The organism is Rhizobium ecuadorense (assembly GCF_001187535.1).
In the GTDB taxonomy this organism is placed as follows: Bacteria; Pseudomonadota; Alphaproteobacteria; order Rhizobiales; family Rhizobiaceae; genus Rhizobium; species Rhizobium ecuadorense.
Genome location: NZ_LFIO01001164.1, coordinates 56,725 through 112,241 on the forward strand (window position 1 = coordinate 56,725; position 55,517 = coordinate 112,241).

Below are 55,517 nucleotides of genomic sequence, written 5' to 3' on the forward strand. Positions count from 1 at the left end.
TCCCAAAGCACCCGGGTTTGCGCCAAATGCGCCCAAGGCGACCAGATCGGGATTTTCCTGTGCGGGGCGGGGGCGAATCGTTCCTCGCAGCGCAGCAAGGCGTGCGATAGTGTCTGACATAGATCTCATGAAAGTCTCCACCATCAGCTGCCGGGATGGCGGTGATGCCTGACTAAACGCGTCAGTCGGCGGAAAGTTGCTGCGCTGCACCATATTTTCTGAGTGGCCGGGTTTGCCGGCGAGCGGGCAACTCGCCGGTGCGAGGAACTTCGGCCCGGAAATGGCGTTGATGTTGTCGATTGTCAGCATGGATGCTGCGATCCAGCGAGGCTTTTTTGATGTCGAACAAACCCAACTTCTTCTCTTCCTTCGCAACCGTCGTCGCCGATTTGTCGGGAAAGCCGTTCACCTTTGTCGCGGCTTTGACGCTCGTGCTTGCCTGGGCGATATCCGGCCCCTTTTTCGGCTATTCTGAAACCTGGCAGCTTGTGATCAATACGACCACGACCATCATCACCTTCCTGATGGTGTTTGTGCTCCAGAACAGCCAGAACCGCGACGGCAAGGCGGTGCAGGCCAAGCTCGACGAGCTCATCCTGACCAGCCAGGCTGCCAACAAGTTCGTCGGTATCGAAAAGCTGGAGGAGGGTGAACTCAGGGAAATGAGCAAGACGCTTGCCGCGCAGGCAGAATGCGTCGAGGAAAAAGCGGATGAGAAATCTGCCGCAGAGGCAGCGTCCACCTGATGCGCGCTTCAGTTCATCGTTTCTGGTCGTGGTGTTGCTGACGCATTTCCTCGATGGCATCGGCATCTTTCTTTTCAGCAGCAATCCAGTGGTTTCTTGCCTTGCTCGATCGGATTAGTTCGTCGAGCTTGGTTTGCAGCGCCCTCATGTCCCGATTTTGGGAGTGCTGCACCAGCAGCAAAATGAAAAATATGATGAGCGTACCGACCATGTTGGTTAGCAGAAACCATTGCCGTGGGAAGGAAAAGTGCAGACCGGCTGCCGCCCACAGGACTGCGAATATGATCAGCGTCACAAGGACCGCGCGATGTCCTGCCCACAAGACGGCAAAGTCGGAGATCTGTCGAAAACGCCAGCGCATACGGCTCTCCACAGCGCACAACATGGAAGATGGAGCAGCTCGAAGCCGTTTCCATCACCCCGGCTCAATAAATGCGCGCTGCGAACAGCATAAAACCCGCGTTTCCGCGGGTTTTAGATGACGACAAGGCGGTCAATTCAGTTTGACCGACGGCTCCCGCCCCCAGATACGCAGTTGACCGAGCGCCTTGATAAAGGCCGCGACATCACCGGCCGCTCCGAGCGCAATCACACCCTCATCCAGTGAATCGGCAATGCCGGCCTTCTGCATCAGCGGCAGCGCTGTTTCCACATAGCCGATGAACTTGCAGTGCACGAAGGCATCCGACACGAAATCATGCGCCGTTGCCTCCTTCAGCAGATCGCTGCTTCCCGCCGACGAGGGCAGCAGCGCGACGGCGTCGTAGAGCACCGAAGGTCCGCCGTCGATCATCTGGTGCGCCTCAATCCAATTGCCGTCCGAGAGCGTGACGCCGCCAATCTTTGGCGCGATCACTTCGAATGTTGCCTTCTGCTCGGTGATTTCGGCAAGCAGCGCCCTGAAGATGGCGGCATCGGTGCCATCGGTAACAAGAATACCGAGCTTGCGTCCCTCGAACCGCTTGGGGCCGCGCTCGATGATGCTGAGCGCCGGCGACGGCTCGAGATCCTGGCGTGTCGGCATGGCGGCATCGGCGGGCTTCGGCATCGATTTGAAGCCGAGTGCGTGGCCGACCTTGCTGGCCAGCGTCTCATCGATATTCATGAGATGGGAGACCATGCGCTCGCGAATGACCGGCGTTTCGACCTTGCTCAACTCGAAGATCAGCGCTGCCGCGATATGACGTTGCTCCGGCGGGGTCTGGCTGATGAAGAACTGCCTGGCCTGGCTGTAATGATCGGCAAAGCTTTCCGGCCGCAATCGGACCTTGGCACCCTGCTCCTCGGCCGGGAAGTGGCGATAGCCCTGAACCGGCGATTCCCGCGGTCCCTGATTCCAGGAGTTCGGCTGGTAGTTGACCCGACCGACAGGATTGCGCATCGCCATGTGGCCATCCTGCTGGAAATTGTGGAAGGGACATTTCGGAGCGTTGATCGGCAGATGGGTGAAATTCGGGCCGCCCAGACGTTTCAGCTGGGTGTCGAGATAGGAGAAGTTCCGTCCCTGCAGGAGCGGGTCGTTGCTGAAGTCGATGCCGGGCGGAACGTTCTGCGTCATGAAGGCGACCTGCTCGGTCTCGGCGAAAAAGTTTTCGGGCATTCGGTCGAGCACGAGCCGGCCGACCGGTTTGACCGGCAGGATCTCCTCGGGAATGATTTTTGTCGGATCGAGGATGTCGAAATCGAAGCTATCGGCGAAGTCCTGATCGAAAAGCTGGACACAGAGTTCCCATTCCGGGAAGTTTCCTGACTGGATCGACTGCCAGAGGTCACGGCGGTGGAAATCCGGATCCGCACCGTTGATCTTGACTGCCTCGTTCCAGGCGACGGATTGCAGGCCGAGTTTCGGTTTCCAGTGGAATTTGACGAGGGTCGATTCATCGGCGGCGTTGACGAAGCGGAAGGTGTGAACGCCAAACCCCTCCATGAAACGGAAGGAGCGCGGGATGGCGCGATCCGACATGACCCACATGATCATGTGCATGCTTTCCGGGGTGAGGGAGATGAAGTCCCAGAAATTGTCATGCGCCGACTGCGCCTGCGGAAATTGCCTGTCGGGTTCCGGCTTGACGGCATGGATGATGTCGGGAAATTTGATCGCGTCCTGAATGAAGAAGACCGGGATGTTATTGCCGACCAGATCCCAATTACCCTGCTGCGTGTAGAGCTTGACCGCGAAACCGCGCACGTCGCGCGCCAGATCGAAGGAACCCTTGCTGCCGGCGACTGTCGAAAACCGGACGAAGGCCGGCGTCTTTTCGCCGGGCCGCTGGAAAACATCGGCCCGGGTATAGGCGGCCAGCGATTCATATGTTTCGAAATAGCCATGGGCGCCGTAACCGCGGGCATGCACGACCCGCTCGGGGATGCGCTCGTGGTCGAAATGAAAGATCTTCTCGCGAAAATGGAAATCCTCGATGAGGGCGGGACCGCGGGCGCCGAGACGAAGCGTATTCTGGTCGTCGGAAACGGGGCCGCCTTGCGCCGTGGTCAACACCGGCATGCCGTCTTCGGCAAACTGATGAAGCTCACCGCCTGCACCCCGGTGCAGTTTCTGATCATGAATCGTCGCATTGTCCGAGGGCGAGGTCTTCGTCTTCTTGGCCATCTATTTTCTCCGGAAAGGGTGTGACCTAGCCGAAGCTCAAAAATGGCCACATGTTCCGTTTGATGAGAAATAAACCGCCACTGAGGAAAGGGGCCGCCTGACGGCAGCAGATGATCCAACGACACCAAAGCCGGACTGCAGACAAAAATAGGGTGCGGGGCCCTTCAACCCCGCACCCCGGTTTCAATCAATCTTAGACACGAGGCCTGACGAGGAGATCTTCCTCTTCGTCGCGTTGCGATCCGCCGAACGCTGCGGCGGCCGAGGCGATGAAAGCCCCGACCAGAAGCGACAGCGAGCCGAGCAGGGCCGTGGTGGAAGCCGTCTTGCGTGCCTCATCGGCGGCCTTCTGGGCAGCGACCTTGGCATCGTCGATCCGCTTCAGCACCGTATCGACGCGGGTGTGTGCGTCGGCTTCGGATAGGCCGGTCCGCGAAGAGACGATGGTAGCGAGATAAGCCTTGTCGTCATCGGGAATCTGCCCCACGGCGGCGCCGTTGAGGAGGATGCGCGATACTTCGGATGTTGCCGCGGCATCATTCGATGTCGCTGCGGCGCGAGCCTGATCGGGGCGCAGCAACGCATCGGTGAAATAGGACGTGGAAAGATCCACCGGCGAGGTTGCCGACGATGCTGCTGCCGTACCGGCGGCAGTGGCGGTCGCTCCCACGGCCTGTGCGGCCGATCCCACTGCTTGTGCACCCGTGCCGGCCAGCGAAGTCAGCGACGATGCTAGAAACCCGGCGACGAAGACCGTCGCCAGAGCCCAGCTCAAGAAGCCATGCGCGGTGTCACGGAAGAAAACTTCATCCGTGTGGACGGCAGCCCATTTCGTCCGCAGCCGGCCGGTAATATAGCCGCCGAGCGCCGAAGAGAGCCACTGCACGAGAACAAGCCAGATCGCCGCCGTCACGCCGAGTGTCCCGAGCGAACTGCTTTGCCCCGACCAGGGCGACACCATCGTCAGCCCGAGCCCGGATCCGAGAAGCAGAAGGATGAGGGTGACACCTATCGCCGCGGCGGCGCCACCGAAGATAGGCCCCCATGTCATAGCCGATTTGGAGGATTCGACCGGAGTGGCAACCTCTCCGGAACCTGTCATTGAAACCGACATGATCTGTTCCTATCGCATAAACAGAGCCAGAAGAATGATGATAGGCAGTGGAACACCGAGCAGCCAAAGTAGAATACCGCGACCCATGAGAGACCTCCTGTCAAAGCCGACGTTACGTGGTTGGTGCCACTCAACTTTTAACCACGGCGTTTGTTCCCGGCCGGCGTGATCGTCGACGATCTTCAGACGCGGATGATGAAGATCGACGAAATCTGGGCGCTCGCGCTAACGCCAGCCGAGGCGCGCGCCTATATCTTTAAACTCAAGGTGGTCTGAGAGTGCGTTCTGGGGAAATACTCGGGTGGATCCCAAGGGGAGGCACTCATGGCTGCATCACGGCGTAGACGGGAGAAGCATCGATGAACAGATTTCGGGCATTTGCAGCAGCCGGCGCCATCAGCCTTGCCGCCATGATTTCCGCTTGCGCGACGCCACCAAATTCATATGGCAACGCATCGGGATATCAGCCGGGAGATTCCATGAACCCGGCCTGCGCCGACGGCTTCCGACCCGGCGACGGTCGTTCGTGCAGCTATTAAGGTGGTTGGCTCTGCCTGCCGGAGGCATCAGGTCGGCTTTTGGCGAACGCGCAATGTCTGGCCGGCAGGATCGCTCGGCTTCAGGCGTCCTTTCCGTTTGATGGTAGCCCCGACAAGAGCACCGCGCGCAATGCTCATCGCGCCGTCGTCAATGATCGAGAGAGAACGGCCACGTGATCTCGTGGCAGCGACGTGACGTCAATCTGCCGCCCGACCCCATTCTTAAGTTAATGGCAGTCGCGTCCTGCCTCAGCCTCTACATCATTCGACCGTCAACGCAAAGATGGCCGGTTCGTCGCTTGTTGCTTTCGTTAAAGGCGAACGCCAGGACGGCCCAGCCCTGGAGTAATCACCGTCGATAAAGGCTGGCGCCCCGCGGGCGTACGTGACGCTGTTCTCTTGCGACCTGGATCTTTGGATCTATTCCAACAATGTCACTTGCCCCGAGGACGCAAGGCATCGATCAACTGGTGCACTTTGTCGGTTGCGTAGACGATATCCTCTCGGGGCAAATGCACGGTGATTTCGATCTCCTGCCATCGGCCGCCATTATTTCTAGCGTAACTCACGGCGGCCTGTAGAGATTTGAATTCAACTGCGGGCGCGCCGGCGACCCAGAACTGCACGGTGCAATCGGCTTCGCAATAGTCGGAGAGTGCTTTGAGCGGGTCTAGGGCCATGCCGATGGGCTCTACACCTTTGGTGGTTCTTTGGCTACCGCAGGTGACGCGCCGCCGCTGTTTTCGAGTCGCGCAATCCGCGCCACATTGACGTGACCTCCGCTCCTCCAACACTGATGGCCGGCGCGATCACCATCCCTTCCGACACTGGGGCGCGGCGGCTGATGTCTTTCTGGAAATTTCCACAGAGGAGAGCCGTTCATGACAGGTTAATGCGTATTAACCCAGACTCGGGGCCTGAAAGGATGCGCCGATGAAAAAGCTTTTTCCCGCAGTCGCAGCCACAGTCTTGGCTGCATGTTTCGCCCTGCCGCTAAACGCCACGCCGATCACCGTGCCGAAACCGGTAGCAATGCACGCCGCCGACGTCGAGCAGGTCAAACACCGTCGCCACGGTAATGGACATGCGTATGGCCACTGGAAGAAAAGCCGGTACGCTTACCGCGACTGCCGGTACTACGGCTCGTGCTACCGTCCTCGGCACTACGGCTATCGTGATTATTACGGCTATCGCGACGATTACCCCTATCGTCGTCGATCAGGTGTGACCGTGTATTTCGATTTTTAGTCGGCAGTGCTCCGGCCCCTTGAAGCCGCCAACCTGACCTCCCACCACCACAGCAGCCCGTCGAGCTACCAACTCGCCGGGCGTTTTGTTTCCGGCGTCTGAACAAAGAAAAAGGCCGGGGCGAATGCTCGCCCCGACCTCTTTGATTGCATCAGCACGGTGCCAGTACATCCGTGGTCACCAGCAAAAGCTGTTCGATCGATTGAATTTATGCGTCTTGTGAATTTTCGCAAGGATTAGGGGGATGCTGATTTAGGGCTAAAAGTGAGAAGGAAACGCCTGTTTTCGGATTCATCAACGAAACAGGCAATTTCTTGAAAATGGCTCCCCGGGCCGGATTCGAACCGGCGACCTGTCGATTAACAGTCGAATGCTCTACCGCTGAGCTACCAGGGATCACTGCTTGGCGCGGTGTGAGTGGGCTAATACAAATGCTTGCCCGATTTGCCAAGCGGTTTTTTCAAAAAAATGAAATGAACTTGTATTTGGGTCGTCTGTGCCCATCTCTGGGGAATGACGAACCGGAATGAGCGCGAAGAGACGAGGGGCGGCGAAAAGCCCGGGAAGCGGGCAAGGCGCTTCGGCATCGATCATGCAAGCGGCAGACTTATGCTCGGCTCCTTCAGCATCGGCATGCCGCGCTCCCGCATCGCCCGGATGGCGATCGGCGTCGCCCTCATTCTTTGCGGGTTCCTGGGCTTCCTGCCGATCCTCGGCTTCTGGATGCTGCCGCTGGGCTTCCTTGTGCTCTCGCACGATCTGCCTGTCGCGCGCCGGCTTCGCCGACGGCTGGCGGTCTGGTGGCACAGGCGGGGCAAACCGGCTGGCTGAGAGCATCCGAGGAGCGGTCGCGGAACAGCGAATAGATTTTCGCCTCCGTGGCCTATGGATGGTAAAATACGAAAACGCGTCAAAATGGTCAGGTGAGGACATGAAGGCATTTTTTGTTGTCGCCCTGTCGGCGGCGGCGATTCTCTCAGGCATTCCCGCCCAAGCTCAGGCCATCGACAGCCGGGGTTTTGACGCTCGCGGCATCTGCCGCCGTCCGGAAGGCTGCATGGTCGATCACGGCCAGGGCGGCAGCTATAACGGGCCACGCAACTATCGCAATTTCAACGGCCGGAACGAGCGTGACGGCAATAACGACCGCGGCCGAAACGATCGCCGCTATCGCAATCAGAACAGAAGCGACACTTTCGACGGCCCGACTAACCGTCTGGCCGCAGGCCCTATCGCCGTTGAGCCGGGGGCATCGCCCACGCGAATCTAGTTGGACCTGAGTTCGCTTTCTTCGAAACCTCCGTTGGGGGCCTGATCGAGACTGGTCACCATCAGCAGGCTGCTGACGGCAAGGAGCAGGGCGAGCTTCAGCGCGTAGGAAAGGGAGAGCTGATGTCGGCTGGCCGGTGAGACGCGGGAAGGTGCAACATAATAGTTGTAGTAGAAGTGCGGATCACTGGTTTCCAGCAGGTTCTGGTAGACGTGCGGCGGAATGTCCGCATGTTTCACCGGTGGAGAACCCGGGAATTTTACATGAAGATCACGGCTGTCGGCATCATATGCCGCATGCGCGTGCTTCGATTTGAGGGCAGCCCAATCCATTGCAGCTCCTATCACCCTCCCGGTGGCAATATGAGGCCCGCAGAACGATCGTCAAGCTGACGATTTCCGAAATGCCCTCTTGCGATTTCCTTGCGATCATTCTAAACGCTCGCCACGGCTCAGATAACGAGCTTGTGAGGCCTCGTGGCGGAGTGGTGACGCAGAGGACTGCAAATCCTTGTACCCCGGTTCAATTCCGGGCGAGGCCTCCAAATCTTCCCACATGACACAATTCGCTGAAATGTACCCAAGCGACGACGCCTGAGGCGTAGCCTGACGCTCGCTGGCATGAGATTGCCGCCATGCGGGGAACTATCTTTGAGCGCGCTTGGGCGCCTCGATCACTTCAAGGTCGTTTCACCGTCCAGCAGCCCGCAGCAGAATATGCCGATGAGCGCTGCGATGATGAAAAAATCGAACAGCGTCAAATATTCGAAAATCGCAGACATGGCCTGCTCCTCCTGCTTTCCTCCGTTGAAGATCATAACATGAAGGGGCGGGGGATTCCACGTTTGCATTGGAGGGCCTCGTTGCCTCTGTGGCGCGGAAGAAGCGCCTGCCGGATTCTTTTCGTCGGCGGCTGCCAAGCCTTGAAAGCATCGGTGGCGGGGATTAAGAGACGAGGGACAGGAACCGCTTTCAAGAGCGAGAGGACATGATGGATTTCGAAGCAGCGCGCGCAAAGATGGTCGACACCCAGGTTCGCACGACGGACGTTACCTCGCATTCCGTGCTGACGGCGCTTCTCACGGTGCCGCGTGAGGCATTCGTGCCCGAGAAGGCGAAGCTGCTGGCCTACATCGACAACGATGTCGAGATATCGGCCGCCGCACCCGGAAAGCCGGCCCGCTTCCTGATGGAGGCATCGCCGCTCGCCAAGCTGCTGCAACTGGCTGCGATCACCAAGGATGATTTCGTCCTCGAAGTCGGCTGCGGCACCGGTTACACATCGGCGCTGCTGTCGATCATTGCCGGCTCCGTCATCGCGCTCGAATGCGACGAGGCGCTGGCCGCCGAGGCGAAGACGCAGCTCGCCGGCTACGCCAAGATCGAGGTGGTCACAGGGCCGCTCGAAAAGGGCTACGCTGCCGGTGCTCCCTATGATCTGATCTTCGTCAACGGCGCAGTCGAGGAGGTTCCGGCTGCTCTTCTCGGCCAATTGCGCGATGGTGGACGTCTGGTCACGGTCGAAGGTTACGGCAATGCCGCCCGGGCGAAGGTGTTCGTTGCCGAGCGCGGCGCCGTTTCGGAAAACGTCTTCTTCAATGCTTCGGTGAAGCCGCTGCCGGGTTTCGTCAAGGCGCGCGAATTCGTTTTCTGATCCCGTTTTCATCGATGAAGTCAGCGACGGGCGCCATCGGCGCCCGTTTCTCATTGCAGCGCCTTTTGGCGCTGTAGCAGTTTAAATCTACGCATCGCCGGAAAGCCTTCACAAACATCGTTTATCCTGACGCCGCCACCTCGCAAACATCGGGTAACAAAACTGTGCATGGCCTCATTCATTTGATTCGCGATGATTTTTTTCACGTCTGAGGTATTCTAAGGTCGCGGTGATTCGGATGACCGCTCCACATCGTCCGGTCGTTGTTTTTGGATAACGGGGATTGAAATGGCTCAGCCAAGTGTAGCGCGTGAACCGTCCATGGAAGAAATTCTGGCCTCCATCCGCCAGATCATCGAAAGCAATGAGCCCGGCGCCGGCAAGGCGATTTCCGCATCCCTGCCGCCGGTCTACGGCGCCGACGAGGATGAGAACGGCTCCGATATCCATCTGACGGTTGATGACACCTATGCCGGCGTGGAGTTCCCCGAACCGGCCATGCGCTCCTCCGATCCGCGTTTCGTCGCCGCCAATTCGGCCGGCACCGCCCCCGAACCTGAAGTGCCGGCCCGCGCCCTGTCGCTTGCCGATGTCGCCGCCCGCGTGCGCGCCGCCTCCGAGCGCAGTGCCGTGCAGGCCGGTCAGGCACTGCGTGAAATTCCCAGCGGCTTCCGCCAGCCCGAACCGCAGCCGGCCCCGATGCCGGAAGCACCGCGGGCAGCAATACCGCAGCCGCAGCCGATGCAGCCTGTTTTCCCCCCTGCTGCAGCGCCCGTTCCCCAGGTCGTGATCGAGCAGCCGGCCGAGCCGGTATTTGCGGACGCACCGCGGGTCGCAGTCGCCGAGGCGGCGCCCGCGATGGCCGAGCCCTTGCCCGCCGTCGAGAAGGTGCCGCCGGCTTTGGAACCCGCTCAGTCCTCGGCCGAAGCTTTCCTGCCGAGCCTTGTGGACGAGGTGCAGCCGACGCTGCTTTCGGAGGGTGCCGGTCTGCAGATCAGCCGCTCTTTCGAAGAGCTCGCTGCCGCGATCGACGGTGCTGAGCGCCGCTCGCTTGATGAGATCGCAGAGGATATGCTGCGCCCGATGCTGCGCGAATGGCTTGATGATAATCTGCCGACGCTGGTCGAGCGGCTGGTGCGCGAGGAGATCGAGCGCGTGGCGCGCGGCCCGCGCCGCTGATCGGATTGCTTTTTCCTGAAAAGCCGCTCCGGTCTCCGGGGCGGCTTTTTTATTGACTTGCCCGTGCCCATCCTATTTACAAACGCCACCCTCGAACCTCGAAATTGGTCAGAAAATGCTCGACAAGACCTATGATTCTGCTGCCGTCGAACCCAAAATCGCCGCGAAATGGGATGAGGAGGACGCTTTCCGCGCCGGCGCGAACGCCAAGCCCGGAGCCGAGACCTTCACCATCGTCATCCCGCCGCCGAATGTCACCGGTTCGCTGCACATGGGCCATGCGCTGAACAACACGCTGCAGGATATCATGGTGCGCTTCGAGCGCATGCGCGGCAAGGACGTGCTCTGGCAGCCCGGCATGGACCATGCCGGCATCGCCACGCAGATGGTCGTCGAGCGCAAGCTGATGGAACAGCAACTGCCCGGCCGACGCGAAATGGGCCGCGAGGCCTTCATCGACAAGATCTGGGAATGGAAGGCTGAATCGGGCGGCCTGATCTTCAACCAGCTGAAGCGCCTGGGCGCGTCCTGCGACTGGTCGCGCGAACGCTTCACCATGGACGAGGGGTTGTCGAAGGCGGTTCTCGAGGTTTTCGTCACGCTCTACAAGGAGGGCTTGATCTACAAGGACAAGCGCCTCGTCAATTGGGACCCAAAACTCCTGACTGCGATCTCCGACATGGAAGTCGAGCAGCACGAGATGAAGGGCCATCTCTGGCATCTGCGTTATCCGCTCGAGCCGGGCGTCACCTATCAATATCCGATCGCCTTCGATGAAGAGGGCAAGCCAACCGAATTCGAGACGCGCGACTATATCGTCGTCGCGACGACGCGGCCGGAGACGATGCTCGGCGATACCGGTGTTGCCGTGAACCCCGAAGACGAGCGTTACAAACCGATCGTCGGCAAGCATGTCATTCTGCCGATCGTCGGCCGCAAGATTCCGATCGTCGCCGATTCCTATGCCGACCCGACGGCCGGAACCGGCGCAGTGAAGATCACGCCTGCACATGATTTCAACGACTTCGAGGTCGGCAAGCGCGCGAAGCTGCGGGCCATCAACGTCATGAACGTCGATGCCACGATTACCATCAAGGAGAACGAGGATTTCCTCGAAGGCCTCGATAATCCGGCCGCGCTGCATGGCGCCTGGGATCGTCTGGAAGGGCAGGACCGTTTCCATGCGCGCAAAATCATCGTCGAGATCTTCGAAGAGGCCGGCCTTCTCGACAAGATCGAGCCGCACAAGAATATGGTTCCGCACGGCGACCGCGGTGGCGTGCCGATCGAGCCGCGGCTGACCGAACAATGGTTTGTCGACAACAAGACATTGGGCCAGCCCGCGCTGGAATCCGTTCGCGAGGGAAAAACCAGGTTCATTCCCAGGAACTGGGAAAACACCTATTTCAACTGGCTGGAGAACATCGAGCCGTGGTGCATTTCCCGCCAGCTCTGGTGGGGGCATCAGATTCCCGCCTGGTACGGCCCGGACGGCCAGGTCTTCGTCGAAAAGACCGAGGAAGAGGCGCTGCAGGCGGCGATCCAGCATTACCTCTCGCATGAGGGGCCGATGAAGGCCTATGTCGAGGACCTGCTCGAAAACTTCAAGCCGGGCGAGATCCTGACGCGGGATGAGGACGTGCTCGACACATGGTTCTCCTCCGCGCTCTGGCCCTTCTCGACGCTCGGCTGGCCGGACGAGACCCCGGAGCTTGCACGTTATTACCCGACCAGTGTCCTGGTCACTGGTTTTGATATCATCCCGTTCTGGGTCGTTCGCATGATGCAGATGGGCCTTCATTTCATGAAGGACGAGAATGGCGATCCCGTCGAACCCTTCCATACGATCTACATTCACGCGCTGGTGCGCGACAAGAATGGGCAGAAGATGTCGAAGTCCAAGGGCAACGTCATCGATCCCCTGGAACTGATCGACGAATACGGCGCCGATGCGCTGCGTTTCACGCTGGCGATCATGGCGGCGCAGGGCCGTGACGTGAAGCTCGATCCGGCTCGCATCGCCGGCTACCGCAATTTCGGCACCAAGCTCTGGAACGCCACGCGTTTTGCCGAGATGAACGGTGCCAAGAGCGATCCGCATTTCGTGCCGGAGGCGGCTGAGCTCACCATCAACCGGTGGATCCTGACGGAGCTTGCCCGCACGGAACGTGACGTTACGGAAGCACTCGAAGCATTCCGCTTCAACGATGCCGCCGGCGCGCTCTACCGCTTCGTCTGGAACCAGGTCTGCGACTGGTATCTCGAGCTTTTGAAGCCGGTCTTCAACGGCGAGGACGAGGGCGCCAAGGCCGAGGCCCAGGCCTGCAGCGCCTATATCCTCGAAGAGATCTACAAGCTGCTGCATCCCTTCATGCCTTTCATGACCGAAGAGCTCTGGGCTCATACGGCGGGCGAGGGCAAAGAGCGCGACACGCTGGTCTGCCATGCCGAATGGCCGTCGCCCTCCTATGCCGATAACGGGGCTGCCGACGAGATCAACTGGCTGATCGACCTCGTCTCCGGCATCCGCTCGGTGCGCGCCGAAATGAACGTGCCGCCGTCGGCGACGGCTCCGCTCGTCGTCGTCAAGGCCAACAACCTGACGCGCGAAAGGCTGTTCCGCCACGACGCCGCCATCAAGCGGCTTGCGCGTGTCGAGGCGATATCGCTGGCCGACGATGCGCCGAAGGGGGCTGCCCAGATCGTCGTCGACGAGGCCACCATCTGCCTGCCGCTCGGCAACCTGATCGACCTTTCCGCCGAAAAGGCGCGGCTCGAGAAGGCGATCGGCAAAATGGAAGGCGAGATCTCGCGCATCGACGGCAAGCTCTCCAACGAGAAGTTCGTCGCCAATGCCAATCCCGACGTGGTCGAGGCCGAGCGCGAGCGCCTCGATGAACTGAAGGGGCAGATCGCCAGCTTGAAGACCGCCCTCTCCAGAGTGAGCGAAGCCGGATAAGCTTCATTACTCGTTTTGGTCAGTTATTTCAAAGACGCGCTCCCGCGATGGGCGCGTCTTTTGTCGTTTCGGGCGCGCTTGATTCGGTGCTCAAAACGGCTGATTTCAGGCGCTGAGCCTGTGGATTGTGGCTTCACGGGCGTCCTCCGGGCGAAAACTGTCACTGTTGTCGGATTGATACAGCTTCCGCAATGTGTGGAATGAAAACCCAAAACCCCATCCGAAAGCCGATAAGTCTGGAATAAAATTTTATTAACCAGATTTTTTGACGTGTCCGTCAATTTCTTTACGTAAGTTGGTCAGTGTAATGCCTGGGAGTGCCGCCGTGGGGCGCGTTGCCATGTCGAGCGAACACTTACTAGAGTGACGTCACATCAATTGCTGGAGTGGGGGAGACACAATGGCATCGCGTAGGTTTTCCAAGGGCGTAACGTCGCTCGTTCTTCTTTCGTCGCTTGCATCGCCGTCCTTCGCCGGCGGCCTGGAGCGCGGCGGCTACAATATCGATCAGCTGTTCGACACGTCGCCTTTCTCATTTCAGTCGGGCGTTACCTATGTCACGCCGCAGCGCAAGCTGAAGGATGTCCGTGATACGGATACGTCTACATCTCCCGGCGGCGGCAATCTGAACACCCGGCCAAACACCGCCGACGACAGCTCGAACTACACCATTCCTTACATTGGCTTTAAGGCCGGTTTCGGTGACGCCATCGACTGCCTTGTCGACTATTCCGAGCCCTTCGGCGGGCATACCGATCCGGGTTCGAACTGGGCTGGCGCCAATAATAACATCGAGACGGAGATCAAAACCCGCAACTATGGCGGTACCTGCTCCTATCGTTTTGATCTCGGCCCCGGGCAGCTTCGCATCATCGGCGGCACGTTCTATCAGGAGGTTGAAGGCTTTAAGGAACGGCTGGTTTCAACAGTTCCGCTTCTGGTCGGCACCGGCACCGGCGTTGGCCGCCTCGATCTGGACGATAGCGGCTGGGGCTGGCGCGCCGGCCTCGCCTACGAGATTCCGGAATATGCGATGCGGGCCAGCCTCGTCTATAACAGCCGCGTCAAGTACGATAACCTGACCGGTACGGTGGATCTGACGCAGGTGACCGCTCCATTTGCACCGCTCAACGGCGCTCCTTACGGAAGGGTCACGGATGTCTTCGGCTCCGCCGAAGCGCCGGATTCGCTGGAGCTGAAGCTGCAGAGCGGTATCGCTCCGGATTGGCTCGCCTTCGGATCGGTCAAGTGGACGAACTGGAGCGTCCTGCAGTCCGTGCCTTTCTGCCCGACGTCGACGAAGGGTGTGGTCGCCTGCCGATCCGGCGGCGCGACCGAACTGACCTCGCTCGACCTTCTTTATCGTGACGGCTGGACGATCTCCGGCGGTGTTGGCCACAAGTTCAACGAGCAATGGGCCGGCGCAGTCAGCCTGACATGGGACCGCGGCACCAGCCAGGGCTATGGCGCCCAGACCGACAGCTGGACGGTGGGTCTCGGTGCAGCCTACACCCCGACCGAACATATCGAATGGCGCGTCGCCGGTGCCGTGGGCGTGTTGACGAGCGGTTCGTCCGGCGTTGTGACCCAGGACGGAGTCACGTTTGGAGATGATGTCTCCTATTCCTTTGGCAATGATCTGGTCGCTGCACTGTCGACGAGCCTAAAGATTAAGTTTTAATTCCCCGATTTGAAGAATTGAAGAGCCCGGCACTGCCGGGCTCTTCTTTATCCGCGCCCGTTAATTATACTATTTTCTGATCCCGTTTTGTGACGATTCCGCAACACTTTTTTACGACGATTGGCGTAAGGTGGCAGCGGGGTGAATTTGTCCATTTCCCGCCACAAAGAGAGCGCAGCGATATTTGCGTACGAGGAGACGGGCAGGCTTACGGTGCGTGTAAATTGTAGCATGGGTCGATTTTTTTCCGGTAACACCAGATCGCGCGATACGATTGGCGGCAATCGTTTAATTGCGGTCGTTTCGCTTGCCGCACAAGGCTGTTCCGGCCGCCGATCCGGCTTCGCGGCGGCGCCGTCGGGCCGTTCGTTGTTGTCATTTTCGGCCCGCTCGAATGAGCAGCCCGGCCTTGCTGGAGATGTCGATACCGGTTTCGTCACATTTGCTGTTTACGATTATGGTGAAGGCGGGAAGGCGGATGCAGCACCTGCCGAAAGAGTGCCACGGAGATTGCAGTCGGGCCATGCCGGGAGCCGGGTGGTTCTGAATGATGCGCTGAGAATTCGGCCTTCGATAGAGGGCCAGTGGGCTGGATGCGACGCGGGCAAAGGAGCCATGGAGCTCGCCGCGGGATCGCTCGCCTCGACGAAATACATCCGCGGAATGCACGGCGCGAGCGCCGCTGATTCCTGCCTGTGATGAGCGAAAGAAATCGGTTGAAATGGTAACGTCCGAGTTCAAACTGTTCAAGATCATGCTGATGGGCATGTCGATGGTCGTAGCCCTGGCGCTGTCCTGCCCGGTCCGCGCATTCGACATCAAGGCGCCCGTCAGCAAGGAATCCGGGCCTTTCGATCTCTTCAAGTTCGGCTTCAAAGCCTATAAGAACGGACAAAAGGAAGAGGCGGTCGAAGCCTATAAATATGCTGCCGAAAAGGGCCATACGGGCTCGCGCTGGGCGCTTGCCAACATGTATGCCGATGGCGACGGCGTCACCCAGGATGATTTCGAAGCCTTCAAGATTTACAGCGAGATCGCCCAGCAGGGTGTCGAGCCCGGCTCGGAAGACACCGGCTTCTTCGTCAACGCGCTGCTCTCGCTCGCCAATTATTACAAGCACGGCATTTCGGGCAGTCCTGTCCGGATCGACCTCAGCCAGGCGCGCCAGCTTTATTTTCAGGTGGCGTCCACCTTTGGCGTCCCCGAGGCGCAGTTCCAGCTGGCGCAGATGATGCTGGCAGGTGAGGGCGGCAATGCCAGCCCGCAACAGGCGAAGAAATGGCTGAACCAGGCCCGCAAGAGCGGTCATCCCGGCGCCATGGCGGTCTTCGGCAATATTCTTTTCGACGAAGGCCAGTCGGCCCGCGGCCTGGCGCTGATGACGGCGGCACTCGACCGCTGCAAGCCCAAGGATTGCGGCTGGATGGAAGCGCTGCAGGAGCAGGCCTTCTCGGTTGCCAACGAGGCCGACCGCCGCACGGCGGTATCCCTCTCGCACAACATCGCCAGCGGCTCGGACGACTGAGGCAGGATAAACATAGAGCAATTCCGTGATTCTTCAAATTACGGAAATGCTCTATCTCTTTGTTTTCATGCAATTCTAGGCCGCAAAATCGAAGTAGGCGATCACAGGCACGTGGTCGGACGGCTTTTCCCAGGCCCGCACATGTTTTTCGATCGCAGCCGACGTCATCCGGTCGGCGGCCTCGGGCGACAGCAGCAGATGATCGATGCGAATGCCGTTGTTCTTCGGCCAGGCACCTGCCTGATAATCCCAGAAGGAATAGAACTGCGTCGCATCCGTCGTCGCGCGCACTGCATCCGTCAGCCCGAGATTTTCGAGCCGGCGGAACGCCTCCCGCGTCTGCGGCAGAAACAGCGCATCGCTTTCCCAGACCTTGGGATCGAAGCAGTCGTGCGGTTCCGGGATGACATTGTAATCGCCGGCGAGCACCAGCATCTCCTCATAGGCCAGCCGCTCGGCCGCGAATGTCCGCAGGCGCTCCATCCAGGCGAGCTTGTAGGGATATTTCTCGGTGTCGACAGGATTGCCGTTCGGCAGGTAGATGCAGCAGACGCGCAGGATGCGTGTGTCGGGCAGCGTGAACACGGCTTCGAGGAAACGCGACTGTTCGTCCAGCGGATCGCCGGGCAGGCCGCGGTTGACTTCGGAAGGCGAACTCTTCGAGAGGATCGCCACGCCGTTGAAGCCTTTCTGGCCGTGCGTTTCGACATGATAGCCGAGCGCCTCGATCTCCAGCCTAGGAAACCCTTCGTCGACCGTCTTGATCTCCTGCAGGCAGACGATATCCGGATCGGAATCCTTGAGCCATTGCGTGAGATTGTCGATGCGCGCCTTGACGCCGTTGATGTTCCAGGTCGCGATCTTCATCTCTCTGTCCTGTTGGCTTCGTGCGCTTCTTTTATCGTGGTTTTTCCTAGCAGGACAAGACGATAAACCGGCCGGAGGCACTTCTTCGGCCAGTTCAATAGGACAGTGCGATGCGTCTGGATGTTCAGATCGAGAAGCTGGTGCCGCAGCCGCAGCTTGCCACCGCGTTCGGGTTCTTGATCTGGAAGGATTGACCGAGCAGATTGTCGACGAAGTCGATTTCGGAGCCTGCCATGTAGACGAGCGACAGGCTGTCGATCAGCACCTTGGCATTGTTCTTCTCGACGACGACGTCATCGTCGCCGGCGCTGTCGGCAAGATCGAACTTGTAGGAAAAGCCGGAACAGCCGCCGCCTTCGACAGAGACGCGCAGCGCGCTCTTGCCGGCCTCGGCGCCGACGATCGCAGCGATACGCTTTGCGGCGGCATCTGAAAGGGTTACACTCGTATCCGTCATGTTTCCTCCTGCCGGGGTCAAGATCCGGAGAGAATGGGTTTTGGCACTTGAATGTTCAAATACCTGATATCAAACAAACTTATCATGATCTTCGGAAAAAGGCCATGATGCGCCGAGGTGGTTGAGAAAGCGCCTCTTTGCCGTTTCTTCGGGCTATAGGTATGAAGAGCGCAAAGCGGCGTCAATGGGCAGATGCGGCAACATGCAGGATGACGGTGAAGAATGACGATCGATACGCGTGCTTTAGGTTTCGGCAGCAGTGAGAGGGCGGTCTATGCGGCAGACCCCTGGACGAGCCGCGGACGGCTCTACCAGGAGGATGGAAGCCCGACGCGCTCCGATTTCCAGCGCGACCGCGACCGCATCGTCCATACCACCGCCTTCCGCCGGTTGAAGCACAAGACCCAGGTCTTCATCGCCCAGGACGGCGATCACTACCGCACCCGGCTGACGCATACGATCGAGGTGGCGCAGATCGCCCGCGCGCTCGCCCGTGCCCTGAAGCTCGACGAGGATCTGGCCGAGGGCGTGGCGCTGGTGCATGATTTCGGCCACACGCCGTTCGGTCACACCGGCGAGGACGCGCTGCACGAGGTGCTGCTGCCCTATGGAGGTTTCGACCACAATGCCCAATCGCTGCGCATCGTCACCAAGCTGGAGCGGCGGTATGCCGAATTCGACGGCATCAACCTGACCTGGGAAAGCCTCGAAGGCCTGGTCAAGCACAATGGCCCGCTGCTGACGCCGGAAGGTGTGGGCACGCGTGGCCCTGTTCCGCAGCCGATCCTCGATTATTGCGAGCTGCACGATCTCGAGCTGGCAACCTATGCCAGCCTGGAGGCCCAAGTCGCGGCGATCGCCGACGACATCGCCTATAACACCCACGATATCGACGATGGCCTGCGCTCCGGTTACTTGACCTTCGATATGCTGGAGGAAATCCCGTTCCTGGCCGGGCTGATGGCCGAGGTGAGGGCGCGCTATCCGCATCTGGAGCCGAGCCGCTTCACCCATGAGATCATGCGGCGTCAGATCACCCGCATGGTCGAGGACGTGATCGCCGTTGCGCAGGAGCGCCTCTCCCTGCTGCGCCCCGAGAGTGCTGCCGACATCCGCGCCGCCGACCGGGTTATCGCCACCTTCTCCGATCGCATGGCCGAAACCGACAGGCAGATCAAGGCGATGCTGTTCAAGCGCATCTACCGCAATCCCGATATCATGCGCATTCGCGCCGGTGCCGCCCGGATCGTCACCGATCTCTTTGCCGCCTACATGGCCAATCCCAAGGAGATGCAGAGCCATTACTGGGTCGATCATATCGCCGGTCTCGCCGATGCGCCGAAGGCCCGCCATGTCGGCGACTATCTCGCCGGCATGACCGACACCTATGCGATCAGCGCCCACAGGCGATTGTTTGACCACACTCCGGATTTGCGATAGGCAGCGGTCGCCCCGCCAAGGGCCGATTTGCCTTTGGCACAGCCTATGCATGGAAGAGTGCGATGAACCTTTTTACCGACTTCGAAGCCAGGATCAAAACCGCCCTTGAACAGATCGATCTGGTCAGGGAAAAGCGATCCGAGCTCGATTTCGGCCGCATCGCTGTCGAGCCGCCGCGTGACGCGAGCCACGGCGACGTTGCGACCAATGCCGCGATGGTGCTGGCAAAACCGCTCGGAACCAACCCGCGCGCGCTGGCCGACATCATCATCGCCAAGCTCAGGGAGGATGCCGACGTCGCCGATGTCTCGGTCGCGGGTCCCGGTTTCATCAACATCCGTCTCTCTGTCGGCTACTGGCAGCGGCTGCTCGCCGCGATGATCGGCGCCGGCACCGATTACGGCCGCTCGAGGCTGGGTGAGGGGCGGAAGGTCAACGTCGAATATGTCTCGGCCAATCCGACCGGGCCGATGCATGTCGGCCATTGCCGCGGCGCCGTCGTCGGCGACGCGCTCGCCAACCTGCTCGCCTTTGCCGGCTACGGCGTCGAGAAGGAATATTACATCAACGATGCCGGCTCGCAGATCGACGTGCTCGCCCGTTCCGTCTTCCTGCGCTATCGCGAGGCGCTCGGCGAAAAGATCGGCGAAATTCCCTCGGGTCTCTATCCGGGCGACTATCTCGTGCCTGTGGGACAGTCGCTTGCCGCCGATTACGGCGTGCGGCTGCACAACATGCCGGAAGATCAATGGATGCCGATCGTCAAGGACCGCACCATCGATGCGATGATGGTGATGATCCGCGAAGACCTGGCGGCGCTGAACGTCCATCACGATATCTTCTTCTCCGAGCGCACCCTGCATGCCAATGGCGCGGCTGCGATCCGCACGGCGATCAACGACCTGACCTTCAAGGGCTACGTCTACAAGGGCACGCTGCCGCCGCCGAAGGGCCAACTGCCCGAAGATTGGGAGGATCGCGAACAGACGCTGTTCCGCTCGACCGAAGTGGGCGATGATATGGACCGGCCGCTGATCAAGTCCGACGGTTCCTATACCTATTTCGCCGCCGACCTCGCCTACTTCAAGAACAAGTTCGATCGCGGTTTCGATGAGATGATCTATGTGCTCGGCGCCGACCATGGCGGCTACGTCAAGCGCCTTGAAGCGGTGGCACGCGGCGTTTCGGACGGTAAGGCGAAGCTAACGGTGCTGCTCTGCCAGCTCGTCAAGCTCTATCGCAACGGCGAGCCGGTGAAGATGTCGAAACGCTCGGGCGATTTCGTCACGCTTCGGGATGTCGTCGAGGAAGTCGGCCGTGATTCGGTCCGTTTCATGATGCTTTACCGCAAGAATTCCGAGCCGCTCGACTTCGATTTCGCCAAAGTGACGGAACAGTCGAAAGATAATCCGGTTTTTTACGTGCAATATGCGCATGCCCGCTGCATGTCGGTCTTCCGGCAGGCGAGGGAGGCTTTCGGCGACCTCGATGTTTCCCCTGCCGAACTGGCGCAAACCATTGCAGGCATTGGAGATCCGGCCGAATTGCAGCTCGTCGCCAAGCTCGCCGAATTCCCGCGGATCGTCGAAGCGGCAGCCCAGTCGCAGGAGCCGCATCGGGTCGCTTTTTACCTCTACGACCTCGCAAGTTCTTTCCACGCGCACTGGAACAAAGGTAAAGATCAGCCGGAATTACGATTTGTTAATGATAAAAACCGAGAATCAACTATTGCCAGACTTGGGCTGGTGTACGCCGTCGCGTCGGTTTTGAAGTCGGGACTTGCCATTACAGGCACTGCCGCACCGGACGAAATGCGATAACGTCACCATTTCCCCACAATGCGCTGGCATTTCAGAGTTGGCGTTTGCGAGTGGGATAGGCATGGCTGATAAACAACTTGCGTATGATACGCGCGGAAAAGACGAACTGTTTGCCGACGACGATCCGTTGGCCGAACTTGCCCGTATCGTCGGCTTCGAGCCGCGTGTTGCAGCAAATACGATGACCGAAGCGCGGCGCGAGCCCGCTCTCGATCTTGAAGACGAGCTTGGGCGCGAGTTCGACCGCTACGATTCGCCCCGTCCGCTCGCAGAACTCGACCGGCCCGCCGAGCCGATCTCCGATGACGACACGCCTGAAGATTACATCGAGCCCGTTCTTGATGCGTCTCCCGCCGTTGAGAGGGCTGAGGTTCCTGAGCCGGCTTCCGTTGCCTCTGTTGAGGCTGAGGAAGAAGCTCTGCCTGCCACAGTCAGTTGGGACGCGCCCGCCGACGACCAGGCGGCTTGGCCGCAGCAGCTTTCGGTCGAGCCCGCTTCCGGGGCGCCGGTGCAATCGGCCCTTGGCGGTGCGCGCGACCTGATCGAAGAGCTCGAGCTGTCGATCGGCGCCGCCCCGGTTTCATCGGTGCCGCAGCCTGCCAAGGCGCCGCAGTGGTCGGCCGCCAGCATCAGGCTGCCGCTTGCCAATTTCCATGCCGCCAAACGCGAGGAAGCTGTGGTTGCGCCTGCGGTCGAAGCGCCTGTGGCCGAAGCGGCCGCAGAGCCGGTGGCTGAGGCGCAGCCCGCTACCGAGCCGCAGCCCGCTACCGAGCCGTCCGCCCCGGTCGTCGAGCAGTTGACTCCCGTCGTCACTGTCGAGCCGTCCGAGGAGTTCGAATCCGCATCTCCGTCGCTTGGTTTCCCCGCCGAGCTCGATCGCCATGACGAGGTGATCGCGTCGGAAGAGGTTGCCGAGGCCGAGGACTTCGTCGAAATCGAAGACGAGCTTGAAGATTTCGGGTCCGACGCCGGTTTCGATCTCCTTGCCGCCGCCGTCGAAGGCGAGATCCAGGCTGATGCGGCGCTGACCGAGGTCGTGCCCGAAGTTCCGCATACTGCCGGCACTTTCGATCTTGACGATCTGCTCGCCGACGTCTCGCGCTATCCGGTGCCGCAACGCCCCAATTCGTCGCCCGTTTCGCCGCAGGCCGAACCGATCGAAGCAGCGCCCATTGCTGTCGCCCCCGTTGCCGCCGCGCCTATGGCCGCCGCATTTGTCGAGCCGCGGGTGATCGCGCCTGCACCGGTTGCCGCGGCCCCCGCTCCGGTCGAGCCGGCGCAGCTCTACGCCGCCGAGGCCGCAAGGCCGGCCGCGCCGCAGCCTGCCGAGGTCATTGCGCCCCAGCCCGCCGCAATGGCGTATTCGCGGGCGCCACAGCCCGTGCCTGAGGCCGACGATCCCTTCGCCGGCCATGATTTCGAGCTGGATCTTGCCGGCATCGAGCTGGAACTTTCCGATCTCGATTTCTCCGAACAGCCTGAGCTGACGATGGCCGAGCCCGCGCCGCAGCCGGAGCCGCCGGTCCGTGCCCCCCAGCAGGCCGCTGCCGTCTCTTCTCGGTCCGCCTCGGAGGTTGCGCCCGCGGAATTTGCGTCTGAGCCGCAAACCCCGGCTTTCCAGCAGGCGGCTTCCACTGCTGCGCGGCCTGCTCCGGTCATCGTTCAGCCCCAGGCTCCCACTGCGGCCCCGGCTCCGGCCTTCAACTGGGCGCCTGTCGCCGAATCGACCGAGGATCTGCCGTTTGATCCGGCGATGATCTCCGATCCGGAGGATCGTCCTGAGACGGTCGAGGACATGCACGTGCCGGCGTTGCCGCCGGTCGAGCAGCCCGCGCCGGTCGCGAAAACCCAGGATTTCGATTTCGATCTCGACGCCGAGATCGCAAGCTTCTTCGAGCCGGCCAAGCCGCGCGAAACGCCGGCCCCGGTTCGCGATACGGCTGCCGCTGCGGCAAAGCCGGTCAAACCAACCATCGCCGATGGCCTCGACGATTTCGAACGGGCGCTGGAGGAGGATTTCCGCCGCAGCGTGCGCGAGCCGGTCGAGCGCCGCGAGACCTCCGAGGTCCGGATCGAATCGGCAAGCCAGGCGGCCGATTTCAGCCGTGCCCGATCGATGCGCCGGCTGCTGGCCGGAGCCGTCGTGCTCGTGGTCTTCGCCGGTGTCGGTTATGGTGTCTATTCCTCCGTCTGGAACGGCGAGGGGCTCGGCATTGTCGCATCCGGCGAGCCGCGCGTGATCACTGCCGACAAGGAACCGATCAAGGTCGTTCCGGAAAATCCCGGCGGCAAGACCGTGCCGAACCAGGACAAGGCCGTCTACGATCGTGTTGCCGGTTCTGCCGAGGAGCCGAAGCAGAAGGCGCTGGTGTCTTCCGACGAGGCGCCGGTCGATGTCGTCCAGCGCACACTGACCCCGGAAGCGCTGCCTGAGGACGACGAGAACGCCAACCCAGGTGATCAGGTCACGCCGACCGCGGTCGGCGAGACGGAGGATCCGCGTCTGCTGCCGAACCAGGACAATGTGGACAACGCTGCCGCAGGCGGTGCCGACAAGACGCCGTCGGTTTCGCCGCGCAAGGTTCGCACGATGATCGTCAAGCCTGACGGCACGCTGGTCGCCCGCGAGGAACCGGCCCCTGTCGACCAGCCGGCTGCCCCGACGACACCGTCCGTCCCGGCGACGCAGTCTGCACAGGCCGCTCAGCCGATGCCGGCATTGACCGCCCCGTCGGCGCAATCGGCTTCCTCAGTGCCGCCGGTCGCCGGAACGGCCGCAAGCTTCCCTGCAAATGCCGAGGTTGCCTCCGCCGATGCCCGCTCCGCGGCGCCTGTGGAAACCGCGCCGGCAAAGCCGCCGGTTGCAGCCGGCACCGATGCGCAGGCTGCAAATCCGGCCCCGGTCGATGCGCCGGTGCGCCCGGTCAAGACCACGGCGATCGGCGATACCGCTCCTGTTCCGACCGCCCGTCCGGTCGACCAGCCGGTCAACGTCGTCGGTACCGTGACCGAGAAGGGCAATGTCCGCCCGGCCGCCCAGCAGCCGAAGACGACGGAAGTTGCGGCCGCAACACCTGCCGCTGCCAAGCCGCAGCAGCAGGCTGCGTCTGCCGGCGGCTACGGCATCCAGATCGCCTCGCTGCCCTCGGAAGACGAGGCGAACAAATCCTATGCCAGCCTGTCGAAGAAATTCGCCGGCGTGCTGGGTGGTCGCGCTCATGAGATCCGCAGGGCCGATGTCGCCGGCAAGGGCACGTTCTATCGCGTCCGCATTCCGGCCGGTTCCAAGGACGAGGCCGCAGCGCTTTGCGAACAATATCGCGCGGCGGGCGGAAGCTGCCTGATCTCCAGGTAACATCGCATCTTTGATTTGAAGAGCGGCGGGCCGGTTGGTCCGCCGCTCTTTTTTGTGCATCGCGCCCGACCTTGCTCGCATTTGGCGGGCCGCGGTCTATGATTCTCACATGACCGAATCAAAAGCGATGATCCTAGGCTGCAGCGGCCTTGCCCTCACATCCGAAGAGAAGGCCTTCTACCGGGGCGAACGGCCCTGGGGCTTCATCCTCTTCGGGCGCAACATCTCCGAAGCAGGGCAGATCGCCGATCTCGTCGCCGAACTGCGCGACAGCGTCGGCTGGCATGCGCCGGTGCTGATCGACCAGGAGGGCGGCCGTGTGCAGCGAATCCGTCCGCCGGTTCTCGCACGTTATCCCTCCGGCCAGGCGCTCGGCGATCTCTATCGCCGCGACCCGGCGCTTGGGCTGCGCGCCGCCTGGGTGATGTCGCGGCTGCATGCCTTCGATCTTTCCCGCCTCGGCATCGATGTCGATTGCCTGCCGGTGCTCGACGTGCCGGTCGAGGGCAGCAGCAACGTCATCGGCGACCGCGCCTATGGCGGCGATCCGCAGACCGTCATCGCCATGGGCCGGGCGGCTGCCGAAGGGCTGAAGGCCGGCGGCCTGTTGCCTGTCATCAAGCATATGCCCGGCCACGGCCGCGGCTTTGCCGATTCCCATCTGGAACTGCCGGTCGTCACCGTCTCGCGCGATGAGCTTGAGGTCCATGATTTCCCGCCCTTTATCGCGATGAAGGACGAGCTGATGGCGATGACCTGCCACGTCGTCTTCACCGCCATCGACCCGGACAATCCGGCGACGACCTCGCGCAAGGTGACCGACGGCATTATCCGCGAGCATATCGGCTTTGACGGTCTGCTGCTTTCCGACGACAGCTCGATGAATGCTCTTTCGGGCACGATCGGTGAACGTGCGGCGAATATCATTGCAGGCGGATGCGATATCGTGCTGCATTGCAATGGCCATATGGACGAGATGCTGGACGTCGTGGCAAATGTTCCGCCGCTCGGCGGCGCATCACTTGCCCGCGCAAAAGCGGTGGAAGCAGGTTTTGCCGCACCGGATGCCGCCGATGAGGCGGAATTGAGAGCGGAATTCGAGGCGATGTTTGCGATCGTGTGATCGCAGGGGAGCAGGGTGGTGAGCACGGTCAAGGGCACGGAGCGTCCACAGGCGGCAACGCCGATGGATAAGCTGTGGCAGGATAACGGCGCCGAGCGCGCCAGCCACGAGCCGGCGCTGGTGATCGATGTCGCCGGCTTCGAAGGTCCGCTCGACCTGTTGCTCTATCTCGCCCGCAATCAGAAGGTCGACCTGTCGCGCATTTCGGTGCTTGCGCTTGCCGAGCAGTATCTGCAGTTCGTCGAGAGCGCCCGGCGTATCCGCATCGAGCTTGCCGCCGATTATCTCGTCATGGCTGCCTGGCTTGCCTATCTCAAGTCGCGGCTGCTGATACCCCAGCAGATCAAGGATGACGGTCCTTCGGGCGAGGAGATGGCGGCAACGCTCGCCTTCCGGCTGAAACGCCTCGAAGCCATGCGCCAGGCTGCGGAGGGCCTCGTCAACCGCAACCGCCTTGGCCGCGATATCTTCGTGCGCGGCGCGCCCGAGCATATTCCCGACCGGCAGCAATCCGCCTATGCGGCAAGCCTCTACGATCTCTTGACCGCCTATGCGGCGCTGCGCCAGCGCAATGCCGTTACCCAGGTGACGATCGAGAGACGCAATGTCTGGTCGCTGACCGATGCGCGCGAATTGCTGACGCAGATGATCGGCGAGGTCGGCGACTGGACGGCGATGGAGCATTATCTGCTGCGTTATCTCGCAACGCCCGAGGAACGCGTCACGGCGATCGCCAGCGCTTTTGCCGCCTCGCTGGAGCTGGTGCGCGAGGGCAAGCTGGAAATCCGTCAGGACGGCGCCTTTCAGCCGATATACATGCGCCGCGGGCCCAAACACGCCACGCTGCAGGTGGTGGAGCAGGAGCAGCCGGTTTGATCGATCCGCAGAGCGAAGAGGATTTCGAGGACGATTTCGAAAGCAGGAGCCGCGACCTGCAGGCGGAGATCGAGGCGGAACGCATCGCCGAAGCGCTGGTCTTTGCCTCCTCGCAACCGGTCTCCGAAGGCTTTCTCGCCGAGCGCCTGCCGGAGGGAACCGATGTGCGCGCCATCATGCTGCGCCTGAAGGCACACTATGCGCCGCGGGGCGTCAACCTCGTGCAGATCGAGGGCGCCTGGGCCTTCCGCACCGCCGCCGATCTCTCCTTCGTCATCCGCCGCGACGACAACGAGGTGAAGAAGCTGTCGCGCGCCGCATTGGAAGTGCTGGCGATCATCGCTTATCACCAGCCGGTGACGCGTGCCGAGATCGAGGATATCCGCGGCGTCCAGACCTCGCGCGGCACGCTCGACGTGCTGATGGAAGCCGGCTGGGTGCGGTTTCGCGGCCGCCGGCGAACCCCGGGCCGGCCGGTGACATTAGGCACCACGCGCGATTTTCTCGACCATTTCGGCCTGGAAGAGTTGCGCGATCTGCCCGGTCTCGAAGAATTGAAGGGCGCGGGCTTGCTCTCGGGCCGCATTCCGGCGAATTTCAACATTCCCTCGCCATTGATGAACGACGAGCTGAGCGAGGACGAAGATCCCATTACCCAGATGGATCTCGAAGAGCTTGGGTTGCTCGCCCCGCGTTCTACCTCCGATGATTGAAGGACTTCGTCTTGCTTTTTCCATGCATGACGAAAACAATGGCGCTCACCATTTTTCGACCGGTCAATGGCTTGTCACAAAGGGCGATACCGTGACATTAAGCGCAGTTCAAAGGGCTTGATGTTGGAAACGATGTGGGAAATTCTTACATCAGGGAACATCACAACAGGGAGTAAGGGTAATGGGTTCTTTTGGCATCTACCACTGGCTGATCGTTCTGGCCGTCGTGCTATTGTTGTTCGGTCGCGGCAAGATCCCGGAACTGATGGGCGATGTCGCCAAGGGCATCAAGAGCTTCAAGAAGGGCATGACGGACGAAGACGCGCCGGACACGGCAAAGACCGTCGATCACAAGGCCGACGAAACGAAGTAACCAAGTGCGGGAAAGAGCGCAGCCCCCGCGCTTCCCGTCCAGGAGCCTTGCATGTTCGATATTGGCTGGACCGAGCTTTTGGTCATCGCGGTCGTCCTGATCGTGGTCGTCGGTCCCAAGGATTTGCCGCCGATGCTGCGCGCTTTCGGCAAGATGACGCAGCGCGCCCGCAAAGTGGCGGGTGAATTCCGTGCGCAGTTCGACGAAGCGTTGCGCGAGGCCGAGCTTGACGATGTTCGCCAGACGCTCAGCGACGCCCAGAAGCTCAACCCGGTCAACAGCCTGCGCGAGGCGATGAACCCGCTTCGCCAGATGGGCAACGAGATCAAGGCCGACCTGCAGAAGGCGAGCGCGGCGCCTGACAACAAGACCGAAGTGCCGCCGGCTGCGGTTTCTGCCCCGACGCCGTCAATGAGTCTGCCGGAAACGCCGCCGCTGGTGCCGACGCCGGAACCCATTGCCGCAGCGGTCCCAACGGCCGATACGGTTGCCGCCAAGCCGAAAGCGGTACGCAAGCCGCGCGCCAAGGCGGCAGATAAGGCTGCCTTTGCCATTGCCGCGCCCGTGGAAAACGTGGCCGTAGAAAAGCCGAAGCGCACGACGGCTGCCAGAAAGCCCGCAGCGCTGAAGGCGCCGGTGCAGACGAAGAAGAAGAAGGACGAGGCATGAGCGGTGATATCGAAGATAAGCCGCAGCCGTTGATCGAGCACCTGATGGAGCTGCGCACGCGGCTGATCTGGTCGATCGGCGCGTTTTTCGTCGCCTTCATCGCATGCTTCTTTTTTGCCAAGCATCTCTTCAACTATCTGGTCATTCCCTACAAGACGGCCGTGGAGTGGGCGCATCTCGACGTCGAGAAGGCCCAACTGATTTACACCGCGCCGCAGGAATTCTTCTTCACGCAGGTCAAGGTGGCGATGTTCGGCGGCCTCGTGGTCGCGTTTCCGATCATTGCCGCGCAGGTCTACAAGTTCGTCGCCCCCGGCCTCTACAAGAACGAGCGTCAGGCCTTCCTGCCGTTCCTGATCGCTTCGCCGGTCCTGTTCCTGATGGGCGCGGCGCTCGTCTATTTCTTCTTCACGCCGATGGTCATGTGGTTCTTCCTGTCGATGCAGCAGGCGCCGGGTCATGACGAGGTGGCGATCTCGCTGATGCCGAAGGTCTCGGAATATCTGAGCCTGATCATGACGCTGGTCTTCTCCTTCGGCCTCGTCTTCCAGCTGCCCGTCATCACCACGCTGCTGGCCCGTGTCGGCCTGCTGACGTCGCAATGGCTGGCCGAAAAGCGCAAGTTCGCCATTGTCCTTGCCTTCATCGTCGCCGCCGTGCTGACGCCGCCGGATCCGATGTCCCAGATCGGCCTTGCGATACCGACGATCCTTCTCTACGAGATTTCCATCCATGCGGCGCGACTCGTAGAGCGCCAGCGTGCCCGGCAGGCGGTCGAAAAGGACACCGAATCCGCGGACGTTGCCAAGACGGACAGCGTCTGAGCGGCAATCCGGAAATCCTTTTACGAACGCCGTCTCATCCGGTCGAAGCCCGGTCAGGCTTTGGCCGGGTCACTTCTGTTGCAACGACCTGGAACGACGATGCTCGATATCAAATGGATCCGTGAGAATCCCGAAGCGCTCGATGCCGCCCTCGCCAAGCGCGGTGCGGAGCCCCTGGCGCAAAGTCTCGTTGCCCTCGATGAAAAGCGCCGCTCCGCCGTGCAGAAGGCGCAGGACCTGCTGTCCCGTCGCAACCTCGCCTCCAAGGAGATCGGCGCGGCGCTGTCCCAGAAGAACGGCGAGCTCGCCGAGAAGCTGAAGGCCGAGGTCGCCGAGCTGAAAGCGCTGCTGCCGACGGTCGAGGAAGAGGACCGTCAACTGACGGCCGAACTCAACGACGCGCTCTCGCGCATCCCGAACATCCCTTTCGAAGACGTCCCGGTCGGCAAAGACGAGCATGACAATGTCGTCACCCGCACCGTCGGCGAAAAGCCGCGCTGGAACCACACGCCGAAGGAACACTTCGAAATCGGCGAGACACTCGGCTATATGGATTTCGAGCGCGCCGCCAAGCTCTCCGGCTCGCGTTTCACGGTTCTGACCGGCCCGCTCGCCAGGCTCGAGCGCGCGCTCGGCCAGTTCATGATCGATCTGCACACCCGCGAGCACGGCTATACCGAGGTCAGCTCGCCGCTGATGGTGCGCGCTGAAGCGTTGTTCGGCACCGGCAACCTGCCGAAATTCGAAGAGGATCTCTTCAAGACGACGGATGGCCGCTATCTCATTCCGACGGCGGAGGTGACGCTGACCAATCTGGTGCGTGAGGAAATCCTCGACCAGGAAAAGCTGCCGCTCCGCTTCACCGCATTGACGCCGTCCTTCCGCTCGGAAGCGGGCTCGGCCGGCCGGGACACCCGCGGCATGCTGCGCCAGCACCAGTTCTGGAAATGCGAGCTTGTCTCGATCACCGATGCCGAGAGCGCCATTACCGAGCATGAAAGGATGACCGCCTGCGCCGAAGAAGTGCTGAAGCGGCTCGGCCTGCACTTCCGCACGTTGACGCTGTGCACCGGCGACATGGGCTTCGGCTCGCGCAAGACCTACGATCTCGAAGTCTGGCTGCCGGGACAGAACGCCTTCCGTGAAATCTCCTCCTGCTCGGTCTGCGGCGATTTCCAGGCCCGCCGGATGAACGCGCGTTACCGCGGCAAGGACGACAAGAGCAACAGGTTCGTCCACACGCTGAACGGCTCCGGCACCGCCGTCGGCCGCTGCCTGATCGCCGTGCTTGAAAATTATTTGAACGAGGACGGTTCCGTCACGATTCCGGACGTTTTGCTGCCTTATATGGGCGGGTTGACCAAGATCGAACGGGCGGCCTGAGGCGATGCGCATCCTGCTTACGAATGACGACGGCATCCATGCCGAAGGCTTGGCCGCGTTGGAGCGGATCGCCCGCACGCTGTCCGACGACGTCTGGATCGTGGCGCCGGAGACCGACCAGAGCGGTCTTGCCCATTCGCTGAGCCTGTCCGAGCCTTTGCGGCTGCGCAAGATTTCCGACAAGCATTTCGCCCTGCGCGGCACGCCGACCGATTGCGTCATCATGGGCATCCGGCAGGTGATGGACATCAAGCCCGATCTCGTCCTCTCCGGCGTCAATTCGGGCTCGAACGTCGCAGACGACGTGACCTATTCCGGCACGATCGCCGGCGCCATCGAAGGCACGATGCAGGGTGTGCGCTCCTTCGCGCTGAGCCAGGCCTATCTCTATGAGGACGGTGCGCGCATCGTGCCCTGGGAGGTCTGCGAGACGCATGCCCCGGCTCTTCTGGAGAAGCTGATGGTTCTGGACCTGCCGGAGGGCACGTTCCTCAATCTCAACTTCCCGAACTGCCGTCCCGGTGATGTCGACGGCGCCGAGGTGACCATGCAGGGCAAGCTCGCCTTCAACCTGCAGGTCGATGCCCGCTCCGATGGCCGGGGCTTTCCCTATTACTGGCTGAAGTTCGGCGAACGCGCCGGCGCCTTCATCGAAGGCACCGATATTCACGCCTTGAAGCATAACAAGATTTCGGTAACGCCTTTGAAACTGGATCTGACCGATTATTCCGTAACGGACCGCGTGGCGCGGGCCCTGGGATACGGAGCACAGGTTTGACGGCAAGACTGGCCGAGAAGGAGGGCTTTGCGGCGCTCGTCCTCAGATTGCGTGCCGAAGGGATCTCCGACCTCGATCTGCTGACGGCGGTCGAGCAGACGCAGCGCTCGCTCTTCGTGCCGCCGCAATTTTCCGATGACGCCTATTCGAGCCGGACGATCCCAATCGAATGCGGCTCCTTCCTCGAAGGCATCGATTTTGTCGTCCGTATCCTGCATCACCTGAAGCTCAAACCCGGCCAGCGCGTCCTGGAAATCGGCACCGGTAGTGGCTTTACCGCCGCCGTCATGGGGCGCATGGCCGAGCGTGTCCTGTCCATCGACCGCTACAAGACGCTGACATCGGCGGCGCAGCGGCGCATGGAATCGCTTGGCCTGCGCAATGTCATCATCCGCCACGCCGATGGCAGCGCCGGCATGCAGGGGGAGGGCACCTTCGACCGCATCCTGGTGACGGCGGCCTTCAATGCGATGCCGCGCTTTTATACCGACCAGCTGGTTTCCGGCGGTTCGATGATCGCTCCGCTGATGATCTCCGAGAGCGAATGCCGCATGGTGCGGCTGACAAAAACCGGCAGCCGTTTCGAACGCGAGGAACTGTTCGAAGCCCCTTATCTGCCGATCGTTCCGCGCCTGGCCTCGCTGCTGTAGGCGCTGTGATTTTTTACCCGTAAGCTATGGTTATCAACTTCTCAAAAATATCGCACTGATTCCAGCATCTTAACTGCGTGGTAATACTAACGCGTTTTAATAGACTCACAAATGGTTGCGTTCTCAGTGGGTCGAGTCAATGCGTTTCAGTCTTTCGCCGAAGTTCGGGAAGTCGGCCGGTAATCTTCTGGTTGTGAGCCTGCTGGCAAGTGCCGCAACGGGCTGCAGTTCCGATGTGACACGGTTTGGCGGCTTGTTTTCCTCCTCAGGGCAGGATCAGATCACCACAAGTTCCATTCCGCGCAGGGGCGGGGCTCAGGGTGATCCGGTGCCGCGCGCCGATCTCGGCGGCTCCGCCGTTGCCAGCCAGTCGGGCTATGGTGGCGGCAATGGCGCACTGAACCAGCCTTATCCGTCGAACCCGAGTTATGATCCGGTCCGCACGTCGAACGCCCGTATGGCCTCGGCGCCGGTTGCGGTGCAGCGTTCGGAACTTTCGGCTCCGACGGCGGTAGCGCCATCTCGGCAGCGGGAAAAGGAAGTCGCGCTCGCCCAGCCTTTCCCTTCCGCGCCCAAGGCGGAAAAAAACCGATTGGTGGCCCCGGCTGCGCCGAAGCTGACGCCGGATACGCTGACGACGGGCACAACGCCGAAGGTTTCCGGCTGGACCGGAACCAATGCTCCTTCGGTGACGCTGCGTCCGGGTGAAAGCATTGCTACTCTCTCCAGGCGCTTCGGTGTTCCGGAAAAGGAAATCCTGCGCGTCAACAATCTGAAGACAGCTTCCGCCGCCACGCCCGGTCAGGCGATCCTGATCCCGACCTTCAATGGCGGTAATGCCGCCAAGGCGGCGTCGCAGGCAGCTGACCTCTCCAAGCCCGGCAAGATGCCGGAACCGGTGAAGGCGCCCGAGCAGAACGTCGCCGTCGTTCCCGGCGCCAATTCCGCCCGCGACAAGACCATGGCGAGTGCCGATGCCACCGGCAAGCTTCCGGCCGGCGCCGGCAAGGATCCGAAAGCGCCTGCCGGCACCTATGTCGTCAAGCAAGGGGATTCGCTGGCAAAGATCGCCAAGGCGACCGGCACCAATATCGACGATCTCAAGGCCGCCAACAACCTGTCGGCCAGCTCGGTCCGGATCGGTCAGGCGCTGAAGATTCCGAACGGCGCTGCCGACACTATCAAGACAGCGTCGATCCAGCCCCAGAAGGTCGATCCGAAGCCGGCTCAGACGGCGCCCGTCCAGCAGACGGCCTCCGTTGAGCCCGCGCCCTACAAGGCGCCGGCCGCCACCCAGACGGTCGACGATGTCGAGAAGAAGTCCGACGTCAGCTCGGCCGCACCGGAATCGACCGGCATCGGCAAGTATCGCTGGCCGGTCCGCGGCCAGGTCATTGCTTCATACGGCGCCAACGTCAACGGCAACCGCAATGACGGCATCGACATCTCGGTGCCGCAGGGGACGCCGATCAAGGCTGCCGAAAACGGCGTCGTCATCTATGCCGGCAACGGCCTGAAGGAGCTCGGCAACACGGTTCTCGTCCGTCACGATGACGGCACCGTCACCGTCTACGGCAATGCCGATACGCTGAGCGTCGCCCGCGGCCAGAAGATCCAGCGTGGCCAGACCGTCGCCGTCTCCGGCATGAGCGGCGACGTCAAGCAGCCGCAGGTCCATTTCGAGGTGCGCAAGGACGCATCCCCGGTCAACCCGATGACTTTCCTGGAATAGGTACAGCGTCCCAGGAAGCGCAAAAGCCCGGCCACTCGCCGGGCTTTTGTTATTTCAGGCTCTATCGATATGGACCCGCATGCGTCCGGCCAGGTCCTGAATATACTGCCAGGCGACGCGGCCGGAGCGCGCGCCGCGCGTCGTGGCCCATTCGAGCGCCTCGGCATGCATCTTGGTGCGGTCGAGCCTGAGCTTGAAATGATCGGCATAGCCGTCGATCATGCCGAGATAATCTTCCTGGCTGCATTTATGGAAACCAAGCCAGAGGCCGAAGCGGTCGGAGAGCGAAACCTTCTCTTCGACGGCCTCCGACGGATTGATCGCCGTCGACTGCTCGTTTTCCATCATGTGGCGCGGCAGCAGATGGCGCCGGTTCGAGGTGGCGTAGAAAAGCACATTGTCCGGCCGCCCTTCGACGCCGCCGTCGAGTGCCGCCTTCAGCGACTTGTAGGCGGTGTCGTCGTGGTCGAAGGAGAGATCGTCGCAGAAGACGATAACGCGGTACGGCGTGTCCTTCAGGAGGTCGAGCAGGGTGGGGAGGCTGGCGATATCCTCGCGATGAACTTCGACGAGCTTCAGCGCGACGCCGCTCTCACGCCTGACATCCTCGTGCACGGCTTTGACGAGCGAGGATTTTCCCATGCCGCGCGCGCCCCAGAGCAGCACGTTGTTGGCGGCATAACCCTCGGCGAACCGCACCGTATTCTCATGCAGGATGTCGCGCACATGATCGACGCCGCGGATGAGTTTCAGCGCCACCCGGTTCGGCTTGTTCACCGGCTGCAGATGCTGGCGCGATGGCGCCCAGACGAAACAGTCGGCGGCATCCCAATCGTTGACGGCAGGCGGTGGCCCGGCAAGGCGCTCGACGGCATTTGCAAGCCGCTTCAGCTCGGCCAGCAGGGCAATGTTGATTTCCTCGGTCATCGCAAGCTCCTGATTTCTTGCCGCGGCAATCCGCTTTATCTTTCGGTGCGGGGTAGCATGGCGTTTTGACGGCGGAAAGGTTATGAGGCAGCGGAATCGGTACTGTTTCCGGCTGTTTCTGTTGCATTCATCGAAGCGGCAACTATAGTCCGGCAACCTGAAAAAACAGGCGGAGTTCCGCCGCCCAGCCTGAGGAGTTTAGCATGTTCATCACCCCGGCATTCGCCCAGAGTGCGACCGATACCGCAACCGGTTTCGGCGGCTCCGGTTTCGAAATGATCATCCTGTTCGTGCCGCTGATGGTCGTCTGGTACTTCCTGCTGATCCGTCCGCAGCGCGCACAGGCCAAGAAGCGTGAGGAAACTCTGAAGGCGATTCGCCGCGGCGATCAGGTCGTCACCGGTGGCGGTCTCGTCGGCAAGGTCACCAAGGTCATCGACGATAAGGAAGTCGAAGTCGAGATCGCCGATGGCGTTCGTGTGCGCATCGTCCGCAGCGGTATTTCGGATGTGCGCGTCAAGGGTGAGCCCGTCAAGGCCGACGCAGCATAACAAGCGATAACTCAGCCGCCGGATCGGAAGATCGTCGAGAGAATGTTGCATTTTTCCCGTTGGAAAACACTTCTGATCTGGCTGGCCGCGTTTGCGGCCATCGTCATCGCTGCGCCCAATCTGCTGAGCGAAGCGCAGCGTTCCTCTCTGCCGGACTGGCTGCGGCACAATCGCGTGACGCTCGGTCTCGATCTGCAGGGCGGCTCGCACATCGTCCTGAAGGTCGAACGTTCCGATATCGTCAAGGACCGTCTTGAAGAGGCGGTCGCCAATGTGCGCACAGCGCTGCGCGGCGCCGGCATCCGCTATACCGGGCTGACCGGCAACGACCAGACAGTCACCGTCCGGATCACCGATCCGGCTGAGACCCAGAAGGCAGTCGGTCTCCTCAAGGCCCTGACGGCGGCCGGCGAACCCTCCGGACCTGGCGTCACGCTACAGCAAGGCGAAGAGGGGCAGCTCTCGCTGCAGATTTCCGATGCCGGCATCACCGCCGACGTCGCCGCCGCCCGGACCCGGTCGCTCGATATCGTCAGCCGCCGCATCGCCGGATTCGGCTATGAGAATTTCCTCGTTCGCCCCGACGGCGCCGACCGGATCGTTGTCCAGGTGCTGGGATCGGTCGATGCCGAACGGCTGAAGAACCTGCTGAACCAGCCGGCCAAGCTTTCCTTTCATCTGATCGACCCAAGCATGTCGGGGCAGGAGGCGCTGAACGGCCGCTGGCCGGCGACATCGCAGGTGCTCTATTCGCTCGACGATCCGCCGGTACCCTATCTCGTCGACCGCACGGCTTTCGTTGCCGGCAGCAACATGGTCGATATCGAGCCCGTCGTCGATCCGCAGACGCAGGATAGCTCGATTGCCTACCGCCTCGATGCCGAAGGCACGCGGCGGCTGGCCGAGGTGACGGGGCAGAATATCGGCAAGAACCTTGCCATCGTCTTCGACGACCAGGTGATGTCGGCGCCAAGCATCGATGCGGCGATCACCGGCGGCGAGGGTACGATTTCGGCGAACTTCTCCGAGGATGGCGTTCGCGACCTTGCGATCATGCTGCGCGCCGGCGCCCTGCCGGCGACGCTGACGAGCGTCGAGGAACGCAGCGTCAGCCCGAGATTCGGCGCCGACTCCATCTTCTCCGGCCTCATTGCCGGTCTCGTCGCCGTCGTGCTGGTCGCGGCATTGATGATCGCGCTCTACCGCATTCTCGGCGTCATCGCCGTCGTCTCGCTCGTCTTCAACCTCATCCTCATCATCGCGGTGCTCAGCCTTGCCGGCGCGACGCTCACCTTGCCCGGGATCGCCGGCATCGTGCTCATCGTCGGCATGGCGGTCGACTCCAACGTTCTGATCTACGAGCGCATCCGTGAAGAGGAGAAAACCGCCCATTCCTTTGCGGAGGCCGTCGGCCGTGGTTTCTCGCGTGCCTTCGCAACAATCGTCGACGCAAATGTCACGATCTTCATCGCCGCCATCATCCTCTTTTTCCTCGGCAGCGAATCCATCCGCGGTTTCGCAGTGACACTAGCGGTCGGCATCCTGACCACCGTCTTCACGGCTTTCACGCTGACGCGCTCGATCGTTGCCGCCTGGCTGAAAGGGCGCCATCCCCGGCATCTGCCGAAGAGCGTTCTGACCCATCTTTTCGAACACGCCAACATCCGTTTCATGGGCATCCGTCGGTACGTCTTTACGGCGTCGGCAATCATCTCACTGATCGCCATGGCCGCCTTTGCCACCGCCGGCCTGCGTCTCGGCATCGATTTCGCCGGCGGCTCGCTCATCGAGGTGACGGCGAAACAGGGCAATGCCGACCTTACCGATCTTCAATCACGCCTCAACGATCTCAACCTCGGCGCGGTCAGCGTCGAGCGCGCCGGCGGACCGTCGAATGCGCGCATCCGCATCGCCTCGCAGGGCGGCGGCGAGAATGCCGAGCAGTCGGCGGCGACGCTGGTGCGCGGCGAACTTGAAGGCGATTATGATTTTCGCCGCGTCGAGGTCGTCGGTCCCGCCATCTCTGGCGAATTGACGATGATGGCGACGCTCGGCGTGTTGGCAGCGCTGGCGGCGATTCTGATCTACATCTGGATCCGCTTCAAATGGCAGTTTGCGGTCGGCGCCATCGTCGCGACGCTGCACGACGTCATCATCATGCTCGGTCTCTTCGTTCTCACCGGTATGGAATTCAACCTGACGAGCGTCGCAGCCGTGCTGACCGTTGTCGGCTATTCCCTGAACGACACGGTCGTGGTCTATGACCGGATGCGCGAGAATCTGACGCGATATCGGAAGATGCCGCTGCCGATCCTGATCGACGCCTCGATCAACCAGACGCTGTCGCGCACCATTCTGACCGCGGCCACGACGCTGCTCGCCTTGCTCGCGCTCTATATTTTCGGGGGCGAGGTCATCCGCTCCTTCACCTTTACGATGCTCTTCGGCGTCGCTCTCGGCACCTTCTCTTCGATCTATATCGCCGCTCCTGTGCTGATCGTCTTCCGGCTGCGGCCGGAGAGCCCCGACGGGGAAGAGAGCAACAAAACGGATGCTGGTGTAAAATCCGGCACGGTGGTTTGAAACATGGCAAAAGGCATAGAAATCCGCGCCGCCCATTTCCCTGGGCGCGCGCCGATCGATACTTACGGCAATGGCGGCTTCCGCTTTGCCGATATGTCGCATCGCGGCTCGATCCTTTGCCTTCCTTCCGGCATTCATGGCTGGGATATGGACATGTCGAAACCGCTTTCGCCCGAAAATTTCCGCCGCGTGCTTGATGAGGCTGATGATATCGAGGTTCTGCTGGTTGGAACCGGAACCGAACTGCGCCGTCTGCCGGAGGAGTTGAAGCAGGCGCTGAAATCGCGCGGCATCGCCTCCGATCCGATGAGCACGGGTGCGGCGGTACGCACCTTCAATATCATGCTTGCCGAGCAGCGCGCCGTCGCCGCGGCACTGATTGCGGTCTGACGATGAGTGAAGCGAAGACGGCGACGAACCAGGAGATCTGCCTGGCGATGCTGCGTGACAGCGATCGCGACCGCTACCTTGCCTGCCTGCTGTCGCCGGAGGAAAAGCGCGGCGCGCTTGCAACTCTATACGCCTTCAATGCCGAATTGGCCCGCGTCCGGGATCTGGTGCACGAGCCGTTGCCCGGCGAGGTGCGGCTGCAATACTGGCGCGACCTGCTGGAAGGCAGCGCCCATGGATCGACTGCGGCCAACCCGGTCGCTTCAGCACTTCTGATGGCAATCGAAACCCATCGCCTGCCGCGCAAGACGCTGATCGACATGATCGAGGCCCGCACCTTCGATCTCTATGACGATCCGATGGAAACGCGTCTCTCGCTCGAAGGTTATGCCGGCGAGACGGCATCGGCCTTGATCCAGCTTGCAAGCCTCGTGCTGTCGCCTGAAGAGGCTGCACGATCGGCGAACGCGGCCGGTCATGCCGGTGTGGCCCAGGCGGTCGCCGGCCTGTTGCTGCTGATGCCGCTGCATCGCCGCCGCGGCCAGGTCTATATTCCGCTGCAGATCCTTACCGCCACCGGTCTTGACCGCGATGCCTTCCTCGCTGGTGAAGACAGGCCGCGCATCGCCGCCGCCATCGAGGCCTTCGCCGGCCTCGGCCGCGAACATCTGGCAAAGGCGAGGGCGGCAGGCCCAATCGCGCCGGCGGTCTTTTCAGCCTTCCTGCCTGCGACGCTTGCCGAACCGGTGCTCGTCAAGGCGCAGAAGCATGGCGCCGTCCTGTTCGACCGGCCGCTGCAGCCGCCGCAATGGCGCCGCCAGCTGAGTATGGCGCTCTCCTCAGTCCGCAGAAAAATCTGACGACCGGTCAAACTCGCGCAAGTCTCACGCGTTACAAGGCTTGAACCACTACTGCTTTGATCGGAGACTCGGCGTGGGCATTATCGTCTGGTGCGTTCTTTTCGCCATCGTCATCTTCTTTGCCTTCGTGGCAACGCGTATGGCCGCGCAGAACAAGGAAGATGGCCTGCATGACACGGGCCTCGCCATCATCGAGTTCGGCCGTGCCTTTCCGAACGAGGCGATCCGCCAGCTGCAGGCGACCGAGAACGGCCAGGCGATCTTCGTGCGCCTGCATGACAACAAGGCCGGCTTCATGCGTAACATGTCGCGCCATTTCGCCTGCCATCTGATCGAGCCGGGCCGCGTGCGCGTCGTCAGCTCGCCAACGGGCAGGGGCCTGGTGATCAATTTCCTCGATGCGCCCCATCACAATGGCGATTTCGAATTCGCTTCCGCCAAAGAGTCCTCGGAGGTCGCGCTCTGGCTGCTCGGCAACTACATCGCCGCGCCGGATAGGGACCTGCCGTCCGGCAATATTGCGGCGGCGAACAAGCAGTAGATCAGACGCGATCGATCAGGCGCTTTCGGCAAATGGCGAAGTCTGGCCGAGCCAGGCGGCGCAGTCTGTAAGGGCGCGCCGCGCGATCAGCTGCCGTTTCATGATCGTCTTGTCCTTGCCGCGGAAACGCTTGACGCCTTCGGGCTTGACGATCGAACCGGGCTGGAGCTCCGGAAACAGCCCGAAATTGATGTTCATCGGCTGAAACGAGCGTTTGCCCGGCTCCTCGTCGGTGACGATATGTCCGCCGGTAATATGGCCGAGCAGCGCGCCGAGCGCCGTCGTTGCCGGCGGCAGCGAGATTGCCTCGCCCTTGCGTTCGGCGGCGGCGAAACGGCCGGCCATCAGCCCGACGCTGGCGCTTTCCACATAACCCTCACAGCCGGTGATCTGGCCGGCAAAACGCAGGCCTGGCCGCGATTTCAAGGTTAGCGACGGGTCGAGCAAAGTGGGGGAGTTGATATAGGTGTTGCGGTGCAGGCCGCCGAGGCGGGCGAATTCCGCATTTTCCAGCCCCGGGATCATCCGGAAGATTTCCGCCTGCGCGCCATATTTCAGCTTCGTCTGGAAGCCGACCATATTGTAGAGCGTGCCGAGCGCATTGTCCTGGCGCAGCTGAACGACGGCATAGGCCTTGACCGTCGGGTTATGCGCGTTGGTCAGCCCCATCGGCTTCATCGGTCCGTGACGCAGCGTCTCGCGGCCGCGTTCGGCCATGACCTCGATCGGCAGGCAGCCGTCGAAATAAGGCGTGCCTTCCCATTCCTTGAAACCGACTGCGTCACCCGATATCAGCGCGTCGACGAAGGCATTGTACTGCGCCTCGTCCATCGGGCAATTGATGTAATCCTTGCCGGTGCCGCCGGGGCCGACCTTGTCGTAGCGCGACTGGTACCAGCAGATATCCATGTCGATGCTTTCGCGGTAGACGATCGGCGCGATGGCGTCGAAGAAGGCGAGCGAATCCTTGCCGGTTTCCGCCTGGATGGCGCTTGCGAGCGACGGCGCCGTCAGCGGCCCGGTGGCGACGATGGCAAGATCCCAGTCAGCAGGCGGCAGGCCGGTGATTTCCTCGCGTACGACGGTGATGAGCGGGTGGTCATCGATTGCCTTGGTCACCGCTTCGGAGAAGCCGTCGCGATCGACGGCGAGCGCGCCACCGGCCGGAACCTGATGCCGGTCGGCAGTGGCCATGATCAGCGAGCCAGCCATGCGCATCTCGGCATGGATGACGCCGACGGCGTTGCTGGTCGCATCGTCGGAGCGGAAGGAATTGGAGCAGACCAGTTCGGCAAGGCCGTCTGTTTTATGCGCATCCGTGCCGCGTACCCCGCGCATTTCATGCAGGATAACGGGGACGCCGGAACTGGCGATCTGCCAGGCGGCTTCCGAGCCGGCGAGCCCGCCGCCGACGACGTGGATGGGGGAATAGGAAGAGATCGTGTTCATCCCGGGCTGATATCATGTCGGCAGGTGCGATCCAACACCCCGGAATCAAAAACGGCGCCTTGCGGCGCCGTCTTGGGAGCATCACGCTCGCTACTAGCGGGCCGTTAACGGCCGGCTAATTAGCGAAACGAGCGGGATGCGATATTGCGGATGTCGTAACGGCTGACGCCGATATCGGACAGGGTCTGGTTCGAAAGGCCGCCGAGTTCGTTGAGCGTACGGCGGTAGCTGAGCCAGCTTTTTGCAATGCGGATCGGGTTCATTGTCTTTTTCCTCAAACATATGTCCGCTGGATGGCGGGATCGCCTATCTCTCTGCGGTTGATGTTTATATAGGCGAGAACCGTCTTATTGTGCAGTGCAAATAATTGGCGTCTGCCATGCAATTGTGCAATGTGATGCCCGCCAATTAAGCGGTGAATATTTTTTAAGCGGGCTAACGAGCCGGGAAAACATGCAACCGCCGCGGCAGCTGTATGCAGACAAAAGAAAACGCCCGCTGTGGGTACAGCGGGCGTTTCAACCGAGGACGATCCTGCTTGGGAGGAGCAGCGGATCGCCTGGAATTAGCGGGCAGAAGCCTCACGGGCAACGCGATGGATGTCCGAACGGTCGATGCCGAGATCGTGCAATTCGCGGTTGGTCATGCGGCCAAGTTCCGTGACCGTCTGACGATACTTGCGCCAGTTATTGAAAGAGCGAGAGAAATTCATGTTAAGCCCCTTTCTGAGGGTTTCATCTGCCAGCAGCCACCGATCGGCGCTGACCTCTATTTGATGACCGGAATATATGTTGCGGCGCAAAAGACTAAAACAGCCAAGTTTTCAGATCACCTATGCGACTGATGCAATGCTTTGGGGGTATTTGACGCAGGCTCGCCGCTTTTTGGTCAACGAATAGGCAGAATGATTTTAAAGGGATCAATCTGGCTAGGTGCTCGAAACAGGTGCCGCTGCTCAAAAAGGCTTCTCCCTCCGGCGGTTCTGCCCGTGCATCCGCTCCACCGAGGCATTTCGCTCGCATTGAAAGCCGCCCGCTTGTCCGCAGCGTCGGCGGGAGCGGTGTGACAGCAGTGCGGCACGACGGCGCCAAGCGGCGGAAAACCTGGGTCGCCAATGCTTCAATTGCATTGTTGCTCAACAAAAACGCCCACCGGGGGAGGATCCGGCGGGCGCATTATGGTGACTGGCAACTGGGAGGAGGAGTGTTGCCAGCCTATCATAGCGCGCTGGGAGGAGGAGTGCGCAGCTACGAATATCGTCAGGGACAAAGAGATCCGAGGGCGTCCGGCAGAGCCGGGCAGGGGCGCCATCCCCGTGCTTCGATGTCTTTATAAATAGTATGACTAATGATTATTTTGCAGTGCAATAATTTCATGAGTGGTTTGCAGTGGGTGCATACCTCTCCGTCCATATGCTTATATTAGCGCTTCTGGCGTTATCGGCCAGTTAACGCGCGATACAAGTTAGACCAATGAGGAAGTTGTATTTTGTCGCAGGGGCGTTTGCGAAGCCCCATGCTGAGTCTATAACGGCATAGGCCGCAGCGCCGCAGTCGGCATTGCGGAAATGAGGGGTGGAGCATGTATCGCGGCAGATTGGAGCGGGATCTCTCGCTCTGGGTGGGCAAGGGCCTGCTGGGGCAGGAAACGGCAGGTGCGCTTCTCGCCGAATATGACAGCCGCCCGGCAAGCTTCAGCCTCGGCAGGGTGCTGATGGCGCTGGCGGCGCTGCTGCTGGCAGCCGCCATCCTGCTGGTCGTCGCCTCCAACTGGGAGGCCATTCCGCGCCTCGTCCGCGTCGGCGCCATCCTGGCCCTGATCTGGGTGGTGCACATCGCCGCCGCCCGGATGCTCGCCCGCGGCGCGAGGGCGGCGGCAAGCGGCCTGCTGATCATCGGTGCGATGAGCTTCGGCGGCGCCATTTCGCTGGTTGGGCAGATGTATCATCTCTCCGGCGACGAGCAGACGGTGATGTATCTGTGGTTCGCCATCGCGACGATCTCGGCCATCCTGTTCCGTTCGGGCGCGGTTGCCGTCGTCGCCGGCTTCCTCTCCTGGGCGTCCTTTGCCGTTTATCTCGAGAATTACGACAGCCATTGGATCGGGCTCGATCCCTGGATGGCGCCCGTCATGGCGGCGATCGTCATCGCGCTGGTGCGGTATACCGGCGCCGAGCGGGCCCGCCATCTCGCCTATCTGCTGCTGATCGGCTGGCTTGCCTGGCTCTATGCGCTTTATGAGGAGATTGCCGTGGCGCTCGCCTTCGCAATCGGCGGCATGGCGGCCTTTGTCCTGACGGCGTTGCCAACCCGGCCTGTTGCCTCCCTGGTCAGGAGCGCCGGTGCGGCCCCGGCCTTCTACAGCTTCCTCGTCGCTGCGATCGGCTTCCTGCTGCTGCATATCGAGATCGAGGACGGCTGGCGGCTGGTGGTGCTCGGGGTGGCGACGCTTGGCGCTTCGGTGCTGGCGATCGCTCTGCATGGCAGGGACAACGGCGCGGTGCGTTATCTCGCTTATACGACCTTTGCCGCCGAGATGCTTTATCTCGCCTCCGTGACTGTCGGATCGATCCTCGGCACGTCGAGCCTCTTTCTCTTCTCGGGTCTCTTCGTCGCGCTGGTTGCGTGGATCGTCATTCGTCTCGAACGGCGCTTTTCGGCCAATGCACAGGGGGAGCGCGCATGAACTCGCTGATGGCAAGGCTGCAGTCCGGCAGGGGCTATCTGTTTTCGGCAATCATCGTCGCCGGCCTGCAGACCGTGATCCTCGGCACGATCATCCAGAGCCGGGCATCGATCCTCAACAATGGCGCCGAGGTGCTGCTGAAGACGGCGCCTGTCGATCCGCGCGATTTTCTGCGCGGCGATTATGTCGTCTTGAACTATGATATTTCCTCGGTGCCGGTGCAGACGGTGTCCGGCGGTATCCCGGCAGAGCCCGGCGAGCGCACTCTATGGGTTCGGTTGAAGAAGCAGGAGGACGGTTTCTGGACAGTGGCCGAATCGTCGTTTCACCAACTGCCGCCACTGCCGGAGACCGTGATCCTGCGCAGCCAGCCATTCTACGGTGGCGGATTTGCTGCCGGCGACAGCATCCGTGTCGAATATGGCATCGAGCGCTATTATGTTCCCGAGGGCGAGGGCAAGCCAATCGAGGAGGCCCGCAATAATGGCAATGTCGCCATTTCAGTGCGTGTCTCGCCGGCCGGCAGCGCGCAGATCCGCAGCCTAGTCGTCGACGGCAAGCCGGTTTACGACGAGCCGCTCTACTGATCCGGCGGCAGCTCGGAAGAGGCCGGCCTGCGGGCCGCAAATCCCCTGTCATTTGCCGTTCATTTTTCCTTTGCCTCGACCAAATCGGGTGATATAGAGACGCCGCGCTCCGGAAGGCCTCATGCGCAGGCATAGGCATGCGGTTCTGTGGACGCGGGTATGGTGAAATTGGTAGACACGCCAGATTTAGGTTCTGGTGCCGCAAGGCGTGGGAGTTCAAGTCTCTCTACCCGCACCAGGCTGTTTGCAGGGGGAGACTAAGAACTTAGTTGTCCCCGAATGACGAAGGTTGTTCCGAATACTCGGAAGTGAGTGCCGTTCCCCGTTTGGCGGAATGATACAGGAATTGGGAAAAGCCACGCGCGGCACGCTGCCGGCGTCGTGCTCATCGAAACGAACGGCGTCTGGGCACGGCCGCCACGACATGAAGGTAGGAAGACATGCAGGTTATCGAAACGCTCGCTGAAGGGCTGAAGCGCGAAATCAAGGTCGTTATCCCGGCCAAGGACATGCAGGACAAGATGGATCAGCGTCTTGCCGATGTGAAGGACAAGGTCCGCATCAACGGCTTCCGTCCGGGCAAGGTACCCGCTGCTCACCTGAAGAAGGTCTACGGCAAATCGATCATGGCCGAGCTCGTCAACGAGATCGTCCGCGAGCAGCCGGCCGCCATCCTCTCCAGCCGCGGCGAGAAGTCGGCCACGCAGCCGGAAATCGCCATGACCGAGGACAAGGACGAAGCCGACAAGATCCTCGCCGCCGAGCAGGATTTCGAATTCACGCTCTCCTATGAAGTGCTGCCGCCGATCGAACTGAAGTCGGTCAAGGGCATCAAGGTCACCCGCGAAGTCATCGACATCGCCGACGACGAAGTCACCGAGCAGGTCCTGAAGGTTGCCGAAAGCGCCCGCGCTTACGAGACCAAGACCGGCAAGGCCGCTGACGGCGACCGCATCACCATGGATTATGTCGGCAAGGTCGATGGCGAAGCCTTCGAAGGCGGCACCGACCAGGGCGCCGAACTGGTGCTCGGCTCCGGCCGCTTCATCCCGGGCTTCGAAGACCAGCTCGTCGGCGTCAAGGCCGGCCAGGAGAAGACCATCACCGTGACCTTCCCGGCCGACTATCCGGCCAAGAACCTCGCCGGCAAGGAAGCCACCTTCGACGTATCGGTCAAGGATGTTGCAGCGCCTGGCAAGGTTGAGATCAACGACGAACTCGCCTCCAAGCTTGGCATCGAATCCGCCGATCGCCTGAAGGAAATCGTCCGCGGCCAGATCGAATCGCAGTACGGTTCGCTGACCCGCCAGAAGCTGAAGCGTCAGATCCTCGACCAGCTCGACGAGATGTATAAGTTCGAAACCCCGGCCTCGTTGGTCGATGCCGAATATAACGGCATCTGGAACCAGGTGAACAACGACCTCGCTCAGTCTGGCAAGACCTTCGAGGACGAAGACACGACCGAAGAGAAGGCACGTGAGGAATACAAGACGCTCGCCGAGCGTCGCGTCCGCCTCGGCCTCGTTCTCTCCGAAATCGGCGAAAAGGCCGGCGTCGAAGTCACCGAAGACGAGATGCAGCGCGCCATCTACGATCAGCTGCGCCAGTATCCGGGCCAGGAAAAGCAGATCCTCGAATTCTTCCGCAGCCAGCCGGGTGCCGCCGCTTCGATCCGCGCGCCGATCTTCGAAGAGAAGGTCATCGATCATCTGCTGACCGAAATCGACGTCACCGACAAGAAGGTGACCAAGGAAGAACTGCTCGCCGAGGAAGAAGGCGAAGCGAAGGCCGAGACCAAGAAGGCTGCCCCGAAGAAGAAGGCTGCCGCCAAGGCCGAAGCTGCCGACGCCGGTGAAGGCGAAGAAGCCGCTCCGAAGAAGAAGGCTGCTCCGAAGAAGAAGGCAGCTGACGAAAGCGCCGAATAATCGCTTCTCAGTTCTGAACTCTGCAAGGCCCCGCCATCGTGCGGGGCCTTTTGCTATCTCGGCCGCCTTCTCGATTATTGAGATTTATTCACGGCAACAACAAATAGTTGCAATGAAGTATAATTCGATGCAGATTTCATTGATGGTGGGAGGACCGGACAATGACCGTAAAAGATGACATGAAGAAACGCGTGGAAGAAATCTACGCTGTGCGCGACCGAGGCGATATCGAGGGCACGCTGGCGCTGATTGGTGAGGATTGCACCTTCCGGATGGCCGGCAATACACGGTTGGCGCCTTTTTCAACTGAAGCCGGCGGCCATGCCTTTCGGCAAGTGATAGAGCAACTCATCACTGTGTGGGATCTATCCAAGGTCAGTACAGCCGGCATCTATGTGGACGAGGACGAGCATATGGTCTTCGCCCATCGCGAAGGTGAGGTCAGGCACATCCCATCGGGTGTGAGCTTCTATACGGAATTCGTCGACAAGATCCATTTCAAGGATGGGAAACCGGTCAAGATCGTCGAATTCGTCGACACGCTGCAAGTGGCTGAGACCACCCGGATCATCCAGTTCGCTTAAAGCCGCGGAGCTGATAAAGCATGTCGCGCAAAGGTGTGCCGCGGTTTTCCCAGGCAAAGCGCGAAGCGCTTTTGCGGCAACGACATGCATCAAAGCAAAGAGCTAAAGCCCGTCGCATGAAACAAGTTCGATGCGACGGGCTTTAGCGCGAATTGCAGCTCAATGCCGCGTCAGCTCCGCGACTTTCCTCACATGGCTAACGGCCGCAGCGCCGCCGGCTGTTTTGGTAAAGAGGCTGAGTGTCTCTTCCTCGTCATCGGCAACCGGCGTCAGGGCCTGATCCATATAGGTCTTCGACTTGGCATCCCGTGAAATCAGGAATGCCGAAATCGTCAGCCCGACGATCGTGCCGGCGAGCGAAGCATGTTTTCTGAAGGTTTCCCAGGCAAAACGCGGCCAGAAGACCAGCGGATTTTCGCGCGGCAGATCCGGGCGCCGCTCTGAAGGTGTCTTCAGGCGCAGGAGACCGCTCTGCAGCGGATGCACGTTTTCCAGCGGCACGGTGGTTGCGAAAGAGACGAGAACCTTGACGAGCCTTGCGAGCGGAACGCCGGTCGCCACAGCCCGGCGCAGCAGCGTCTTCATATGATCAGGCGAATAATAGAGCGACCAGGCCTCGTGGTAGATGTCTTCCCACTCCTGCTTGCTCATCTGCGGATGCGCGGTGCAGACGTGCTCGACATCGTAGATGTTGAGATCGGCGTCCATCTCGACGCCCTTCTTCCACAGCACCTGATGGTCCTCGGAGCCGGGCAGCGGCGTCAGGATGAAGAATTCGATGACGTCGAGCGGCAGCTCTTCCTGGATGATCGCGATGTCGCGGCGGATCGACTCCGGCGTGTCGGCCGGGAAGCCCAGGATATAACCGGCGAGCGTCATGATGCCCTGCGCCTTCCAGGCGAGCAGCATCTTGCGATATTCGGTGATCTTGTTCTGGTTCTTCTTGGCGGCGGTCAGGTTGTTGGGATTGACGTTTTCGAGGCCGATGAAGACGCGGGTGACGCCGGCGCGCCTGGATTTCTCGATGAAATTGGGGATCTTGTGGCAGAGCGTATCGACTTGGATCATCAGGCCGAGCGGGATGCCGTCCCGCTCCTTGAGCTCGATCAGCCGGTCGAAGATCGCTTCCCAATCCTTGTTGCGGGCGAAATTATCATCGGTGATGAAGAATTTGTGGATGCCCTGCGCCCAGTTCATCCGCACCAGCTTTTCGACGTCGTCGGCCGAGCGGAAGCGTGACTTGCGCCCCTGCACATTGATGATGGTGCAGAACGAACACTGATAGGGACAACCGCGCCCGGCATCGAAGCTGGTGCTGAGCCCGAGCGTGCGCTGGATATTGTCCTTCGGCAGGAAGGGAACCGGCGTGCCGCCGATGCCGGGGAGGTCGTTCATGAAATTGTAGAGCGGCTTCAGCTCGCCGTTTGCCGCGTCGCGCAGCACCATATCGAGCCGGCCCTCGGCCTCGCCGGCAAACATCGAAATGCCCATGTCGCGGCAGGCGTCGAGCCCGACCGCCTTGCCATCCAGCATCGACAGGCAGCCGGAAACATGGAATCCGCCGATGGAAACCGGCAGGTCGGCATCGCGGAACGGCCGGGCGATATCGAGCGCGCGGGGATACTGGTTGGTCTGGACGCCAACGAGCGCGATCATGCCGAAATTGTCGTGGCGCTTGAACTGTGCGAGCAATCCGGCGAAGTCGATCCGCGTATTGGTCTCGTCGATGACGGTGATGTCGATCGCCGTATCGGGCCCGAGCACCTTGCGCTCGGCGCATTCGGCGGCGATGCCGTAGAGAGCCGCGAGTGAATTGGAGGGAATCATCGCCCGCCACCAGCGGATGACGTAACCATCATCGTCATAATGCGACGGCTTGATCAGGATCAGCTGAAAACGTCGGCGCGCAGCTTCCAAGACATGGGACAAGAGTATCTATCTTTCTTCAGAAGCTTTTGCCGGAGCAAAATAGTGTTGAAGGCATATATCAGGCATCACGTATAAATGCGATTCAGGCGGTCAAACTAAGGCGTAAAACGCGGCAATGCACGCAAAACGCTACGCACGGCAATTCCTCAATATACTACCCGATATCGAGCAGCAATGCGCGGTGGTCGGAGACCTCGGGTGCCTCGACCACCTCGAACCTGGCAATGTTCACCCCCGGTGTCACCAGCATGTAATCGGCAAAGCGGCCCTGCTTCAGATAGTAGGAGGTGCGCGTGTCTACAAGGCTGTTGCCGGTGACGAGATCGGAAAGTCCCAATCTGGCGAGAATCGGAAAGGTCGTGCTGTCGGGCAAGATGTTGAAATCGCCGCAGACAACGAGCCCTTCGTTGCCGGGCCAGATCCGCTCGATGAGCGCAACCAATGCCGCAGCCTGCTCTTCGCGCGCCGGCGTGTCGCTCTTGCCGGCGGGATCCCGCAGGCCATGCATGTGGGCGATGGTCAGGCTGGAAGCGTGCTCATGGCTGAAGACACGGATGCAATGGGCGTTCCGCGGACGCGGATGTTCGCCCCAGCCATTGGTGGAAAAACTGCCATGCACGAAGTCCAGCCCCTGGGCGATGACCGAATGCGATTTGCGCACGAAGGTCGCCAACCCGAATTCGGCGGCAATGGCGGTTTCGCCGTTAAACAGCGCGCCTCTCGATGTCGGGCAGAAGAAGCCGTCGTGGCCGGGCAGGGCGGCGCCGATCTCTGCAAACAGATTGGCGCGCTGCGGCAGCTCCAGCCCCGCATCCCGATAGATCGACCATCCCTCATCCGCACCCGGCGCCCGCAGCACCTCCTGCAGGCACAGCACATCTGCATCGGCCTGGCTGACATAGTCGATCAGGGGCTCATGCAGCCTGCCGCCCCAGGCGTTCAGCGAAATGATGCGCAATGCGGTTCGGCTCCGTTGTTAGCGGCCGGATTTAGACAGCGGTTCTGCCGTCCAAGCGATGCGTTTAAAGTTCCGACTTGATATCGCCCATCCGGTTCCAGGCATCGAGGCCCGCGATCTTGTAGGCTTCGGCAAGCGTCGGATAGTTGAAGGTGTTTTCGACGAAATATTCGACCGTGCCTTTGAGATTGAGCACCGCCTGGCCGATATGCACCAGCTCGGTGGCGCCTTCGCCGACGATATGCACGCCGAGCAGGCGGCGCGTCTTCAGCGAGAAGATCAGCTTCAAAAGCCCGGTGTCGAGGCCCATGATATGACCGCGCGAGGTCTCGCGGAAGCGGGCGATGCCGCATTCATAGGGAATGCCGCGCTCCTTCATCTCTTCTTCGGTCAGGCCGCAGGTGGAAATCTCCGGCACGGCATAGATCCCATAGGGGAAATATTTCGGCGGCTCCTTGGCGACCGCGCCGATCGCGACGCGGGCGGCGATGCGGCCCTGTTCCATCGAGGTCGAGGCAAGGCTCGGGAAGCCGACGACGTCGCCGGCGGCGTAGACGTTGGCAACCGATGTCTGGAACGTTTCCGGATTGACCTTGAGCCGGCCGCGGCTGTCGGCTTCGAGGCCGATGGCCGGCAGGTTCAGCGCGTCGGTCGCCCCCATGCGGCCGGCGGCGAACAGCACCATGTCGGTCGTCAAACGCCGTCCGCTGTCGAGCGTCAGCTCGACCTTGCCGTCCTCAAGCGTCTCCACTTTGTCGGCCTTCTGGCCGAGCAGCAGCTTCATGTTGCGGTCGCGCAGCTGGTAGGTGAAGTCCTCGACGATTTCCTTGTCGATGAAATCCAGCATCGTCGCCTTCGGATCGATGACGGTGACGGCCGTGTCGAGCGCGCTGAAGATCGTCGCATATTCGATGCCGATGACGCCGGCGCCGATGACGACCATCGAGCGCGGCAGTTCCTGGATATCGAGCAACTCGTCGCTGTCGAGAACGGTCTTGCCGTCGAAGGGGATGTAATCCGGGCGGAACGGCTTCGTGCCGACGGCAAGCAGCACACTGGCGGCGGTGACCTGGGTGATCTCGCCGTCATCCTTGACCACCTGCAGCGTCGACGCATTGATGAAGCTCGCCTTGCCGCGAATATGCTGCACGCGGTTGCGGGCGAACTGGTGTTCCAGCACCTCGACCTCGTGGTTGAGCGTGATCAGCAGGCGGCGGCGCAGATCATCCGCACTGATCTCTTCCTTGACGCGGTAAGACCGGCCGTAGAAGCCGCGTTCGCGCCAGCCGGAAAGGTTGAGCGCGGTCTCGCGCAGCGTCTTGGAGGGGATCGTGCCGGTATGCACGGAGACGCCGCCGACGCGTTTTCCCTGCTCGATGACAAGCACTTTCTTGCCGAGTTTCGCAGCCTGGATCGCGCCGCGGCGCCCTGCAGGACCGCTACCAACCACAACGAGATCGTACTGAAGCATCACCTGGCCCCGGATTGAAAAGGAATCATTGCGCCGCGAAATGTCGCCCCTTTATCGGTAACCGGTCAATGTTACAGATTGTTTTACGACCGCCGTTTCAGCCGGACCTGTATCAGCGTCAGGCTCTTCAGGCCGACATCGCCGTTCTTGCCGATGATGATGTGGTCATGGACGATGATAGCAAGTGCTTTCGCCGCGTCGATGATCACCATCGTCAAATCGATGTCAGCGCGCGACGGCTTCAGATGAGCTTCAGCCCCTTCAGGCTGACATGCCCGTCCTTGCCGATGATGACGTGGTCGTGGACGGTGATGTCGAGCGCCTTGGCCGCGTCGATGATCACCTTGGTCATGTCGATGTCGGCGCGCGAGGGCGTCGGATCGCCGGAGGGGTGGTTGTGGACGAGGATCATCGCCGTTGCCGAAAGCTCGAGCGCGCGTTTGACCACTTCGCGCGGATAGACCGGCGTGTGGTCGACCGTGCCGCGGCCCTGCACCTCATCGGCGATCAGCACGTTGCGCTTGTCGAGGAAGAGGATGCGGAATTGCTCGCGGGTCTCGTGGGCCATGGCGGCATGGCAATACTGGATCACCGACGACCAGGAGGAGAGCACCTGCTTGTTCCTGAGCTCGCTCTTCAGGGTCCGCTGCGCCACGGTCGAGATCAGCTTCAGGTCGAGCGCCACGGTCTCGCCGATACCCTTCACCTCCGTCAGCAGCGCCGCAGGCGCGCCGAAGACGCCGGAGAGCGAGCCGAACCGTTCGATCAGCGCCTTGGCGATCGGCTTGGTGTCGCGCCGCGGGATCAGGCGGAAAAGCAGGAGTTCGAGGATTTCGTAATCGGCAAGCGCGGTGTCGCCCTGCTCGCGGAAGCGGTCACGCAGCCGTTCGCGATGGCCGTGATAATGTTCCTGGCCGGCGAGCGAGGCGGGCAGGGCGGTCTTGGCATCCGGCACGGACGGTTTTTGCGGGCGTCCGCCGAAGAACGAGCGTTCGTCTGCGGCAACAGGCTCTTCAATCGCAAAAGGCAGCTCGTCGTCGGAAGATGTCGCAACAGGCCCCTTCGCCATCGCATCGTCACCCGGCAAACGACGGCAGGCCGGGGCGGTCGAGCCCGCCTGGCGACAGGGTGAAGATCTCGCAGCCCTCGGAGGTGACGCCGACGGTGTGTTCGTACTGCGCCGAAAGCGACCGGTCACGGGTGACCGCCGTCCAGCCGTCGGCCAGCACCTTCACATGCGGCCGGCCGAGATTGATCATCGGCTCGACGGTGAAGATCATGCCTTCGCGCAGCTCCGGCCCCTCATTGGCGCGGCCGTAATGCAGGATATTCGGCGAATCGTGGAACAGCCGGCCGACGCCGTGGCCGCAGAAATCGCGCACCACCGAGCAGCGCTCGGCCTCCGCATAGGTCTGGATCGCCTCGCCGATCGCGCCGGTGCGGGCGCCCGGCCGGACGGCGGAAATGCCGCGCATCAGCGATTCATAGGTAACCTCGAGCAGCCGCTCGGCGGCGCGCTTGATCGTGCCCACAGGATACATCCGGCTGGAATCGCCGTGCCAGCCGTCGAGCACGAAGGTGACGTCGATATTGACGATATCGCCTTCGCGCAGTGGCTTGTCGTTCGGAATGCCGTGGCAGACGACGTGGTTGATCGAGGTGCAGGTCGATTTGGTGTAGCCGCGATAGTTCAGCGTTGCCGGGTGGGCGCCGTGATCCATGCCGAAATCGAAGACGAACCGGTCAATGTCGTCGGTCACCAGCCCCGGCTTGACGATGTCGGCCAGCGCATCGAGGCAGCGCGCCGTCAGCTGGCATGCCCTGCGCATGCCCTCGAATGCTTGCGCGTCGTAAAGCCGGATGGCGCCCGTATTCTTCGAGGGCGCGGAAGAGGCTTCGATATAGTTCACCATTGCAGGGCCTTAGCGGAGAATATTAGAATTGTTCATAATGCAGCTATGCCGGGTTCGTCCATCGCGATCAACCGTCGGGGCGAGATTTCTGAAAGGATTCGGCCCGACTTCCGCACGCCGGTTGATGCCGAGTTCGATGGTCGCGGATGAATATCGGCAATCTTCTCAAGGTGATAGGTTGATAGAATGAAGCCTACCGAAGGCGGATGATTTGCCGGAGCCGTTCGGCCCACCAAGGATGGTGCACGTCAATTCCGGCATGAAGCGATTGCTACCTTACCGTAGCAGGAGCGCGATCCTGGATATGCTCACGTCTCGCCCGATCCTTGGCTTCGTTCTGCCGATCCTTGGCAGAGATCGTCAGACCCATGCGACGGCTTTCGGCCAACGCTTCCCGGCCGATTTGCTTGAGCGCTTCCTTGTTTTCCCGATACTTCCGCAACAGCATCTGCAATCTCCTATTCGCTACCAACATAATGCGACAGGCCGTCGGCTGCAAATTTCTCTTGTTCCAGGTTCCGCCCGCAAACAACACCGGTTGCAACAGGTCGCGGGAGACGGCTTTTAAGCCCTTTCGCCGGGTAACCCAACCACGGATCGCCTGCCGGTCCTCAGTCGCTGTCAAATCATCGGCCAGGACGCAATATCCACAATCTTCTCAAGAGGATAGGATTGATTGCATGAAACCTCCCCGCTACTCACCGATTGGTGACAGCGGGGAAGGGTCGTTCGTGCTTGATGAAGCGGTGAAACTTGAAAATTTGCCTGAGGCCGGCGGCGAGCCGGAGCGGCGCGTCCGGGATCGCGGCGCCACGGAGCGCGCCATCCTGGTTGCCGCCAAGGGCCTGCTGGCCGAGGAGGGCTTCCAGAATTTCGGTATCAATGCGGTCGCCCGCCGCGCCGGTTGCGACAAGCAGCTGATATATCGTTATTACGGTGGTCTCGACGGGCTGGTCGAGGCGATCGGCGCCGATCTCGGCACATGGGTGAGGGATCGCATCCCGGAAGATGCCGGCGGCATGTTCCTGCTCACCTATGGCGACCTGATGGAGCGGTTGGCGCTTCTCCTGCTCGACGCCCTGAGGAACGATCCGCTGATGCGCCGCATCCTCGCCTGGGAGATATCTGAGAACACCGAGCAGGTGAGGCGGCTTTCCGAGGCGCGTTCGAAGGCGCTCGCTCTGTGGCTGGAGCGCATGCGCGGCTCGCTGGCACCGCCGAAGGGCGTGGATGCGGTGGCCGTCAATGCCGTCATCATCGCGGCGATCCAGCACCTCGTGCTTGCCGCCGCAAGCGGCGGACAATGCGCCGGTCTGTCGCTGAAGACGCCGAAGGACTGGGAGAAGGCGGCGACGGCGCTGAAGCGCATCGTGCGCGGCATCTACGGCTGATACCTGCCTTATCCACAGGGGGCGGCTACGGCGTTAACCTTAATGAATGGTTTACGTTGCCTGGCCTCGGCTAACCCGACAGTGTGGGGGAGAGCAGAGATGGAATGAGTGAGAGCCCCCGAGTTGACGTCCATGGGAACCAGGATCGCCAAAGCCGCCTTTCTTTTGACGGCGATGATGTTCTTCGCAGTCCTGGCGCTGGATATCGCAATTCCGACGCTGGTGCTGTGCATCATGGCATTGTCGACCTGGTTGGTTTCCCTCGATCTGCCCGTCGCGCGCAAGCATGGAGGTGAGGCCGCATGAAGTGGTTTCTGATCTTCTGGGCCGGCCCCATCGTCTTTCTGGGCGGATGGTATTGGCTCTCTTATTACGACATGAACTTCGGCATCTTCATGCTGACGCGGCAGGTGCATGACCTGACGTTCCAGCTGTATGGCGAGGCGCTCGGCATCCCGCCGGAGAGCATCCCGCCGCTCGTTGCCCGCACGATCGCCGTCGACAGTCTCGTCGTCTTCGCCATCCTCGGCTTTCGGAAACGCAAGTCGATCATCGCCTGGTGGAAGGCGCGTCAGCTGAATTCGTCTCCATCGGATCTCGCCAGCAAGGAAAGCCTGTCGAGCGCGCCCTGAAGGATGAAGCTTGCGGCGGCCGAATCGATCCGTTCGGCCCGCTTGGCGCGCGAGACGTCCATTTCAAGCAGCGTCCGTTCGGCGGCGACCGTCGATAACCGCTCGTCCCAATAGACAAAGGGCAGCGCCGTCTTCTGCTCCATATTGCGCACGAAGGCGCGCGTCGCCTGCACCCGCGGGCCTGCCGATCCGTCCATATTCATCGGCAGGCCGATGACGAAGCCCGCGACCTTTTCCGATTGTGCGAAATCCAGCAGCGCCTGCGCATCGATGGTGAATTTGACGCGCCGGATCACCGGGCGGGGCGTGGCGAAACGCCGCCCGAGATCGGACATCGAAAGCCCGATCGTCTTGGTGCCGAGATCGAGGCCGGCAATTGCCTGCCGCGGGGCAAGCGTCTCGGCCATTTCCTCGATCGTCAGCACCGTCATCGCCAATTCATCCCGTCAAAAGAAATTGAAGTCGCCGCCGCTTTTCTTTGCTGCTGCATGAGATATGTCCATAGAGCATGATGCCGAAAAGTGTGAGCGGTTTTCGGACGACATCATGCTCCAATTCT

58 protein-coding genes and 3 tRNA genes (1 of these 61 running past the window's edge) are annotated in these 55,517 nt (G+C 61.2%); 40 read left to right on the forward strand and 21 right to left on the reverse strand.

Going from position 1 to position 55,517, the window contains the following annotated elements; translation table 11 throughout:
* Positions 1-129, reverse strand: partial view of an extracellular catalytic domain type 1 short-chain-length polyhydroxyalkanoate depolymerase gene (locus AF337_RS24955; protein WP_049734312.1) — the start only. The gene continues 963 nt to the left of window position 1, outside the view; only the first 129 of its 1,092 coding nucleotides appear in the window; the start codon lies at positions 127-129; the stop codon falls past the left edge of the window.
* A 209-nt stretch (positions 130-338) separates the two neighbouring features.
* Here AF337_RS24955 and AF337_RS24960 point away from each other — a divergent pair, with 209 nt between their 5' ends.
* Complete coding sequence (locus tag AF337_RS24960; protein ID WP_049734313.1) at positions 339-746, forward strand: low affinity iron permease family protein; 408 nt, start codon at positions 339-341, stop codon at positions 744-746.
* Between the two features lie 13 nt (positions 747-759).
* Here AF337_RS24960 and AF337_RS24965 read toward each other — a convergent pair whose 3' ends face one another.
* From AF337_RS24965 to AF337_RS24975, 3 genes are all read right to left on the reverse strand, one after another.
* Positions 760-1,107, reverse strand: coding sequence for a low affinity iron permease family protein (locus AF337_RS24965; RefSeq protein ID WP_049734247.1), 348 nt, complete (start codon positions 1,105-1,107; stop codon positions 760-762).
* A gap of 132 nt (positions 1,108-1,239) precedes the next feature.
* The gene (katE, locus tag AF337_RS24970) at positions 1,240-3,354 is read right to left on the reverse strand and encodes a catalase (protein ID WP_049734248.1); all 2,115 of its coding nucleotides are present in this window, start codon (positions 3,352-3,354) and stop codon (positions 1,240-1,242) included.
* A gap of 193 nt (positions 3,355-3,547) precedes the next feature.
* Complete coding sequence (locus AF337_RS24975; RefSeq protein ID WP_049734249.1) at positions 3,548-4,468, reverse strand: hypothetical protein; 921 nt, start codon at positions 4,466-4,468, stop codon at positions 3,548-3,550.
* Between the two features lie 150 nt (positions 4,469-4,618).
* Between AF337_RS24975 and AF337_RS46095 the strand changes: the two genes are divergently transcribed.
* On the forward strand, positions 4,619-4,744 hold the full coding sequence (locus tag AF337_RS46095) for a hypothetical protein (protein WP_280138867.1): 126 nt from the start codon (positions 4,619-4,621) through the stop codon (positions 4,742-4,744).
* Between the two features lie 83 nt (positions 4,745-4,827).
* Positions 4,828-5,007 (forward strand): hypothetical protein, encoded by a 180-nt coding sequence (locus AF337_RS45610; protein ID WP_082336857.1) that lies wholly within the window; start codon positions 4,828-4,830, stop codon positions 5,005-5,007.
* Positions 5,008-5,441: 434 nt separating this feature from the next.
* Here the strand turns inward: AF337_RS45610 and AF337_RS24980 are convergent, their stop codons facing one another.
* Entirely contained in the window at positions 5,442-5,687 is a 246-nt protein-coding gene (locus AF337_RS24980) for a hypothetical protein (RefSeq protein WP_049734250.1), read from the reverse strand.
* Between the two features lie 253 nt (positions 5,688-5,940).
* On the opposite strand from AF337_RS24980, the gene AF337_RS40795 reads away from it, so the two are divergent.
* Positions 5,941-6,255: a hypothetical protein gene (locus AF337_RS40795; RefSeq protein ID WP_082336858.1), complete on the forward strand. Its 315-nt coding sequence runs from the start codon at positions 5,941-5,943 to the stop codon at positions 6,253-6,255.
* 321 nt (positions 6,256-6,576) lie between these two features.
* Here the strand turns inward: AF337_RS40795 and AF337_RS24985 are convergent.
* Positions 6,577-6,651, reverse strand: a tRNA-Asn gene (locus AF337_RS24985).
* Between the two features lie 117 nt (positions 6,652-6,768).
* Between AF337_RS24985 and AF337_RS24990 the strand changes: the two genes are divergently transcribed.
* Positions 6,769-7,086: a hypothetical protein gene (locus AF337_RS24990; RefSeq protein ID WP_049734251.1), complete on the forward strand. Its 318-nt coding sequence runs from the start codon at positions 6,769-6,771 to the stop codon at positions 7,084-7,086.
* A gap of 100 nt (positions 7,087-7,186) precedes the next feature.
* Entirely contained in the window at positions 7,187-7,525 is a 339-nt protein-coding gene (locus AF337_RS24995) for a hypothetical protein (protein ID WP_049734252.1), read from the forward strand.
* Here the strand turns inward: AF337_RS24995 and AF337_RS25000 are convergent.
* The gene (locus tag AF337_RS25000; protein ID WP_049734253.1) at positions 7,522-7,857 is read right to left on the reverse strand and encodes a KTSC domain-containing protein; all 336 of its coding nucleotides are present in this window, start codon (positions 7,855-7,857) and stop codon (positions 7,522-7,524) included. The genes AF337_RS24995 and AF337_RS25000 overlap by 4 nt on opposite strands.
* Positions 7,858-7,995: 138 nt before the next feature.
* Between AF337_RS25000 and AF337_RS25005 the strand changes: the two genes are divergently transcribed.
* A tRNA-Cys gene (locus tag AF337_RS25005) sits at positions 7,996-8,069 on the forward strand.
* 443 nt (positions 8,070-8,512) lie between these two features.
* Positions 8,513-9,178, forward strand: coding sequence for a protein-L-isoaspartate O-methyltransferase family protein (locus AF337_RS25010; RefSeq protein ID WP_190238081.1), 666 nt, complete (start codon positions 8,513-8,515; stop codon positions 9,176-9,178).
* Positions 9,179-9,228: 50 nt separating this feature from the next.
* Here AF337_RS25010 and AF337_RS43345 read toward each other — a convergent pair whose 3' ends face one another.
* A complete protein-coding gene (locus AF337_RS43345; protein ID WP_160320346.1) occupies positions 9,229-9,384 on the reverse strand; it encodes a hypothetical protein in 156 nt (51 codons plus the stop codon).
* 82 nt (positions 9,385-9,466) lie between these two features.
* On the opposite strand from AF337_RS43345, the gene AF337_RS25015 reads away from it, so the two are divergent.
* From AF337_RS25015 to exoR, 5 genes are all read left to right on the forward strand, one after another.
* Positions 9,467-10,357, forward strand: a complete 891-nt coding sequence (locus tag AF337_RS25015) for a DUF2497 domain-containing protein (RefSeq protein WP_049734254.1) — start codon at positions 9,467-9,469, stop codon at positions 10,355-10,357.
* A 115-nt stretch (positions 10,358-10,472) separates the two neighbouring features.
* Positions 10,473-13,316: a valine--tRNA ligase gene (locus AF337_RS25020; protein WP_049734255.1), complete on the forward strand. Its 2,844-nt coding sequence runs from the start codon at positions 10,473-10,475 to the stop codon at positions 13,314-13,316.
* Between the two features lie 400 nt (positions 13,317-13,716).
* The gene (locus AF337_RS25025) at positions 13,717-14,997 is read left to right on the forward strand and encodes an OmpP1/FadL family transporter (protein WP_049734256.1); all 1,281 of its coding nucleotides are present in this window, start codon (positions 13,717-13,719) and stop codon (positions 14,995-14,997) included.
* 231 nt (positions 14,998-15,228) lie between these two features.
* Positions 15,229-15,696 carry a hypothetical protein gene (locus AF337_RS25030; RefSeq protein ID WP_082336859.1) on the forward strand — a complete coding sequence of 156 codons (468 nt, stop codon included), beginning with the start codon at positions 15,229-15,231 and terminating at the stop codon, positions 15,694-15,696.
* Between the two features lie 22 nt (positions 15,697-15,718).
* Positions 15,719-16,522: an exopolysaccharide production regulator ExoR gene (gene exoR / locus AF337_RS25035; RefSeq protein ID WP_049734258.1), complete on the forward strand. Its 804-nt coding sequence runs from the start codon at positions 15,719-15,721 to the stop codon at positions 16,520-16,522.
* A 75-nt stretch (positions 16,523-16,597) separates the two neighbouring features.
* Here the strand turns inward: exoR and xth are convergent, their stop codons facing one another.
* On the reverse strand, positions 16,598-17,389 hold the full coding sequence (xth, locus tag AF337_RS25040) for an exodeoxyribonuclease III (protein WP_049734259.1): 792 nt from the start codon (positions 17,387-17,389) through the stop codon (positions 16,598-16,600).
* A gap of 124 nt (positions 17,390-17,513) precedes the next feature.
* A complete protein-coding gene (gene erpA, locus AF337_RS25045) occupies positions 17,514-17,846 on the reverse strand; it encodes an iron-sulfur cluster insertion protein ErpA (protein ID WP_049734260.1) in 333 nt (110 codons plus the stop codon).
* A gap of 222 nt (positions 17,847-18,068) precedes the next feature.
* On the opposite strand from erpA, the gene AF337_RS25050 reads away from it, so the two are divergent.
* From AF337_RS25050 to AF337_RS25110, 13 genes are all read left to right on the forward strand, one after another.
* The gene (locus AF337_RS25050; protein WP_049734261.1) at positions 18,069-19,286 is read left to right on the forward strand and encodes a deoxyguanosinetriphosphate triphosphohydrolase; all 1,218 of its coding nucleotides are present in this window, start codon (positions 18,069-18,071) and stop codon (positions 19,284-19,286) included.
* 62 nt (positions 19,287-19,348) lie between these two features.
* Positions 19,349-21,106, forward strand: coding sequence for an arginine--tRNA ligase (argS, locus tag AF337_RS25055; RefSeq protein ID WP_049734262.1), 1,758 nt, complete (start codon positions 19,349-19,351; stop codon positions 21,104-21,106).
* A gap of 61 nt (positions 21,107-21,167) precedes the next feature.
* On the forward strand, positions 21,168-24,461 hold the full coding sequence (locus AF337_RS25060; RefSeq protein ID WP_049734263.1) for an SPOR domain-containing protein: 3,294 nt from the start codon (positions 21,168-21,170) through the stop codon (positions 24,459-24,461).
* A 109-nt stretch (positions 24,462-24,570) separates the two neighbouring features.
* The gene (nagZ, locus tag AF337_RS25065) at positions 24,571-25,584 is read left to right on the forward strand and encodes a beta-N-acetylhexosaminidase (RefSeq protein ID WP_049734315.1); all 1,014 of its coding nucleotides are present in this window, start codon (positions 24,571-24,573) and stop codon (positions 25,582-25,584) included.
* An 18-nt stretch (positions 25,585-25,602) separates the two neighbouring features.
* The gene (locus AF337_RS25070; protein ID WP_049734264.1) at positions 25,603-26,460 is read left to right on the forward strand and encodes a segregation and condensation protein A; all 858 of its coding nucleotides are present in this window, start codon (positions 25,603-25,605) and stop codon (positions 26,458-26,460) included.
* Positions 26,457-27,173, forward strand: coding sequence for an SMC-Scp complex subunit ScpB (scpB, locus tag AF337_RS25075; RefSeq protein WP_049734265.1), 717 nt, complete (start codon positions 26,457-26,459; stop codon positions 27,171-27,173). Before AF337_RS25070 ends, scpB begins: the two co-directional genes overlap by 4 nt.
* Positions 27,174-27,354: 181 nt before the next feature.
* Positions 27,355-27,546 (forward strand): twin-arginine translocase TatA/TatE family subunit, encoded by a 192-nt coding sequence (locus AF337_RS25080; protein ID WP_018073376.1) that lies wholly within the window; start codon positions 27,355-27,357, stop codon positions 27,544-27,546.
* A 51-nt stretch (positions 27,547-27,597) separates the two neighbouring features.
* Complete coding sequence (tatB, locus tag AF337_RS25085) at positions 27,598-28,215, forward strand: Sec-independent protein translocase protein TatB (RefSeq protein ID WP_049734266.1); 618 nt, start codon at positions 27,598-27,600, stop codon at positions 28,213-28,215.
* Positions 28,212-29,039: a twin-arginine translocase subunit TatC gene (gene tatC / locus AF337_RS25090; RefSeq protein WP_003573547.1), complete on the forward strand. Its 828-nt coding sequence runs from the start codon at positions 28,212-28,214 to the stop codon at positions 29,037-29,039. Before tatB ends, tatC begins: the two co-directional genes overlap by 4 nt.
* Positions 29,040-29,138: 99 nt before the next feature.
* Positions 29,139-30,422, forward strand: coding sequence for a serine--tRNA ligase (serS, locus tag AF337_RS25095; protein WP_049734267.1), 1,284 nt, complete (start codon positions 29,139-29,141; stop codon positions 30,420-30,422).
* Positions 30,423-30,426: 4 nt separating this feature from the next.
* Complete coding sequence (surE, locus tag AF337_RS25100) at positions 30,427-31,200, forward strand: 5'/3'-nucleotidase SurE (protein ID WP_049734268.1); 774 nt, start codon at positions 30,427-30,429, stop codon at positions 31,198-31,200.
* Complete coding sequence (locus AF337_RS25105; protein ID WP_049734269.1) at positions 31,197-31,850, forward strand: protein-L-isoaspartate(D-aspartate) O-methyltransferase; 654 nt, start codon at positions 31,197-31,199, stop codon at positions 31,848-31,850. The genes surE and AF337_RS25105 overlap by 4 nt, the downstream gene beginning before the upstream one ends.
* A gap of 139 nt (positions 31,851-31,989) precedes the next feature.
* Positions 31,990-33,582 carry a peptidoglycan DD-metalloendopeptidase family protein gene (locus tag AF337_RS25110; protein WP_049734270.1) on the forward strand — a complete coding sequence of 531 codons (1,593 nt, stop codon included), beginning with the start codon at positions 31,990-31,992 and terminating at the stop codon, positions 33,580-33,582.
* Positions 33,583-33,636: 54 nt separating this feature from the next.
* Here the strand turns inward: AF337_RS25110 and AF337_RS25115 are convergent, their stop codons facing one another.
* The gene (locus tag AF337_RS25115) at positions 33,637-34,509 is read right to left on the reverse strand and encodes an ATP-binding protein (protein ID WP_049734271.1); all 873 of its coding nucleotides are present in this window, start codon (positions 34,507-34,509) and stop codon (positions 33,637-33,639) included.
* 203 nt (positions 34,510-34,712) lie between these two features.
* Between AF337_RS25115 and yajC the strand changes: the two genes are divergently transcribed.
* The 5 genes from yajC to AF337_RS25140 all read left to right on the forward strand — a co-directional run bounded on the left by yajC (position 34,713) and on the right by AF337_RS25140 (position 39,434).
* The gene (gene yajC, locus AF337_RS25120; RefSeq protein ID WP_003573534.1) at positions 34,713-35,060 is read left to right on the forward strand and encodes a preprotein translocase subunit YajC; all 348 of its coding nucleotides are present in this window, start codon (positions 34,713-34,715) and stop codon (positions 35,058-35,060) included.
* Positions 35,061-35,102: 42 nt separating this feature from the next.
* Positions 35,103-37,643, forward strand: a complete 2,541-nt coding sequence (gene secDF, locus AF337_RS25125; protein ID WP_049734272.1) for a protein translocase subunit SecDF — start codon at positions 35,103-35,105, stop codon at positions 37,641-37,643.
* A 3-nt stretch (positions 37,644-37,646) separates the two neighbouring features.
* On the forward strand, positions 37,647-38,033 hold the full coding sequence (locus tag AF337_RS25130) for an Mth938-like domain-containing protein (protein WP_003573530.1): 387 nt from the start codon (positions 37,647-37,649) through the stop codon (positions 38,031-38,033).
* A gap of 2 nt (positions 38,034-38,035) precedes the next feature.
* Positions 38,036-38,893 carry a phytoene/squalene synthase family protein gene (locus AF337_RS25135; RefSeq protein WP_049734273.1) on the forward strand — a complete coding sequence of 286 codons (858 nt, stop codon included), beginning with the start codon at positions 38,036-38,038 and terminating at the stop codon, positions 38,891-38,893.
* Positions 38,894-38,966: 73 nt separating this feature from the next.
* Positions 38,967-39,434, forward strand: a complete 468-nt coding sequence (locus AF337_RS25140; protein ID WP_049734274.1) for a hypothetical protein — start codon at positions 38,967-38,969, stop codon at positions 39,432-39,434.
* A gap of 15 nt (positions 39,435-39,449) precedes the next feature.
* On the opposite strand, the gene trmFO is transcribed toward AF337_RS25140, so the two are convergent.
* The 3 genes from trmFO to AF337_RS40805 form a co-directional block, all read right to left on the reverse strand.
* Positions 39,450-40,883: a methylenetetrahydrofolate--tRNA-(uracil(54)-C(5))-methyltransferase (FADH(2)-oxidizing) TrmFO gene (gene trmFO / locus AF337_RS25145; RefSeq protein ID WP_049734275.1), complete on the reverse strand. Its 1,434-nt coding sequence runs from the start codon at positions 40,881-40,883 to the stop codon at positions 39,450-39,452.
* A gap of 119 nt (positions 40,884-41,002) precedes the next feature.
* Entirely contained in the window at positions 41,003-41,146 is a 144-nt protein-coding gene (locus tag AF337_RS40800) for a DUF1127 domain-containing protein (RefSeq protein WP_003573524.1), read from the reverse strand.
* Positions 41,147-41,448: 302 nt separating this feature from the next.
* Positions 41,449-41,595, reverse strand: coding sequence for a DUF1127 domain-containing protein (locus tag AF337_RS40805; protein ID WP_003558908.1), 147 nt, complete (start codon positions 41,593-41,595; stop codon positions 41,449-41,451).
* 869 nt (positions 41,596-42,464) lie between these two features.
* Between AF337_RS40805 and AF337_RS25155 the strand changes: the two genes are divergently transcribed.
* The 5 genes from AF337_RS25155 to AF337_RS25175 all read left to right on the forward strand — a co-directional run bounded on the left by AF337_RS25155 (position 42,465) and on the right by AF337_RS25175 (position 46,664).
* The gene (locus tag AF337_RS25155) at positions 42,465-43,568 is read left to right on the forward strand and encodes a DUF2157 domain-containing protein (RefSeq protein WP_049734277.1); all 1,104 of its coding nucleotides are present in this window, start codon (positions 42,465-42,467) and stop codon (positions 43,566-43,568) included.
* Complete coding sequence (locus tag AF337_RS25160) at positions 43,565-44,155, forward strand: GDYXXLXY domain-containing protein (protein WP_049734278.1); 591 nt, start codon at positions 43,565-43,567, stop codon at positions 44,153-44,155. Before AF337_RS25155 ends, AF337_RS25160 begins: the two co-directional genes overlap by 4 nt.
* Positions 44,156-44,308: 153 nt before the next feature.
* Positions 44,309-44,393, forward strand: a tRNA-Leu gene (locus tag AF337_RS25165).
* Between the two features lie 202 nt (positions 44,394-44,595).
* Entirely contained in the window at positions 44,596-46,080 is a 1,485-nt protein-coding gene (tig, locus tag AF337_RS25170) for a trigger factor (RefSeq protein ID WP_049734279.1), read from the forward strand.
* A 161-nt stretch (positions 46,081-46,241) separates the two neighbouring features.
* On the forward strand, positions 46,242-46,664 hold the full coding sequence (locus AF337_RS25175) for a nuclear transport factor 2 family protein (protein WP_049734280.1): 423 nt from the start codon (positions 46,242-46,244) through the stop codon (positions 46,662-46,664).
* A 159-nt stretch (positions 46,665-46,823) separates the two neighbouring features.
* Here AF337_RS25175 and AF337_RS25180 read toward each other — a convergent pair whose 3' ends face one another.
* From AF337_RS25180 to map, 6 genes are all read right to left on the reverse strand, one after another.
* Positions 46,824-48,593, reverse strand: coding sequence for a B12-binding domain-containing radical SAM protein (locus AF337_RS25180; RefSeq protein WP_049734281.1), 1,770 nt, complete (start codon positions 48,591-48,593; stop codon positions 46,824-46,826).
* A 154-nt stretch (positions 48,594-48,747) separates the two neighbouring features.
* Positions 48,748-49,551: an endonuclease/exonuclease/phosphatase family protein gene (locus AF337_RS25185; protein WP_049734282.1), complete on the reverse strand. Its 804-nt coding sequence runs from the start codon at positions 49,549-49,551 to the stop codon at positions 48,748-48,750.
* A gap of 64 nt (positions 49,552-49,615) precedes the next feature.
* Positions 49,616-51,022 carry a Si-specific NAD(P)(+) transhydrogenase gene (sthA, locus tag AF337_RS25190; RefSeq protein WP_049734283.1) on the reverse strand — a complete coding sequence of 469 codons (1,407 nt, stop codon included), beginning with the start codon at positions 51,020-51,022 and terminating at the stop codon, positions 49,616-49,618.
* 83 nt (positions 51,023-51,105) lie between these two features.
* Positions 51,106-51,234 carry a DNA repair protein RadC gene (locus AF337_RS40810; protein WP_425287897.1) on the reverse strand — a complete coding sequence of 43 codons (129 nt, stop codon included), beginning with the start codon at positions 51,232-51,234 and terminating at the stop codon, positions 51,106-51,108.
* Between the two features lie 29 nt (positions 51,235-51,263).
* A complete protein-coding gene (gene radC / locus AF337_RS25195) occupies positions 51,264-52,091 on the reverse strand; it encodes a RadC family protein (protein WP_049734316.1) in 828 nt (275 codons plus the stop codon).
* Between the two features lie 7 nt (positions 52,092-52,098).
* The gene (gene map, locus AF337_RS25200) at positions 52,099-52,935 is read right to left on the reverse strand and encodes a type I methionyl aminopeptidase (RefSeq protein ID WP_049734284.1); all 837 of its coding nucleotides are present in this window, start codon (positions 52,933-52,935) and stop codon (positions 52,099-52,101) included.
* Between the two features lie 211 nt (positions 52,936-53,146).
* On the opposite strand from map, the gene AF337_RS43775 reads away from it, so the two are divergent.
* The 4 genes from AF337_RS43775 (at position 53,147) to AF337_RS25215 (ending at position 54,958) form a co-directional block, all read left to right on the forward strand.
* Positions 53,147-53,503, forward strand: a complete 357-nt coding sequence (locus tag AF337_RS43775) for a hypothetical protein (RefSeq protein WP_167347799.1) — start codon at positions 53,147-53,149, stop codon at positions 53,501-53,503.
* Positions 53,504-53,666: 163 nt separating this feature from the next.
* Positions 53,667-54,326, forward strand: a complete 660-nt coding sequence (locus tag AF337_RS25210; RefSeq protein WP_049734286.1) for a TetR/AcrR family transcriptional regulator — start codon at positions 53,667-53,669, stop codon at positions 54,324-54,326.
* A 132-nt stretch (positions 54,327-54,458) separates the two neighbouring features.
* Complete coding sequence (locus tag AF337_RS43780) at positions 54,459-54,632, forward strand: hypothetical protein (RefSeq protein WP_167347801.1); 174 nt, start codon at positions 54,459-54,461, stop codon at positions 54,630-54,632.
* Positions 54,629-54,958, forward strand: coding sequence for a DUF6105 family protein (locus AF337_RS25215; RefSeq protein ID WP_049734287.1), 330 nt, complete (start codon positions 54,629-54,631; stop codon positions 54,956-54,958). The genes AF337_RS43780 and AF337_RS25215 overlap by 4 nt, the downstream gene beginning before the upstream one ends.
* Here the strand turns inward: AF337_RS25215 and ruvX are convergent.
* A complete protein-coding gene (gene ruvX / locus AF337_RS25220; RefSeq protein ID WP_049734288.1) occupies positions 54,898-55,389 on the reverse strand; it encodes a Holliday junction resolvase RuvX in 492 nt (163 codons plus the stop codon). The two genes, AF337_RS25215 and ruvX, sit on opposite strands and share 61 nt — an antisense overlap.
* Positions 55,390-55,517: the final 128 nt, after the last annotated feature.

Excerpts from the sequence above, each read along its gene's own strand:
- AF337_RS40795 (WP_082336858.1), top strand. The coding sequence starts at position 5,941 with ATGAAAAAGCTTTTTCCCGCAGTCGCAGCCACAGTCTTGGCTGCATGT.
- serS (WP_049734267.1), top strand. The coding sequence starts at position 29,139 with ATGCTCGATATCAAATGGATCCGTGAGAATCCCGAAGCGCTCGATGCC.
- exoR (WP_049734258.1), top strand. The coding sequence starts at position 15,719 with ATGGTAACGTCCGAGTTCAAACTGTTCAAGATCATGCTGATGGGCATG.
- AF337_RS25030 (WP_082336859.1), top strand. The coding sequence starts at position 15,229 with ATGGGTCGATTTTTTTCCGGTAACACCAGATCGCGCGATACGATTGGC.
- AF337_RS25115 (WP_049734271.1), bottom strand. The coding sequence starts at position 34,509 with ATGACCGAGGAAATCAACATTGCCCTGCTGGCCGAGCTGAAGCGGCTT.
- AF337_RS24975 (WP_049734249.1), bottom strand. The coding sequence starts at position 4,468 with ATGTCGGTTTCAATGACAGGTTCCGGAGAGGTTGCCACTCCGGTCGAA.
- sthA (WP_049734283.1), bottom strand. The coding sequence starts at position 51,022 with ATGCTTCAGTACGATCTCGTTGTGGTTGGTAGCGGTCCTGCAGGGCGC.
- AF337_RS25135 (WP_049734273.1), top strand. The coding sequence starts at position 38,036 with ATGAGTGAAGCGAAGACGGCGACGAACCAGGAGATCTGCCTGGCGATG.
- AF337_RS25130 (WP_003573530.1), top strand. The coding sequence starts at position 37,647 with ATGGCAAAAGGCATAGAAATCCGCGCCGCCCATTTCCCTGGGCGCGCG.
- AF337_RS25025 (WP_049734256.1), top strand. The coding sequence starts at position 13,717 with ATGGCATCGCGTAGGTTTTCCAAGGGCGTAACGTCGCTCGTTCTTCTT.
- secDF (WP_049734272.1), top strand. The coding sequence starts at position 35,103 with ATGTTGCATTTTTCCCGTTGGAAAACACTTCTGATCTGGCTGGCCGCG.
- AF337_RS24960 (WP_049734313.1), top strand. The coding sequence starts at position 339 with ATGTCGAACAAACCCAACTTCTTCTCTTCCTTCGCAACCGTCGTCGCC.
- AF337_RS25155 (WP_049734277.1), top strand. The coding sequence starts at position 42,465 with ATGTATCGCGGCAGATTGGAGCGGGATCTCTCGCTCTGGGTGGGCAAG.
- tig (WP_049734279.1), top strand. The coding sequence starts at position 44,596 with ATGCAGGTTATCGAAACGCTCGCTGAAGGGCTGAAGCGCGAAATCAAG.
- tatC (WP_003573547.1), top strand. The coding sequence starts at position 28,212 with ATGAGCGGTGATATCGAAGATAAGCCGCAGCCGTTGATCGAGCACCTG.
- AF337_RS25175 (WP_049734280.1), top strand. The coding sequence starts at position 46,242 with ATGACCGTAAAAGATGACATGAAGAAACGCGTGGAAGAAATCTACGCT.
- AF337_RS40810 (WP_425287897.1), bottom strand. The coding sequence starts at position 51,234 with ATGGTGATCATCGACGCGGCGAAAGCACTTGCTATCATCGTCCATGAC.
- argS (WP_049734262.1), top strand. The coding sequence starts at position 19,349 with ATGAACCTTTTTACCGACTTCGAAGCCAGGATCAAAACCGCCCTTGAA.
- erpA (WP_049734260.1), bottom strand. The coding sequence starts at position 17,846 with ATGACGGATACGAGTGTAACCCTTTCAGATGCCGCCGCAAAGCGTATC.
- AF337_RS24990 (WP_049734251.1), top strand. The coding sequence starts at position 6,769 with ATGACGAACCGGAATGAGCGCGAAGAGACGAGGGGCGGCGAAAAGCCC.
- AF337_RS24995 (WP_049734252.1), top strand. The coding sequence starts at position 7,187 with ATGAAGGCATTTTTTGTTGTCGCCCTGTCGGCGGCGGCGATTCTCTCA.
- AF337_RS25000 (WP_049734253.1), bottom strand. The coding sequence starts at position 7,857 with ATGGATTGGGCTGCCCTCAAATCGAAGCACGCGCATGCGGCATATGAT.
- nagZ (WP_049734315.1), top strand. The coding sequence starts at position 24,571 with ATGACCGAATCAAAAGCGATGATCCTAGGCTGCAGCGGCCTTGCCCTC.
- map (WP_049734284.1), bottom strand. The coding sequence starts at position 52,935 with ATGGTGAACTATATCGAAGCCTCTTCCGCGCCCTCGAAGAATACGGGC.
- radC (WP_049734316.1), bottom strand. The coding sequence starts at position 52,091 with ATGGCGAAGGGGCCTGTTGCGACATCTTCCGACGACGAGCTGCCTTTT.
- AF337_RS45610 (WP_082336857.1), top strand. The coding sequence starts at position 4,828 with ATGAACAGATTTCGGGCATTTGCAGCAGCCGGCGCCATCAGCCTTGCC.
- AF337_RS25020 (WP_049734255.1), top strand. The coding sequence starts at position 10,473 with ATGCTCGACAAGACCTATGATTCTGCTGCCGTCGAACCCAAAATCGCC.
- xth (WP_049734259.1), bottom strand. The coding sequence starts at position 17,389 with ATGAAGATCGCGACCTGGAACATCAACGGCGTCAAGGCGCGCATCGAC.
- AF337_RS40805 (WP_003558908.1), bottom strand. The coding sequence starts at position 41,595 with ATGAATTTCTCTCGCTCTTTCAATAACTGGCGCAAGTATCGTCAGACG.
- AF337_RS40800 (WP_003573524.1), bottom strand. The coding sequence starts at position 41,146 with ATGAACCCGATCCGCATTGCAAAAAGCTGGCTCAGCTACCGCCGTACG.
- AF337_RS25060 (WP_049734263.1), top strand. The coding sequence starts at position 21,168 with ATGGCTGATAAACAACTTGCGTATGATACGCGCGGAAAAGACGAACTG.
- yajC (WP_003573534.1), top strand. The coding sequence starts at position 34,713 with ATGTTCATCACCCCGGCATTCGCCCAGAGTGCGACCGATACCGCAACC.
- AF337_RS24980 (WP_049734250.1), bottom strand. The coding sequence starts at position 5,687 with ATGGCCCTAGACCCGCTCAAAGCACTCTCCGACTATTGCGAAGCCGAT.
- trmFO (WP_049734275.1), bottom strand. The coding sequence starts at position 40,883 with ATGAACACGATCTCTTCCTATTCCCCCATCCACGTCGTCGGCGGCGGG.
- AF337_RS25215 (WP_049734287.1), top strand. The coding sequence starts at position 54,629 with ATGAAGTGGTTTCTGATCTTCTGGGCCGGCCCCATCGTCTTTCTGGGC.
- AF337_RS25050 (WP_049734261.1), top strand. The coding sequence starts at position 18,069 with ATGACGATCGATACGCGTGCTTTAGGTTTCGGCAGCAGTGAGAGGGCG.
- AF337_RS24965 (WP_049734247.1), bottom strand. The coding sequence starts at position 1,107 with ATGCGCTGGCGTTTTCGACAGATCTCCGACTTTGCCGTCTTGTGGGCA.
- ruvX (WP_049734288.1), bottom strand. The coding sequence starts at position 55,389 with ATGACGGTGCTGACGATCGAGGAAATGGCCGAGACGCTTGCCCCGCGG.
- AF337_RS25080 (WP_018073376.1), top strand. The coding sequence starts at position 27,355 with ATGGGTTCTTTTGGCATCTACCACTGGCTGATCGTTCTGGCCGTCGTG.
- AF337_RS43780 (WP_167347801.1), top strand. The coding sequence starts at position 54,459 with ATGGGAACCAGGATCGCCAAAGCCGCCTTTCTTTTGACGGCGATGATG.
- surE (WP_049734268.1), top strand. The coding sequence starts at position 30,427 with ATGCGCATCCTGCTTACGAATGACGACGGCATCCATGCCGAAGGCTTG.
- AF337_RS25015 (WP_049734254.1), top strand. The coding sequence starts at position 9,467 with ATGGCTCAGCCAAGTGTAGCGCGTGAACCGTCCATGGAAGAAATTCTG.
- AF337_RS25010 (WP_190238081.1), top strand. The coding sequence starts at position 8,513 with ATGATGGATTTCGAAGCAGCGCGCGCAAAGATGGTCGACACCCAGGTT.
- AF337_RS25110 (WP_049734270.1), top strand. The coding sequence starts at position 31,990 with ATGCGTTTCAGTCTTTCGCCGAAGTTCGGGAAGTCGGCCGGTAATCTT.
- AF337_RS25160 (WP_049734278.1), top strand. The coding sequence starts at position 43,565 with ATGAACTCGCTGATGGCAAGGCTGCAGTCCGGCAGGGGCTATCTGTTT.
- tatB (WP_049734266.1), top strand. The coding sequence starts at position 27,598 with ATGTTCGATATTGGCTGGACCGAGCTTTTGGTCATCGCGGTCGTCCTG.
- katE (WP_049734248.1), bottom strand. The coding sequence starts at position 3,354 with ATGGCCAAGAAGACGAAGACCTCGCCCTCGGACAATGCGACGATTCAT.